Annotated in this window: 57 protein-coding genes and 2 tRNA genes (2 of these 59 running past the window's edge); 36 read left to right on the forward strand and 23 right to left on the reverse strand. The window is 69.2% G+C overall.

What is annotated here, in order from left to right; genetic code table 11:
• The 3 genes from rph to E5F05_RS18765 form a co-directional block, all read left to right on the forward strand.
• Window positions 1-648, forward strand: partial view of a ribonuclease PH gene (gene rph, locus E5F05_RS18755; RefSeq protein ID WP_129120163.1) — the 3' portion only. 66 nt of this gene lie to the left of the window's left edge; 648 of the gene's 714 nt are visible here — the last part of the coding sequence; its start codon lies beyond the left edge, outside the window; it ends in the stop codon at window positions 646-648.
• A 74-nt stretch (window positions 649-722) separates the two neighbouring features.
• Window positions 723-1,082: a DoxX family protein gene (locus tag E5F05_RS18760; protein ID WP_129120164.1), complete on the forward strand. Its 360-nt coding sequence runs from the start codon at window positions 723-725 to the stop codon at window positions 1,080-1,082.
• A gap of 126 nt (window positions 1,083-1,208) precedes the next feature.
• Window positions 1,209-1,415, forward strand: coding sequence for a hypothetical protein (locus E5F05_RS18765; protein ID WP_129120165.1), 207 nt, complete (start codon window positions 1,209-1,211; stop codon window positions 1,413-1,415).
• A gap of 47 nt (window positions 1,416-1,462) precedes the next feature.
• Here the strand turns inward: E5F05_RS18765 and E5F05_RS18770 are convergent, their stop codons facing one another.
• Window positions 1,463-2,380, reverse strand: a complete 918-nt coding sequence (locus E5F05_RS18770; protein WP_164973558.1) for a class I SAM-dependent methyltransferase — start codon at window positions 2,378-2,380, stop codon at window positions 1,463-1,465.
• 71 nt (window positions 2,381-2,451) lie between these two features.
• On the opposite strand from E5F05_RS18770, the gene E5F05_RS18775 reads away from it, so the two are divergent.
• Window positions 2,452-3,204, forward strand: coding sequence for a metallophosphoesterase family protein (locus tag E5F05_RS18775; protein ID WP_129120238.1), 753 nt, complete (start codon window positions 2,452-2,454; stop codon window positions 3,202-3,204).
• Window positions 3,205-3,305: 101 nt separating this feature from the next.
• Here the strand turns inward: E5F05_RS18775 and trmB are convergent, their stop codons facing one another.
• From trmB to E5F05_RS18795, 4 genes are read right to left on the reverse strand one after another with little or no spacing between them, the layout of a single operon-like run.
• Window positions 3,306-4,301: a tRNA (guanine(46)-N(7))-methyltransferase TrmB gene (trmB, locus tag E5F05_RS18780; protein ID WP_129120167.1), complete on the reverse strand. Its 996-nt coding sequence runs from the start codon at window positions 4,299-4,301 to the stop codon at window positions 3,306-3,308.
• A complete protein-coding gene (locus E5F05_RS18785) occupies window positions 4,298-5,041 on the reverse strand; it encodes an FAD-dependent oxidoreductase (protein WP_129120168.1) in 744 nt (247 codons plus the stop codon). Before E5F05_RS18785 ends, trmB begins: the two co-directional genes overlap by 4 nt.
• A gap of 60 nt (window positions 5,042-5,101) precedes the next feature.
• Window positions 5,102-6,097: a ComEC/Rec2 family competence protein gene (locus E5F05_RS18790; protein ID WP_164973559.1), complete on the reverse strand. Its 996-nt coding sequence runs from the start codon at window positions 6,095-6,097 to the stop codon at window positions 5,102-5,104.
• Entirely contained in the window at window positions 6,094-6,387 is a 294-nt protein-coding gene (locus tag E5F05_RS18795) for a DUF3006 domain-containing protein (RefSeq protein ID WP_241687234.1), read from the reverse strand. Before E5F05_RS18795 ends, E5F05_RS18790 begins: the two co-directional genes overlap by 4 nt.
• A gap of 68 nt (window positions 6,388-6,455) precedes the next feature.
• Between E5F05_RS18795 and E5F05_RS18800 the strand changes: the two genes are divergently transcribed.
• The 13 genes from E5F05_RS18800 (at window position 6,456) to E5F05_RS18860 (ending at window position 20,462) form a co-directional block, all read left to right on the forward strand.
• Window positions 6,456-7,022 carry a GNAT family N-acetyltransferase gene (locus E5F05_RS18800; protein WP_129120170.1) on the forward strand — a complete coding sequence of 189 codons (567 nt, stop codon included), beginning with the start codon at window positions 6,456-6,458 and terminating at the stop codon, window positions 7,020-7,022.
• 132 nt (window positions 7,023-7,154) lie between these two features.
• Entirely contained in the window at window positions 7,155-8,549 is a 1,395-nt protein-coding gene (locus E5F05_RS18805) for a TldD/PmbA family protein (RefSeq protein ID WP_129120171.1), read from the forward strand.
• A complete protein-coding gene (locus E5F05_RS18810) occupies window positions 8,546-9,898 on the forward strand; it encodes a TldD/PmbA family protein (RefSeq protein ID WP_129120172.1) in 1,353 nt (450 codons plus the stop codon). Before E5F05_RS18805 ends, E5F05_RS18810 begins: the two co-directional genes overlap by 4 nt.
• 52 nt (window positions 9,899-9,950) lie before the next feature.
• Window positions 9,951-11,114 carry a calcium/proton exchanger gene (gene cax / locus E5F05_RS18815; protein WP_129120173.1) on the forward strand — a complete coding sequence of 388 codons (1,164 nt, stop codon included), beginning with the start codon at window positions 9,951-9,953 and terminating at the stop codon, window positions 11,112-11,114.
• A gap of 128 nt (window positions 11,115-11,242) precedes the next feature.
• Window positions 11,243-12,373 (forward strand): aminofutalosine synthase MqnE, encoded by a 1,131-nt coding sequence (mqnE, locus tag E5F05_RS18820; protein ID WP_129120174.1) that lies wholly within the window; start codon window positions 11,243-11,245, stop codon window positions 12,371-12,373.
• Between the two features lies 1 nt (window position 12,374).
• Complete coding sequence (locus E5F05_RS18825) at window positions 12,375-12,713, forward strand: nuclear transport factor 2 family protein (protein ID WP_129120175.1); 339 nt, start codon at window positions 12,375-12,377, stop codon at window positions 12,711-12,713.
• Window positions 12,714-12,813: 100 nt separating this feature from the next.
• Window positions 12,814-13,698 (forward strand): menaquinone biosynthetic enzyme MqnA/MqnD family protein, encoded by an 885-nt coding sequence (locus tag E5F05_RS18830; RefSeq protein WP_129120176.1) that lies wholly within the window; start codon window positions 12,814-12,816, stop codon window positions 13,696-13,698.
• Window positions 13,695-14,180 carry a DinB family protein gene (locus E5F05_RS18835; protein ID WP_129120177.1) on the forward strand — a complete coding sequence of 162 codons (486 nt, stop codon included), beginning with the start codon at window positions 13,695-13,697 and terminating at the stop codon, window positions 14,178-14,180. The genes E5F05_RS18830 and E5F05_RS18835 overlap by 4 nt, the downstream gene beginning before the upstream one ends.
• Entirely contained in the window at window positions 14,170-14,538 is a 369-nt protein-coding gene (locus tag E5F05_RS18840) for an MGMT family protein (RefSeq protein WP_241687235.1), read from the forward strand. Before E5F05_RS18835 ends, E5F05_RS18840 begins: the two co-directional genes overlap by 11 nt.
• A gap of 73 nt (window positions 14,539-14,611) precedes the next feature.
• Entirely contained in the window at window positions 14,612-15,493 is an 882-nt protein-coding gene (locus tag E5F05_RS18845; protein WP_129120178.1) for a c-type cytochrome, read from the forward strand.
• Window positions 15,494-15,628: 135 nt separating this feature from the next.
• Window positions 15,629-17,479: an ABC transporter ATP-binding protein gene (locus tag E5F05_RS18850; RefSeq protein ID WP_241687236.1), complete on the forward strand. Its 1,851-nt coding sequence runs from the start codon at window positions 15,629-15,631 to the stop codon at window positions 17,477-17,479.
• A gap of 433 nt (window positions 17,480-17,912) precedes the next feature.
• The gene (der, locus tag E5F05_RS18855; RefSeq protein WP_129120180.1) at window positions 17,913-19,238 is read left to right on the forward strand and encodes a ribosome biogenesis GTPase Der; all 1,326 of its coding nucleotides are present in this window, start codon (window positions 17,913-17,915) and stop codon (window positions 19,236-19,238) included.
• 90 nt (window positions 19,239-19,328) lie between these two features.
• Window positions 19,329-20,462 carry a PQQ-dependent sugar dehydrogenase gene (locus E5F05_RS18860; protein ID WP_129120181.1) on the forward strand — a complete coding sequence of 378 codons (1,134 nt, stop codon included), beginning with the start codon at window positions 19,329-19,331 and terminating at the stop codon, window positions 20,460-20,462.
• Between the two features lie 81 nt (window positions 20,463-20,543).
• Here the strand turns inward: E5F05_RS18860 and E5F05_RS21785 are convergent, their stop codons facing one another.
• From E5F05_RS21785 to nth, 4 genes are all read right to left on the reverse strand, one after another.
• Window positions 20,544-26,336 carry a TSCPD domain-containing protein gene (locus tag E5F05_RS21785; RefSeq protein WP_129120182.1) on the reverse strand — a complete coding sequence of 1,931 codons (5,793 nt, stop codon included), beginning with the start codon at window positions 26,334-26,336 and terminating at the stop codon, window positions 20,544-20,546.
• A 298-nt stretch (window positions 26,337-26,634) separates the two neighbouring features.
• The gene (locus E5F05_RS18870) at window positions 26,635-27,351 is read right to left on the reverse strand and encodes a zinc ribbon domain-containing protein (RefSeq protein WP_129120183.1); all 717 of its coding nucleotides are present in this window, start codon (window positions 27,349-27,351) and stop codon (window positions 26,635-26,637) included.
• Between the two features lie 35 nt (window positions 27,352-27,386).
• Window positions 27,387-28,616, reverse strand: coding sequence for an MFS transporter (locus E5F05_RS18875; protein WP_129120184.1), 1,230 nt, complete (start codon window positions 28,614-28,616; stop codon window positions 27,387-27,389).
• A 28-nt stretch (window positions 28,617-28,644) separates the two neighbouring features.
• The gene (nth, locus tag E5F05_RS18880; protein WP_129120185.1) at window positions 28,645-29,310 is read right to left on the reverse strand and encodes an endonuclease III; all 666 of its coding nucleotides are present in this window, start codon (window positions 29,308-29,310) and stop codon (window positions 28,645-28,647) included.
• Window positions 29,311-29,409: 99 nt separating this feature from the next.
• Here nth and E5F05_RS18885 point away from each other — a divergent pair, with 99 nt between their 5' ends.
• Both E5F05_RS18885 and E5F05_RS18890 read left to right on the forward strand, forming a co-directional pair.
• Window positions 29,410-29,631, forward strand: a complete 222-nt coding sequence (locus E5F05_RS18885) for a hypothetical protein (RefSeq protein WP_129120186.1) — start codon at window positions 29,410-29,412, stop codon at window positions 29,629-29,631.
• An 86-nt stretch (window positions 29,632-29,717) separates the two neighbouring features.
• Window positions 29,718-29,793, forward strand: a tRNA-Trp gene (locus E5F05_RS18890).
• A gap of 41 nt (window positions 29,794-29,834) precedes the next feature.
• Here E5F05_RS18890 and cutA read toward each other — a convergent pair.
• Window positions 29,835-30,155, reverse strand: a complete 321-nt coding sequence (cutA, locus tag E5F05_RS18895; RefSeq protein ID WP_129120187.1) for a divalent-cation tolerance protein CutA — start codon at window positions 30,153-30,155, stop codon at window positions 29,835-29,837.
• 76 nt (window positions 30,156-30,231) lie between these two features.
• A complete protein-coding gene (locus E5F05_RS18900) occupies window positions 30,232-30,612 on the reverse strand; it encodes an FtsB/FtsL family cell division protein (RefSeq protein ID WP_129120188.1) in 381 nt (126 codons plus the stop codon).
• A gap of 66 nt (window positions 30,613-30,678) precedes the next feature.
• Here E5F05_RS18900 and E5F05_RS18905 point away from each other — a divergent pair, with 66 nt between their 5' ends.
• From E5F05_RS18905 to mgsA, 4 genes are all read left to right on the forward strand, one after another.
• Window positions 30,679-31,164, forward strand: a complete 486-nt coding sequence (locus E5F05_RS18905; protein ID WP_129120189.1) for an acyl-CoA thioesterase — start codon at window positions 30,679-30,681, stop codon at window positions 31,162-31,164.
• Window positions 31,161-31,448: a hypothetical protein gene (locus E5F05_RS18910; protein ID WP_129120190.1), complete on the forward strand. Its 288-nt coding sequence runs from the start codon at window positions 31,161-31,163 to the stop codon at window positions 31,446-31,448. The genes E5F05_RS18905 and E5F05_RS18910 overlap by 4 nt, the downstream gene beginning before the upstream one ends.
• Before the next feature lie 87 nt (window positions 31,449-31,535).
• Window positions 31,536-32,447: an ROK family protein gene (locus tag E5F05_RS18915; protein WP_129120191.1), complete on the forward strand. Its 912-nt coding sequence runs from the start codon at window positions 31,536-31,538 to the stop codon at window positions 32,445-32,447.
• The gene (mgsA, locus tag E5F05_RS18920) at window positions 32,444-32,839 is read left to right on the forward strand and encodes a methylglyoxal synthase (protein ID WP_129120192.1); all 396 of its coding nucleotides are present in this window, start codon (window positions 32,444-32,446) and stop codon (window positions 32,837-32,839) included. Before E5F05_RS18915 ends, mgsA begins: the two co-directional genes overlap by 4 nt.
• 49 nt (window positions 32,840-32,888) lie before the next feature.
• On the opposite strand, the gene E5F05_RS18925 is transcribed toward mgsA, so the two are convergent.
• On the reverse strand, window positions 32,889-34,139 hold the full coding sequence (locus E5F05_RS18925; RefSeq protein WP_129120193.1) for an aminopeptidase: 1,251 nt from the start codon (window positions 34,137-34,139) through the stop codon (window positions 32,889-32,891).
• Between the two features lie 58 nt (window positions 34,140-34,197).
• On the opposite strand from E5F05_RS18925, the gene E5F05_RS18930 reads away from it, so the two are divergent.
• Window positions 34,198-34,274, forward strand: a tRNA-Pro gene (locus E5F05_RS18930).
• Between the two features lie 109 nt (window positions 34,275-34,383).
• Here the strand turns inward: E5F05_RS18930 and E5F05_RS18935 are convergent.
• The 4 genes from E5F05_RS18935 to E5F05_RS18950 all read right to left on the reverse strand — a co-directional run bounded on the left by E5F05_RS18935 (window position 34,384) and on the right by E5F05_RS18950 (window position 38,372).
• On the reverse strand, window positions 34,384-35,859 hold the full coding sequence (locus E5F05_RS18935) for a xylulokinase (protein ID WP_241687237.1): 1,476 nt from the start codon (window positions 35,857-35,859) through the stop codon (window positions 34,384-34,386).
• 18 nt (window positions 35,860-35,877) lie between these two features.
• Window positions 35,878-36,663, reverse strand: coding sequence for a PSP1 domain-containing protein (locus E5F05_RS18940; RefSeq protein WP_129120242.1), 786 nt, complete (start codon window positions 36,661-36,663; stop codon window positions 35,878-35,880).
• Window positions 36,664-36,889: 226 nt separating this feature from the next.
• Window positions 36,890-37,267: a RidA family protein gene (locus E5F05_RS18945; RefSeq protein WP_129120194.1), complete on the reverse strand. Its 378-nt coding sequence runs from the start codon at window positions 37,265-37,267 to the stop codon at window positions 36,890-36,892.
• A 49-nt stretch (window positions 37,268-37,316) separates the two neighbouring features.
• Window positions 37,317-38,372: a PP2C family protein-serine/threonine phosphatase gene (locus E5F05_RS18950; RefSeq protein WP_129120195.1), complete on the reverse strand. Its 1,056-nt coding sequence runs from the start codon at window positions 38,370-38,372 to the stop codon at window positions 37,317-37,319.
• 235 nt (window positions 38,373-38,607) lie between these two features.
• Here E5F05_RS18950 and E5F05_RS18955 point away from each other — a divergent pair, with 235 nt between their 5' ends.
• The gene (locus E5F05_RS18955) at window positions 38,608-39,672 is read left to right on the forward strand and encodes a bifunctional nicotinamide-nucleotide adenylyltransferase/Nudix hydroxylase (RefSeq protein WP_129120196.1); all 1,065 of its coding nucleotides are present in this window, start codon (window positions 38,608-38,610) and stop codon (window positions 39,670-39,672) included.
• A gap of 271 nt (window positions 39,673-39,943) precedes the next feature.
• Here the strand turns inward: E5F05_RS18955 and E5F05_RS18960 are convergent, their stop codons facing one another.
• The gene (locus E5F05_RS18960) at window positions 39,944-40,612 is read right to left on the reverse strand and encodes a cysteine hydrolase family protein (protein ID WP_129120197.1); all 669 of its coding nucleotides are present in this window, start codon (window positions 40,610-40,612) and stop codon (window positions 39,944-39,946) included.
• A 114-nt stretch (window positions 40,613-40,726) separates the two neighbouring features.
• Between E5F05_RS18960 and E5F05_RS18965 the strand changes: the two genes are divergently transcribed.
• On the forward strand, window positions 40,727-41,368 hold the full coding sequence (locus E5F05_RS18965; protein WP_129120198.1) for a TM2 domain-containing protein: 642 nt from the start codon (window positions 40,727-40,729) through the stop codon (window positions 41,366-41,368).
• Between the two features lies 1 nt (window position 41,369).
• Here E5F05_RS18965 and E5F05_RS18970 read toward each other — a convergent pair whose 3' ends face one another.
• Complete coding sequence (locus E5F05_RS18970; protein WP_129120199.1) at window positions 41,370-42,626, reverse strand: O-acetylhomoserine aminocarboxypropyltransferase/cysteine synthase family protein; 1,257 nt, start codon at window positions 42,624-42,626, stop codon at window positions 41,370-41,372.
• A gap of 40 nt (window positions 42,627-42,666) precedes the next feature.
• On the opposite strand from E5F05_RS18970, the gene E5F05_RS18975 reads away from it, so the two are divergent.
• Window positions 42,667-43,665 carry an NUDIX domain-containing protein gene (locus E5F05_RS18975; protein ID WP_129120200.1) on the forward strand — a complete coding sequence of 333 codons (999 nt, stop codon included), beginning with the start codon at window positions 42,667-42,669 and terminating at the stop codon, window positions 43,663-43,665.
• Here the strand turns inward: E5F05_RS18975 and E5F05_RS18980 are convergent.
• Window positions 43,637-44,029 (reverse strand): hypothetical protein, encoded by a 393-nt coding sequence (locus tag E5F05_RS18980; RefSeq protein WP_129120201.1) that lies wholly within the window; start codon window positions 44,027-44,029, stop codon window positions 43,637-43,639. The genes E5F05_RS18975 and E5F05_RS18980 overlap by 29 nt on opposite strands.
• A gap of 190 nt (window positions 44,030-44,219) precedes the next feature.
• On the opposite strand from E5F05_RS18980, the gene E5F05_RS18985 reads away from it, so the two are divergent.
• A complete protein-coding gene (locus E5F05_RS18985) occupies window positions 44,220-44,741 on the forward strand; it encodes a DUF4142 domain-containing protein (RefSeq protein WP_129120202.1) in 522 nt (173 codons plus the stop codon).
• A gap of 32 nt (window positions 44,742-44,773) precedes the next feature.
• Here E5F05_RS18985 and E5F05_RS18990 read toward each other — a convergent pair whose 3' ends face one another.
• A complete protein-coding gene (locus E5F05_RS18990; RefSeq protein WP_129120203.1) occupies window positions 44,774-46,009 on the reverse strand; it encodes an MFS transporter in 1,236 nt (411 codons plus the stop codon).
• 466 nt (window positions 46,010-46,475) lie between these two features.
• Window positions 46,476-48,683, reverse strand: coding sequence for an APC family permease (locus tag E5F05_RS18995; RefSeq protein WP_129120204.1), 2,208 nt, complete (start codon window positions 48,681-48,683; stop codon window positions 46,476-46,478).
• 143 nt (window positions 48,684-48,826) lie between these two features.
• Here E5F05_RS18995 and E5F05_RS19000 point away from each other — a divergent pair, with 143 nt between their 5' ends.
• Both E5F05_RS19000 and E5F05_RS19005 read left to right on the forward strand, forming a co-directional pair.
• The gene (locus E5F05_RS19000; RefSeq protein ID WP_129120205.1) at window positions 48,827-49,738 is read left to right on the forward strand and encodes an MBL fold metallo-hydrolase; all 912 of its coding nucleotides are present in this window, start codon (window positions 48,827-48,829) and stop codon (window positions 49,736-49,738) included.
• A 110-nt stretch (window positions 49,739-49,848) separates the two neighbouring features.
• Window positions 49,849-50,082: a hypothetical protein gene (locus E5F05_RS19005; RefSeq protein WP_129120206.1), complete on the forward strand. Its 234-nt coding sequence runs from the start codon at window positions 49,849-49,851 to the stop codon at window positions 50,080-50,082.
• A gap of 48 nt (window positions 50,083-50,130) precedes the next feature.
• Here E5F05_RS19005 and E5F05_RS19010 read toward each other — a convergent pair whose 3' ends face one another.
• Complete coding sequence (locus E5F05_RS19010; protein WP_129120207.1) at window positions 50,131-50,589, reverse strand: DUF6328 family protein; 459 nt, start codon at window positions 50,587-50,589, stop codon at window positions 50,131-50,133.
• Between the two features lie 107 nt (window positions 50,590-50,696).
• Here E5F05_RS19010 and E5F05_RS19015 point away from each other — a divergent pair, with 107 nt between their 5' ends.
• Window positions 50,697-51,347: a Dps family protein gene (locus tag E5F05_RS19015; RefSeq protein WP_129120208.1), complete on the forward strand. Its 651-nt coding sequence runs from the start codon at window positions 50,697-50,699 to the stop codon at window positions 51,345-51,347.
• A 73-nt stretch (window positions 51,348-51,420) separates the two neighbouring features.
• Window positions 51,421-51,912, forward strand: a complete 492-nt coding sequence (locus E5F05_RS19020; protein WP_129120209.1) for a DUF4385 domain-containing protein — start codon at window positions 51,421-51,423, stop codon at window positions 51,910-51,912.
• A gap of 94 nt (window positions 51,913-52,006) precedes the next feature.
• Here the strand turns inward: E5F05_RS19020 and mobA are convergent, their stop codons facing one another.
• Complete coding sequence (gene mobA / locus E5F05_RS19025) at window positions 52,007-52,597, reverse strand: molybdenum cofactor guanylyltransferase (protein WP_129120210.1); 591 nt, start codon at window positions 52,595-52,597, stop codon at window positions 52,007-52,009.
• Between the two features lie 153 nt (window positions 52,598-52,750).
• Here mobA and E5F05_RS19030 point away from each other — a divergent pair, with 153 nt between their 5' ends.
• The 4 genes from E5F05_RS19030 to E5F05_RS19045 all read left to right on the forward strand — a co-directional run.
• Window positions 52,751-53,200, forward strand: a complete 450-nt coding sequence (locus tag E5F05_RS19030; RefSeq protein WP_129120211.1) for a superoxide dismutase — start codon at window positions 52,751-52,753, stop codon at window positions 53,198-53,200.
• Between the two features lie 21 nt (window positions 53,201-53,221).
• A complete protein-coding gene (locus tag E5F05_RS19035; protein WP_129120212.1) occupies window positions 53,222-53,758 on the forward strand; it encodes an RsmD family RNA methyltransferase in 537 nt (178 codons plus the stop codon).
• Window positions 53,755-54,282, forward strand: a complete 528-nt coding sequence (coaD, locus tag E5F05_RS19040; RefSeq protein ID WP_129120213.1) for a pantetheine-phosphate adenylyltransferase — start codon at window positions 53,755-53,757, stop codon at window positions 54,280-54,282. The genes E5F05_RS19035 and coaD overlap by 4 nt, the downstream gene beginning before the upstream one ends.
• A gap of 79 nt (window positions 54,283-54,361) precedes the next feature.
• Window positions 54,362-54,628 carry the beginning of a hypothetical protein gene (locus E5F05_RS19045; RefSeq protein WP_241687238.1) on the forward strand. It continues 1,014 nt past the right edge of the window, so 267 of the gene's 1,281 nt are visible here — the first part of the coding sequence; the start codon lies at window positions 54,362-54,364; its stop codon lies beyond the right edge, outside the window.

Raw genomic sequence — 54,628 nt, forward strand, 5'->3', positions numbered from 1 at the left:
GTGAACCCGCACGCGCCCGGCAGCGCCCACCTCAAGCTGGGGCGCACCGAGATTCTCGCCACCGTCAGCGTAGAGGACAAACCCGCGCCCCACATGCGCGGCAAGAAGGAAGGCTGGCTGACCGCCGAATACGCCATGCTGCCCCGCGCGACCACCGACCGCCAGGCCCGCGAACGCAACCTCCAGAACGGCCGCCGCCACGAGATTCAGCGCCTGCTGGGCCGCGCGCTCCGGGCCAGCCTCGACCTGCGCCACTTCCGCAACCAGACGCTCTATGTGGACTGCGACGTGCTGGTCGCGGACGGGGGGACGCGGGTCGCCAGTGTCCTGGCCGGATATGCCGCCCTGCACGACTTCGCGGACCGGCTGATCCACGCCGGGAAACTCAGCGAATGGCCCCTCGCGCACGCGGTCGGCGCGGCCAGCGTCGGGCTCATCGGTGACGAACTGCGCGTGGACCTCGACTACGCCGAGGACAAGGTCGCCCGCGCCGACCTGAACGTGGTCGCCACCGACGCGGGCCTGCTGATCGAGGCCCAGGGCGGCGCGGAGGAAGGCCCGATCACCCACGCCGAGTACGTCCGCCTGCTCACGGCGGGGGTGGAGGCGGTGGGCGCACTGCTCCGGGAACTGCACCGGCAATTGTAGGAATTGGAGGAAGCGGTCAGGGGTGATCTGCCTTCTGCCCTCTGTTACACTTCCCCCACCCCAAGGAGGCAGGCATGAGCGTGACGGGCTTTATTGGACGGGCACTCCTCGCGAGCATCTTCATCAAAAGCGGCATGGACCACCTTCAGAACCCCGACCCCATCGTGCGGGCGGCACGGGGGGCGGAGATTCCCGAACCGGAACTGGCGGTGAAGGTCAACAGCGCCGTGATGCTGGGCGCCGGGGCGATGCTGGCCCTGGGCGTCGCGCCGCGTCTGGCCAGTACAGCCCTCGCGGTCAGCCTGGTGCCCACGACGGCCATCGGCCACCCCTTCTGGGACAAACAGGGGCCGGAGCGGCGGCAGCAGCAGACGCAATTCATGAAGAATCTGGCGCTGTTCGGGGCGCTGCTGGCGATTGGCAGCCGGAAGTAGGGAGGAAGCCGTCAGCTCTCAGCCGTCAGCGGTCAGCAGGCCCCGGCTGGGGGCTTTTTGCTGGAGGTTAAAGGCAGGTAGGGACGCCCGGGCCGTTCGCCTCACCTGGGGCCGGGAAGATGGGGCATGGCTGACACGAAACGTGAGGATTACCTGGACGAAAGCGACCTCGACCAGAACACGGTGATCGAGGAAGGCATGCAGGGTGCCACCGGGGACATGGACGCGGACGGGCTGGAGAAGAACTTCGACCGGCAGGAGAAGCTAAGCGAACTGCGGGAGAACCTTCAGGACGTGACGGCACCGCAAGAGGACCAGCGGGGCAACGCCTGACGCGCGAGGTCCTGGCCTTCAGAACCCCGTCCCGCGCGTTCCTCCCCTCAGAGTTCCAGATCGCCCGGCGTGGGCAACTTCGCCGGAATCGCCGTCACCAGCACCTCATACTTGCCCGTCACGAACACCTTGAAGCCGTGCTTCTGGAGGCCCCGGTGGGCGGCGGTCACGTCGGCGGTGAGCAGGCTGAGGTCGGGGCGCGCGAAGTTCCGCAACCGGGCGCCGTAGCTGAGGAAGCCGTCGCGGTAGCGGGCGTTCGGAAAGCCCAGGATCAGGCCACCCGTGGGCGTGAGATGGTCGCGCCGCAGGGCGCGCAGCAGCACGTCCTGGCGGATGCTGGGGCTTTGCAGCAGACTGAGGGCCAGCACGAGGTCGAAGCGGCCCAGGTCCGGGGCCGGGAGGGTGGTCACGTCCAGCACGCGGAAGCTCGCGTGGGGATGCCGGGCGCGGGCCGCCGCCAGGGCCGTCTCGTCTAGGTCCACGCCCACCACCTCGAAGGTCCGGTTGGGAAAGGCGAGCGCCAGGGCGTCCAGCTCACGGCCCGCATTCACGCCCAGAGCCAGCACGCGCCCGCCTGCCGGGGGGTTCACGCGCCGCAGGGCCTCCACCAGCGTGAATAGGAACACCGGGTCTTCCAGCTTGTCGACCCGCACCCAGGCACCCGCCGCGCCGTAGCCGTCCGCATCAGGAGCCGGGGCGTCTTTGTACGTCCGCAACCGCACCCTGACCCGCCCCTCCCCCACCCGCTCCGGCGTGAGCAGGTGCGCGCCCAGCAGGTCCGCGAGGTCAGCCCAGGTCTGCCACGGGCGGTGAATGCCCTGCGCGGTCGTCTCGCCCGCATAGAGGCCCAGGCCCGCGTCCGGGTCGGGAACAGTGAAGTTGACCTCCCCCGCTTCAGTGAGGGCGGCGCGCACGGCGGGGAGAATCACGCTGAGGGGTTCGTGGGTGAAGTGGAGGTGGGGCACAACCTGTACAAGGTAGGGTCTATGCGACTGTCTTCGCGCGAGCTTGCCCACAGGTGCGGGTAGATTGGGCCGTGCCTTCGGACCTCAGCATTGCCATCCTCACGGACGCACACGGGAATGCGTTTGCCCTTGAAGCGGTCATACAGGACATCCGGCATCATTCGCCGGACGTCATCGTGAACCTCGGGGATCAGGTGTGGGGACAGGCGGACCCGGTTGGGGCGCTCATGCTCCAGCGGGCACTGGGCGCGGTCGAGGTTCGCGGCAACAACGACGAGCGGCTCGTCACGCCTGCCGCAGAACTCCACCCGCAACTCGCGCGCTTGCAGGCATGGCTGGCGGAACAGCTCCCACGCGCGGAACTTGAGCGGATCGCGACGTTACCGACCACAGCGAGTCTTGTGCATGGTGCGGTTCTCGCTGCCCACGGTACACCCGCGACACCCTGGGACAGTCTCTTGCTCAGTTGGGACGGCTCAGGGTATGTACGTCGCCCAGAACATGAGATCCGCGAGCGGCTCAATGTTGCGGCAGCGACGGAGGTCGTCCTCGTCGGGCACATGCACCGTGAGGACGTTCGTAGCGTTGACGGCTGCCTGCTGGTGAGCGTGGGGCCAGTGTCGTCGCAGGGAGACGGGGACCCGCGGGCACGCTGGGCACTCCTGACCCGACGTGGGGGGCGCTGGCAGATGGAGGCGCGCCGCGTTGAATACGACTGGGACGCGGCGGCTTCGTGGGAACGCGAACACGGCCCGCTTGAGGACGCGGTGAACCACGCCTGCCCACCGAACCTGGAAATGCGTGACTTCAACGGACGCGCGTGACCTTGTGGCTGACAACCTTACGCACAGCATAGCGCATCTCGTAAAAAAGGCCGAACGGGAAGGTCACGGAACCGGGGCAGCTCGTAGACGATGTTTGAAGCTCAGTACCCCCGGTGCCGCACCACCGCCCCCTGCCCTTCCAGCCAGTCCGTCACCACGCCCACCGCTGCCTTCACCCCCGGCGTGATGATGGGGCCGCCGAACCGGGCGAGGCGGACAAGGTGGCTGCCGTCTTCCCGCCCGGTGATGCCGATCAGGACTTCCTGCGTCAGTTCGCCTTCCACCACATGCGCCAGCACCACCCAGCCGTCTTGCTTGAGGCTGCGGTACAGATCGAGCAGGACGACGGTCCACCCCGCCGGGTCCTCGCGGGTCTGGCCGCCGCGTGCGGTGTGCTTCTGAAAGGCGCTGGGGTCGAAGGCCGGGGGCAGGGTCAGGATGGCGTGGGGCACGGCGGGGGAATCCTCCGAATCAGGGTAACGGGCGAGGGTGCCGTGCGGCACGTGGGGGTGCCGCGTCGGGACGAAACGGGCATGGTGGGCCCCCAGCCCCAGGTCGCGCCATTTCAGGGCGTACTTGGTTTCGAGCGCGGCGGGCGGCGGGTCGGTGAGTTCCACCCGCATCACGCCGCTTGCCTCGGCCTCCCGGCAGGCGAACTCGAAATACTCGTCGTGGTCGGTGGTGAAGAGGACGGCCCCGCCGGGTTTCAGGCGGCTGGCGGCCAGGCGGAAGAAGGGCGCGCGCAGCAGGCGGTGTTCCTCGTGTCCGGCCTTGGGCCAGGGGTCGGGAAAGTTCACCACGATGGCGTCCAGCGCGGCTGAAGGCACCACCTCGCGGATCAGGGGCGCAGCGGGCAGCTTGGTCAGCACGGCATTGGTCAGGCCCGCCGCCCGCAGTCGCCGCTCGGCCTTGAGGAGCGAGACGCCGCTGATCTCCACACCAAGGTAATTGGGCGCTTCGGGAAAAGTCGCCGCGTAGTGCGGCCAGAAGCGCCCGTCGCCAAAGCCGACCTCCAGCACCCAGGGCCGCCCCGGCGTGTCCGGGTACAGGCGCGCGGCGCTGTCGGGGAAGTGGAAGTCCGAGAGGCGGGAGATCATGCCTCTCCCCCCACCAGTTCGTCCGCCAGCCGCGCAGCATCCTCCAGCACACTCGTATAGGTGTGGTCACCCGGCGTGCAGCGGCCCAGCGCGTACACCCGCCCGAAGCGCGCGAGGCGGAAGCCCGCGAGTTCTGACGGGGCGGGCGTCAGGAAACGCACGTCGTAGGGCGGCGCCCCCTCCACCCCGGCGGCAGTCTGCTCGCCCCCGATCAGCCACACGCCCGAACGGGCCAGGTCGTCGGCCAGGAAGTCGTAGGCGACCTCGGAGAGCCGCCCGGCCTCCTCCAGCGTGTCCCCGATCAGCAGGCGGCCTTTCAGGAACGCGCCGACGGCCAGCACTGCCACACGGGCGTGCAGTTCCGGCCCCTCCCAGGTGGAGAGCGTCACCTGACCGTCCGCCTCGTCCAGCTCGGTGACGGTGCTTTGCAGCAGGTGAATGCCCGCCGCCCGCTCGACCTCTGCCTTGAGATGGCGGTGGAAGGTCCAGCCGTCGGTGGCGGGGGCCAGTTGGGCGGCGACCCGGGCGAAGAGGCTACCCACCGGAAAGGCCGCGCCGTCAACAGTGGGCTGATAAAGGTTGCCGAGGTGATCGAGCGCCTGCGACACCAGCAGCACGTCCCGCCCGGCCCGCGCAAGTCGCCAGGCCAGTTCCGTGCCCGCGAGGCCCGCGCCGACCACCGCCACATCATACAGATGCCCCGGCTGCGGCTGGCTGCGGGGCCTAAGAGGTCCGAACATCAGGGGGGAAGTTTAACGCAGCGGGCAGAACGCAGGGGGCAAAGGAAACGGCGCTCTGCCTCACCGGTCCGTCGTCACCGTGTATTTCCCGTCCCCGCTGCCCATGAACGTCACCGTGCCCTGCTGGTCGGTGCGGTAGATGCGGATACCGTTCTGCTTGTAGAGGTCCAGGGCCTTCTGGGTGGGGTGGCCGTAGTTGTTCTCCCCAACGCTGATGACGACGTTTTCGGGGCGGACGACGGCGAGCCAGGACTGGTTGTCCCCGTTGGCGGCGCCGTGGTGGATGCTCTTGTAGACCTGGAAGGGACCATGGATATCGGCGCGGTTCTCGGCCAGCCAGGCGGCCGTCTCGGGCGTCTCGCTGTCGCCGGTCATCAGGGCGTGGAAGTCCCCGAAGTCGAGGCGGATGCCCACGCTGTTGTCGTTCTGGTCACTCCCCATTCCGGCGGGCGGGGCGATCACCCGCACCTTCACGCTGCCCAGGTTGATGACCTGATTGTTGGCCTTCTGGAAGGTGGTCCCGGCCTTTTCCAGCGCGTCCGCCAGCCGTTTCCAGGTCTGCGTGGTGCCCGCTATCCCGTTGTTGATGAAGAGCGTCGGTTTGGCCTGCTCGGCGGCCGGGATCAGCCCGGTGATGTGGTCCGCGTCGGCATGGCTGGCGACCATCAGGTCCAGGTGGTCCACGCCGTAGGTTTGCAGGTAGTCCTGCATCTTGCTGGTGCTGCGGCCGCCGTCGTACAGCAGGGTCTTGCCCTCGGGGCTGCGGACCAGCACGGCGTCGCCCTGGCCGACATCCAGAAAACGGACCGTCACCTGTCCGCCGGGCTGCCCGGTCTTCTCGTCCCCACCCTTCTTGTCGCCGCCGAACGCGCAGGCCGCGAGGCTCGCCGTCAGCGCCAGCACCAGCAGGCCGAGCAGGTCCGAGGAGCTGGGGCCGCGCCGGGAGTTGGGCAGGGGCCGCCCGTCCTTCTTGCCGGATGGGGCGCGGGAGGCGGCTTTGCGGGCCGGGGCTTTCTTTTCGGGCGCCTTGCGGGCGGGGGTCTTTTTCTGGCTCACAGGTTGATCTCCTCACCGTCTTCGGCGGGCTGGTTCAGCGCGTCGAGGCGGCGCTGGGCACGCTCCCGCCGGGCGCGGGTTTCTTCGGGCAGCACCCGCACCGTCACGCCGTCGGGGCCGTCCTGCACCGCCAGCACGTCCCCTTCCCGCACGCCTTCGGGCAGGGCGTGGAGCGGCAGGTCGAAGGTGCGCCCGTCTTCCCGTTCCACCCGCGCGACCCGGCCATGCGGCCCGTCCTCGATGCCGTCCACCGTCCAGCGTTCCCGCGGTCCTTGCTCGCCGTCCTTCACGCCTCTAGCGTAGCGCGCCGCCGCGATTCTGTTGCCATGCCACACTGCTGTCATGCCACACTGCGGGGATGCACCACGACCTCACCCTGCGAGACGGCGATCTCCGGCTGCGACCCCTGACCGAAGCGGACATTCCGGCGCTGTGCGCGCTGGCGCAGGACTGCGCGGAGGAGTTGCGGCTGATGGGGTCGCCCCCCAGTTCACCCGCCTACTATCAGGCCGCGCTGGACGCCAACGACCAGATGCCCTTCGTGATTGAGGTCGGCGGCGAACTGGCCGGAAGCACCCGCTACGGCGACATCCGCGCCGCGCATAGTGGGCTGGAGATCGGGTGGACCTGGCTGCATCCGCGCTGGCACGGCTCGGGCGCGAACCGGCGGATGAAGCGGCTGCTGCTGGCCCACGCCTTTGAGGAGATGGGCATGGAGCGGGTGCAGCTCAAGACCGACCTCCTGAATACGCGCAGCCAGCGGGCCATCGAGAAACTCGGCGCGGTGCGCGAGGGCGTGCTGCGGCGGCATATCCGGCGGCCGGACGGCACCATGCGTGACACCGTGATGTACTCGGTGACGCGGGAGGACTGGCCCGGGGTGCGGGCGCGGCTGGACACGCCGCCTCTCAGCGAAATGGCCTAGCCGGGCAAGTGACGTGGCAGGCGGGGCGGGGGCAGGGCAGAATGCGGGGCGAACTGAGTTTTCCCTTCCCCCTGGCCCTCTCACACCCGGCCCGCCCGCGCTCCCATCAGGGTGCGGCCCTCAGGAGAACCGATGCTGAGTCAGACCCTGGCCGCCGAAGTCCTGTCCCTCGCCCGCAGGGGCGGGGCCGACTTCGCGGAACTGTTCGCCGAAGACACCCTGACGACCACCCTGCGGCTGCACCAGGGGGAGGTGAAGGACGCCGGGGGCGGCAACCTGTTCGGCGCGGGGCTGAGGCTGCTGTACGGCACCCGGGTGGTCTACGCCTACACCAACGACGTGACGCCGACGGGCCTGCGCGACCTGGCCGATCAGGTGGCACGCGCCCGGGGCGGGGCAGGCGAGACGACCCGTGAGGGAACAGGCGGGCTGGACTTCCGCCGGGTGGACGCCGCGCCCCTGTACGTGGCCCGCGAGCACCCCCTCCACGCGGCCAAACGCGACAAGCTCGCCCTGATGCGGCGGGCACACGGCGCGGCGGCAGGCGTCGGGGACGTCAAGACGGTGGACGTGAACTACCTCGACCGCGTGCAGCGCGTATTGATCGCCAACTCCGAGGGCGTGTGGGCCGAAGACGAGCGGGTGTGGACGCGGCTGACGGTGAGCGCCATCGCGCAGGACGGCACGCTGCGTGAGACGGGGTCTTACGGGCCGGGCGCGGGGCAGGGCCTGGAGTTCTTCGAGACGGCAACGCCCGAGCAGATCGGCGCGGAGGCGGCCCGGATCGCCAACGCGATGCTGCGCGCCGGATACGCGCCCGCCGGAAAACTCCCGGTCGTGATCGGCAACGAGTTCGGCGGGGTGATCTTCCACGAGGCCTGCGGGCACATTCTGGAGACGACCGCCGTCGAGAAGAACGCCAGCGTCTTCGCGGACAAACTGGGCGAGAAGATCGCGCACGAGTCGGTCACCGCCATCGACGACGGCACCATCCCCGGTGCCTGGGGCATGGTCACGGTGGACGACGAGGGGATGCCCGGCGAGCGCACCGTGCTGATCGAGAAGGGCGTGCTGAAGTCCTTCATGGTGGACCGGGTGGGCAGCCTCAAGACCGGCTACGCGCGCACCGGCAGCGGCAGGCGGCAGAACTATACCTTCGCGCCCGCCAGCCGGATGCGCTCGACCTTCATCGACAACGGCCAGGAGACGCCCGAGAGCCTGATCTCCGGCGTGAAGCGCGGTATCTACGCCCGCAAGATGGGCGGCGGCAGCGTGACGCCCGGTACCGGCGACTACAACTTCGCCGTGCAGGAGGCGTACATGATCCGCGACGGGCAGGTGGCCGAGCCGCTCAAGGGAGCCTCGCTGGTCGGGAACGGCGCGCAGGACCTCCGCAACATCGTGGGCGTGGCGGGCGACCTCGCGCTGGGGCAGGGCATGTGCGGCAGCGTGTCCGGCAGCCTCCCGACCGACGTGGGCCAGCCGCACATCCTGATCTCGGAAATCACCGTGGGAGGCCGCGCATGACCCAGACCGAGCAGCTCAGCATCGCGGACGCCCGCGCCTACCTGCTGGACCGCGCCCGCGAGCGCGGCGTGACGCTGGAGGTGTACGGGGAACGCGGGACCAGCACCAGCGTGGAGGCGTTCGGCGGCGAGGTCAGCGAGTTCAAGCTCGAAGCCCGGCAGGGCGTGGCGCTGCGGGTGCTGGTGAAGGGCGCCTGGGGCCACAGCTTCACCGAGAACCTCTCCCGGCCCGCGCTGGACCGTGCCCTGGACAGCGCCATCGAGAACGCCGAACTGGTCGCGCCCGAACCCGGCGCGGGCCTGGTCGCCTGGCCGGAGCCGCCTGCCCTCGACCTCTACGGCGAGGGCCTCAGCGGCGTGAGCGTCGAGCAGAAGGTGCAGGTGGCGCTCGATCTCGACCGCGCGGCGCGGGAGGCCGACCCGCGCGTGGTGAGCGTGCCCTACGGCGGCTATCAGGACAGTGACAGCCAGCGTCTCGTCGGCAACACGGCGGGCCTCAGCCGCGAGGCGCGTCAGCTCTATGCCCTGCACTACACGGCGCCGCTGGTCAGCGAGGGCGGCCAGAACAAGATGAAGCCCGACTGGCAGTTCACCCGCGAGTTCACCGAACTCGACCCCACCCGCACGGCCCTCTCGGCGGTGGAGAAGGCGCTGGCCCTGCTGGGTGCCCGGCCCGCCCCCAGCGGCACCTTCCCGGCAGTCATCAGCGGCGAGTGCCTGGCCGAACTGCTGGCGCTCTTCGCAGGCATGTTCAGCGGCAAGATGGTCGAGGAGGGCAAGAGTCCGCTGGCGGGTCGCCTGGGCGAGCCGGTGGCGAGTCCCCTGGTCACCCTGCGCGACGACCCCACGCCGGTGCGCGGCCTGAACTCCCGCGCTTTCGACGCGGAGGGCTGCCCCAGCGTGCCCCTCACGCTGATCGAGGGCGGCAGACTCAGCGCCTTCATGCACAACGCGCAGACCGCCGCCCGCGCGGGAACCGTCAGCACCGGACACGCCGCGCGCCAGGGCCTTCAGGGCACGGTGGGCGTGGCCCCCAGCAACCTGATCCTGCAAGCCGGGGACACGGACGCGGCAGCCCTCGCCTCCGGCCTCACGGGGGTGCGGCTGACCGGCGTGTCGGGCGGCCATGCGGGCGCGAATCCCATCACCGGGGACTTCTCGCTGCAAGCCGAGGGCTTCTGGTTGGAAGACGGCGTGACGGCGTATCCGCTGGAGGTCTTCACGGTCGCCGGGAACATCCTCGACCTGCTGGCGGGGATCGAGGCCGTGGGGAACGAGCTGCACGACACCCCCGACGCGGTCAGCGCCCCGGACGTGCGGGTGGGGGCCCTCGCCATCGGCGGGGCGTGAGGGGGCGACAGGTCCGGGCAGCCTGGCCCGGGCTGGCCTATAGACTCACGGCATGATCATGAACCTGCTGCTGGTCTTCCTCCCGATCAGCCTGCTGCTGGAGTATGTGTTTCACGCGCCGCCGCTGTGGGTCTTTGTCACGGCGACGGTCGCGATCATTCCGCTGGCCGACTGGCTCCGCAAGGCCACCGAGCAGGTCGCCGCGCGGGCGGGGCCGACCATCGGCGGCCTGCTGAACGTGACCTTCGGCAATCTGGCGGAGCTGATCATCGCCATCTTCGTGCTGCTGAGCGGCAACGTCACGGTCGTCAAGGCGCAGATCACCGGCAGCATCCTCGGCAACGCGCTGCTGGGGCTGGGCCTCGCCATATTGATCGGCAGTTTTGGCCGCACGCGGCAACAGTTCAGTTGGCGGAACGCCGGGCAGCTCAACTCGATGCTGTTTCTGGTGGTGATCGCGCTGCTGATCCCCGCGCTGTTCGACTACACCGAGCGGCTGCCCGCGTTCCTGGCCGGGAACGAGGGGATCAGAACCAACCTCGACGAGTACCTCAGCCTGGGCGTGGCGCTGGTGCTGATCGTCGTGTACCTCCTGAACCTGGTGTACACGCTGTTCACGCACAAGGACGTGTTCGCGCTGGAGGACGAACCCCACCAGGGGCCGCTGTGGCCGGTCTGGCAGGCCGCCGCCGTGCTGGTGGGCGGCACGGCCCTGATCGCGCTGGAGTCCGAGCTGCTGTCCGGCGCCCTGGAGGCCACCAGCAGCACGCTGGGCCTCAGCCCGTTCTTCCTGGGGATCGTCGTGCTGGCGGTGGTGGGCAACTTCGCGGAGTACATCGCGGGCAGCTACTTCGCGCGGCAGGGCAAGATCGGCCTGGCGATCAACATCGCCGTGGGCGCGACCATTCAGGTGGCCCTCTTCACCGCGCCGCTGCTGGTGCTGATCTCCTTCCTGATCGGCCAGCCGATGAATCTGGTGTTCGCCAGCCCGCTCGAAATGGTCGCCATCGTGGCGGTCGCCCTGACCGTCACCACCGTCACCAAGGACGGCGAGGCCACCTGGTTCGAGGGCGTGCTGCTGCTGGCCGTGTACCTGCTGCTGGCTCTGGCCTTCTACTTCGTGACCCCCAGGCTGGAGGGGGAGCCGACGGCGCTGCGGGGCGGGGTGACCGCCGTGCAGAGCGTTCAGCCGCCCACAGCCGCAACCTCTGGCTGAACCACAACCTCTGGCCGAACGTCCGCAGCCGGGTGGCGCGTTCCTGAAGTGGGACGCGCCGCTCTCTTTTGAGAGCCGGAGGGTTCCCGGGACACTCTCCTGTACCGCGCGGGCGTATCCTGCTCCCCATGAAGTGGCTGCGCGACCCCCTGCTCGCCCCCATCGTCGAGAAGGTGGAGGCAGGCGAGCGCCTCTCGTTTGACGAGGGCATGCGGCTGTACTACACCCGCGACCTGAACGCGCTGATGCGCCTGGCGAACCGGACCAAGGAGCGGCTGCACGGGGACAAGGTGTTTTTCGTCCACTCGATGCGGCTGGAATTCACCAACATCTGCTACGTGGGCTGCACCTTCTGCGCCTTCGCCGCGCGCAAGGGCGAGGAACGCGCCTGGGACTACTCACCGGAGGAAGTGGTCGAGCAGGTGCGGCGGCGCTATCTCCCCGGCATCACCGAGCTGCACATGAGCAGCGGGCACCACCCCAACCACAAGTGGGCCTATTATCCCGAGATGGTGCGGCGGCTGCGCGAGACGTTCCCCGACCTTCAGGTCAAAGCCTTCACGGCGGCGGAAATCGAACACCTCGCCAAGATCAGCAAGATGCCCACGCTGGAGGTGCTGCGCGAACTCCAGGCGGCGGGACTGGCCGCGATGCCGGGCGGCGGGGCGGAAATCTTCGCGGACCGGGTGCGGCGACAGGTGGCGAAGAACAAGGTGAAGGCCGAGAAGTGGCTCCAGATTCACCGCGAGGCGCACTCGCTGGGGATGCGGACGAACGCCACGATGCTCTACGGACATATCGAGACGCTGGAAGAACGGCTCGACCACATGCACCGCCTGCGCGACCTTCAGGACGAGACGGGCGGCTTCCACGCCTTCATCCCGCTCGCCTTCCAGCCGCTCGGCAACACCCTGGCGCAGAACCTCGGCAAGACGGAGTTCACGACCGGCCTGGATGACCTGCGGAACCTGGCGGTGGCGCGCGTGTACCTCGACAACTTCCCGCACATCAAGGGCTACTGGGTGATGATCGGCTCCGAACTCACGCAGGTGAGCCTCGACTGGGGCGTTTCGGACATTGACGGCACCATTCAGGAGGAACACATCGCGCACGCGGCGGGGGCGACCTCCCCGATGGCGCTGTCGCAGGCGGGCATGGTAAAGATGATCCAGCAGGCCGGGCGCCTGCCGGTGCTGCGCGACGCCTACTACAACGAACTGGAGGTTTTCCCCCGCCCGAACGCGGAGGCGGCGGACTAGTGTGCAGGCGGACCTGGACGCTGTCTTGGCGCTGGACGACGCCTGGAACGCTGCCTACCACCACCGGGACCCGGAGTTGATGGCGGGGCTGCTCGCGGAGGACTGGATGGGTTTCTTTCCAGACGGCCAAGTGGCCTTCAAGGCCGACCTGCTGGAAGGCATGCGCCACAACCCCCCGCTGGCCCTGATGTTCGAGCGCCACGCCGCCCACGTCTACGGCAAGACGGCGGTGACGCGCGGCACGCTGTACGGGAACGGCGTGCGGGTACAGAGCTTCCTGCGGGTGTATGCCAAGCGGGGGGGCAAGTGGCGGGCGGTATGCGTGCAGGTGGTGCCGTGAGGGGGCGTGTAGCGCGTGGCTTGTGGCGTATGGACGAGCTTCTGCTCGCGCTTCAGCTTTCGGCTTCTACAAGCCACATGCCACAAGCTAGGAGTGCTCCATGACTTACCAAGCAGGCTGGATTCATTACACCAACGTCGCCCCCATCCTCGACTCGCTAACCCTCCCTGCGGGCGTGACGGCCATCACCGGCGTACCCACCCAGATGAACGCGGCGCTGCTCTCGGGCGAGGTGGATATCGCCAACATCAGCGCGGTGGAGTTCATCCGGCACGCGGACGTGCTGGAGGCGCTGCCGGATTTCAGCGTGGCGGTGCTGGGGCCGGTGTACTCGGTGAACCTCTTTCATACCGTCCCGCTCGAACGCCTGCGGCGGGTGGCCCTGACCCGCCAGAGCGCGATGAGCGTCGCTTTGCTGGAGGTGCTGCTGGCGGCGCGCGGCCTCTCCCCCGCCCTCGAACGCGCGGAAGGCGAGGCCGAGGACCTGCTCGCCTCCGGGTATGACGGCGTGCTGCGGATCGGGGACAGTGCCCTGCGCGAGTGGTACCGGGTGGCTGGACCGCTGACGCCCGAGACGACCATGACGATGCTGCCGCACGAGGGCCGGGGTATCACCGTCACCGATCTGGCCGAGGAGTGGTTCCGGTTGACTGGGCATCCCTTCGTCTTCGCGGTGTGGGCCTACCGCCGTGACAATCCGCCGCCGCCCGCGCTGGTGCAGGCGATGCGGGAGGCGCGGCGGCACGGGATCGGGCATCTGGCGGACGTGGCGGCGCGGCACGCGCGCAAGCTGGGGTTGCCAGAACGGGTGGTGCAGCATTACCTCTGGAACTTCCGCTATCACCTCGAAGCCCCGGATCGCCTGGGGCTGCACGAGTTCGCGGCCCAGGCGGTCCCGGGACACGCGCCGCTGCGCTTCGGGCCGCAGCCGGAGGGCGAAAGGCGACACGTTCTGTCGGCTTCTGCGGGTACGCTGAAACCATGAACCCCGAAACGAGAGCGGTGCTGGAGACGGCGGTGGAGGCGAACAGCCGCGTGAACGACGTCCTGTGCGCCCACCTGACCCCGGAGATGATGCGGGCGCAGATGCCCGGCGGCGGGATGACGGTGGCGCAACATCTGGCCCACATGGCGGGCGTGACGCAGGAGTGGCTCTCCCAACTGGACGAGGAGGCCGCCTCTCCCCTGCCCGTCCTGTACAGCGGCACGCTGTGGGGGAACTTCACCGCGCAGGAAGACCCGGCGCGGGCCGCCGAGGTGCTGCGCGAGGTCTGGACGACCGCCCTGGACACGGCCACGCACGCGGACGGCACCGGCAATCTCTCTCACCCCAGCGCCGCCCAGTTCCTGCTGCACATGCTCACGCACGACGCGCACCACCGGGGCCAGATGCTGCTCGCGCTCAAGGGGAGCAGCTTTCCCCTCCCCGACGAGGACGCGCTGTGGGGGCCGCTGCGTGGCGAGTGAGGCGGGGGCGGGGGAGGCGCAGGGGACCTTCCGCGAGCGCGTGCTGGCGCTGGTCGCCCGCATCCCGCCGGGCCGGGTGATGACCTACGGGCAACTGGCGCTGCTGGCGGGGCAGCCGGGTGCGGCGCGGCAGGCGGGGTATGTGCTGAACACGCTGGCGGGTGGAGGAGAATTGCCCTGGCAACGGGTGATCAACGCGCAGGGCCGCGTCAGCACCCACAAGCTGGGCTTTGGCGACATGCAGGAACGGCTGCTGGAGGCCGAGGGCGTCACCTTCGACGCCTCGGGCCGCTGCGACCTCGCCCGGCTGCAATGGTGGCCCGCAGAAGAGGACGCCCCGCCCGAGCGGCTGCTGTGACGCGGCCTCCGCACAAGCCCACCTAAAGGAACCCGGGGACGGGAAACCCCGCGCGGGGGCGTATGCTGGCGGTATGTCGGTGAAGCGAACAAGACAAAACCGGTGGGTGGCGGGCGACGTGATGTCGTGGGTACTGGGCGTGACGCTCGGTCTGGTTCTGGGCGTGGCGTTCCTGATCGTCATCCCGCGCGTGATGAGCGCGCAGAAACAGGCGAACGCCTCGGCAGCGGGCGCCAGCACGGCAGGTTCCAGCACCGCGAGTACGGGCACCGCGACGACAGGTCCGGCGGCGGGCACCGCCACCCCCTCGGCAGGCACGAACACGACCAGCGGCGGTGGCGGCACGGCGCAGAACACCCAGGTGCCCGCCCCGGTCCAGGGCACGGCCGAAACCATGACCGGCAACGGCACGACCGGCACCGAGAACACGGTCCAGCAGCCGGGAACGCCACCCGCTGGCGCGGCCGCAGGCAACGGGACGACGGGCACGGGGACCACGGCCACCGGAACGGGCAACGCGGCTGAAAACACGGCGGCGGGCACGACCGGCACCGCAGCCCCCGCGACCGCCGGGGCAGGCCAGAGCGGCAGCGCCACGGCGACCCCCGGCACGGCCTCCGAACCGGCCGCCACCGCTGGCAGCGCGACGGGCGCGGCAGCGGGTGCAGGCGCGGCGGCAGGCACCACTCAGGCAGGCAATGCCCAGGGCGGGCAGACCGTCTTCGCCAGCAACTGCGCGGGCTGCCACGGCGCGAACGCCCAGGGCGGCATCGGCCCCAGCCTGGTCGCCGCGAACGGCCCCACGAGCTGGACGCTGGCCCAGTTCTCCGCCGCAGTGCACGAGGGGCACGCGCCCGACCACGAACTCTCGACCGTCATGCCGCGCTTCTCGCAGGCGCAGATCAACGACGCGCAGCTCGCGGATATTCAGGCGTACCTCAAGACCCTACACTGACGGTTCAAGGAAGCACGCCGCCCGGTCTGACCTGGGCGGCGTGCTTCCTTAATGCATTTATTGTGGCACAGGTTACGCCCGCAGACGAGGCCCCCGCGCACGGTTGACGCCCGCAGCCGTACCTACACTCGGGGGGTGCGGAAACCCCCCAACACCGACCCCATCCCCACGCATGAATTGCTCGCAATCCTGGCCCGCGCCCTGCCCGCCCTCGTTCGCAGCGCCCCCGGCATCGTCTCCCTGATGGGGCTGATGGTGGTGGTGCAGGGCCTGACGCCCGCCGCGACCATCTTCCTGAGCAAGTGGACGGTGGACGGCATCACCCACGTGGTCGGGGGAGGTGAGGCGAATCTGACGCTGCTGGCGCTGGCCTGGGCGGGCACGGCGCTGGTGGCGCAGCTCACCGGGGTGGCGAGTACCGTGCTGCAAGGCTACGCCGCCGACCACTTCACGGTACAGACGGTCACGAGCCTGATGCGAAAGATGCAGGCCCTCCCCGGCCTGGACGTGGTGGAAGACCCCCGTTTTCACGACGACGTGGAGACGCTGCAAATGGGCGCGCGTTTCCGGCCCCTGAACCTCACGGCGACGCTGCTGGGCCTGCTGCGTTCGCTGGTGGGGGTGCTGGGTGTCGCGGGGGCGCTGCTGACGGTGGGCTGGTGGGTGCCGCTGGTGGTGGTGGTCGGCATGGTTCCGCTGGCCCGCACGCAGATCCGGCTGCGCGAGATGGGCTGGAGCCTGACCATCCAGCGGACCCAGGAGTCCCGCGAACTGGCCTACGACCAGCGCGTTTCCATGCGCCACGAGTACGCCAAGGAGGTCCGCCTCTACGACCTGATGCCCTACCTCACGGAGCGGTACGTCAGCAAGGCCCTCGACTACCAACGGGTGATGCGCGGCATGCGGAACAAGCAGGTGCTGGGCGTGCTGCCCGCCCAGGCACTCGCGCTGGCGGTGACGGCGGGCCTCTTTGCCTACGCGGTCGCCCAGGCCGGGGCGGGACGGCTGACGGCGGGCGCGGTCGTGCTGGTGATCGGGGCGCTGGCGCAGGTGCGGGAGGGCCTGGGCAGCGTCACCGAATACCTCGGCATGGGCACCGAGCACCTCCGGTGGTTCCAGAAGTACTACGCCTTTCTGGACGCCCGCCCAGGGGTCGCCCCGCCCGAGACGCCCCGGCCCCTCCCCGCGCGGCTCGACCTGACGCTGGAGAACGTGGGCTTCGCCTACCGGGACGGCCCGCCGGTGCTGGAGGGCGTGACCCTGCATGTCCCCGAGGGTCAGGTCGTCGCCATCGTGGGTGAGAACGGCGCGGGCAAGACCACGCTGATCAAGCTGCTGCTGCGCTTCTACGACCCCACGACCGGGCGCATCCTGGTCGGTGGGCCGGGCGAGGCGACCGACCTGCGGGGCCTCGACCCCGCCGAGTGGCGTTCCCAGATCGCCGCCGTCTTTCAGGACTTCGCCCGCTTCGAGTGGACGCTACGCGAGAACGTGCTGCTGGGCCGCCCCGAGGACGAGGCCAAACTCGCGGAAACCGTCTGTGCCAGCGGTCTGGAGAGCGTCCTCCCCCGTCTGCCGGACGGCCTGAACACCCGCATCGGCCAGGCCTTCGGCGGGGTGGACCTCTCGGGCGGCCAGTGGCAGAAGCTCGCCACCGCCCGGGCGCTGTACCGTGACGCAAGGGTGCTGATCCTTGACGAACCCACCGCCGCCCTCGACCCCCGCAGCGAAACCGAGGTCTTCGCCGCCTTCGCCGCGCTCTCGCGTGGGCGCACCACCCTGCTGATCACCCACCGCCTCGGCAGCGTCCTGATGGCTGACCGCATCCTGGTGATGAAGGCCGGGCGTCTGATCGAGGACGGCACCCACGCTGGCCTGCTCGCCCGGAACGGCGAGTACGCCGAACTGTGGCGCCTCCAGGCCGGACAGTACATGGAGGGCGAAGTCGAACCCGCCCTGCGGGAACCCATCGAGGTCGAGCAATAAAAAAGCCGCCTCTCGGGCGGTGATAAAAAAAGGATAGCGTGGGATGCAGGGGAAGTCAACTTATGCAGGCGAATTCCCGGTCAAGACGGAAGAACACGCTCAGCCGTTCAAACCTGCTGACGCCATAGCCCCTTCGGCTTTTGAAACGCTGGCGCGGGCGGCCGACTTCCCCTCTCAGGCAGGCAGGGCAGAGGCGCTTTCGGGCCGCAGCCGCCCAGAGCTTCCGCAAGGTGCGGCGGAACGGGACACCCTTTTCCCACCGCAGCGCCGCTCACCCCGGCCCTCTGGTGAGGGGATGGACCTTACCTTCCTCCTCCACCCCCCACGCTATACTTTTTCACCTATGGCCCGTCCAGCCTCAGTGAAGGCGGCGGGCAGCGGCGAAGCTCCCCCTGACGCCGGGGCAGCTTCGACACCGAAAGGAGCGTCCAAAATGCAAAAAGTGGCGATTGTGGGAAGGCCCAACGTCGGCAAGTCCAGCCTGTTCAACCGCCTGGTGGGGCGGCGCGAGGCCGTGGTGGCCGATTTTCCCGGCGTGACGCGGGATGCCAAGGAAGGGCTGATGCTCTACCACAACCACCGGATCGTGCTGGTGGATACCGGCGGCCTGTGGAGCGGCGACGAGTGGGAGCAGGCCATCCGGGAAAAGGCCGAGTGGGCGATGGAAGGCGCGCAGGCCGTGATCTTCGTGGTGGACCCGCGCGAGGGCCTGACCGCCGCCGATTACGAGGTCGCGGACTGGCTCCGCAAGCTGGGCAAACCGGTGATCGTGGCCGCCAACAAGATCGACAGCCCCAAGCATGACGTGTACCTGGCCGAGCTGTGGGGCCTGGGCTTCGGTGATCCGGTGGCGATCAGCGCCGAGCATGCGCGCGGCCTGGACGACCTGATGGAGCGCGTGATGCAGTACCTCCCCCCCGACGAGGAGGACGTGCCGGAAATCGCGCCCATCCGCATCAGCCTGATCGGCCGCCCGAACGTGGGCAAGTCCAGCCTGCTGAACGCGATCACCCAGAGCGAGCGGGCCATTGTGGCCGACCAGCCCGGCACCACCCGCGACAGCCTGGACGTGGAATGGAACTACGGCGGGCAGCGGTTCGTGCTGGTGGACACGGCGGGCATCCGCAAGAAGCCCGACACGGCCATCGAGGACTACGCCATCCAGCGCAGCGAGGCCGCCATCGAACGCAGCGACATCATCTGGCTGGTGGTGAACGCCACCGACATCGGCGACCACGAGCTGAAGCTCGCCAACCTGGCCTACGACAGCGGCAAGCCCGTGATCGTGGTGGTGAACAAGTGGGACCTGGTGCCCGACGAGGACCTCAAGCGGACGGAAAAGGACCTGAACCAGAAGCTCCACCACATCTCCTACGCGCCGCGCGTGTACACCAGCGCCATCAATGACTACGGCATTCACGACATGCTCGCGGAAGCGATGAAGCTCTACGAGAAGTGGCAGAGCCGCATTCCGACCGCCGAACTCAACCGCTGGCTGGAAATCTGGCAGATGCGCCAGGCCGTGCCCAACTTCCACGGCAAGAAGCTGAAGATGTACTTCATGACCCAGGTGGAAACGGCGCCGCCCACCTTCGCCATCTTCTGCAACCGCGCCGACTTCGTGACCCGCGCCTACGAGGGTTTCCTCCAGAACCGCATCCGCGAGGACCTGGGGCTGGCCGGAATTCCGGTGCGCCTGAAGTGGAAGGAAAAAGGACCGTACAAGAAGGGCAAGAAGGGCGAGGAGGCGGAAGCGTAAGGGGGGCTGGACCGGGGGAAACCTCCGGTTTGTGCTTTCTCCTGCCCGGCGAATGACAGTCCCGGCGGGGCGGGGCGCGCACAATGACCCATGACCCTCCCGCGCCTGCCCGCCGCGCTGGTCCTCGCTGCCGCCCTGCTGACCGCCCCCGCCTGGGCGCAGAACACCGCCGTGCCCGGCGTCCGCTTCACGCCCTTCGTGGCGGGTCTGCCGCAGGTCACCACCCTCACGCACGCGGGGGACGGCTCGGGCCGCCTGTATGCCGCGCAGCAGGAGGGGCAGGTGCGGGTGATCGAGGGGGGACGGGTCCGCGCCCAGCCCTTCCTCGACGTGAGCGCCCTCACCCGCGCGGGCGGGGAGCGGGGACTGCTGGGCCTCGCCTTCGATCCCGGTTACCGGCAGAACCGCCGCCTGTACGTCCATTACACCGACCGCAACGGGGATACCGTGCTGGCCCGCTATACCGCCACCCCGGACTTCTCCCGAGCCGACCCGCAGAGCGCCCGCATCCTCTTTACCACCCCGCAGCCCTACGCGAACCACAACGGTGGGCAGCTCGCCTTCGGCCCCGACGGCTTCCTGTACCTGGGTCTGGGCGACGGCGGCAGCGGCGGTGATCCCCAGAACAACGCGCAGAACCTGGCCTCGCCGCTGGGCAAGCTGCTGCGGTTCGACGTGCGCGGTGACGGGGTGAAACCCGCCCCCGGCAACCCCTTCCTGGGAAAGGCGGGGGCCAACCCGTACATCTGGGCTTACGGCCTGCGCAATCCCTGGCGCTTCTCCTTCGACCGCGTCACGGGTGACCTGATCATCGCGGACGTGGGCCAGGACACCTGGGAGGAAGTGGACCGCCAGCCCCGCGCCAGTCAGGGCGGCGAGAACTACGGCTGGCGCCTCCGCGAGGGCCGCCGTTGCTTCAATCCGCCCAGCGGTTGCCGGACGCAGGGCCTCACCGAACCCGTCCTGGTGTACAACCACGACGAGGGCCAGAGCATCACGGGCGGGTACGTGTACCGGGGCGGCGCCATTCCCGCCCTGAAAGGCCGCTACGTCTTCGCCGACTTCGGGAGCGGCACCGTCTGGGCGGCCCCCACCACCGGCCAGAATTGGAACAAGGTCCGTATCGGCAGCGTCGAAAACCCCTCGACCTTCGGGGAGGACGAGGGGGGCGAACTGTACGTGGCGGAGTACGGGAGCGGAAGGATTTTGAAGGTGGGGCGGTAGGGCTTACTTCTTATTGCCTTTCTTGCTCAATTGGGAAAGAGTGCTGCCTGCCGCCGTCTGTTGTCCTGTCGGGCCAGTCGCTCACCCGCACTTGCTGTACCCACACGCCTGGCACTTCAGGCACCCCTCTTCCCGGATCACGGCCTTCTCCTCGCACACGGGGCAGCGTTCGCGGCTCATGCCGTCCATGCTCTCGATGCTGACGCCGTTCTGAGCCGCAGGGGCGAGGGCGGGCACGTCCACGCTGGCCCCGGCGAGGGGCGGGAGCGCGGCAGCCTCCATGTCCTTCTGGAAGGTGTCGAGGGCGACGGCGATCAGGTCGGCCTTGCTGCCCACCAGGCGGCCGTTGTAGCTGCCGTACAGGCCGCCGTTGATGCCGCGCAGGGTCTTGATGAGGGCCTGGGCGGGAACGCCGTGCTGGAGGGCGATGGACACGACGCGCCCCAGCGCCTCGGAGTCGGCGTTGGCCTCGTCGCCCGCGCGCCCGCTGATGACCATAACCTCGACCGGCTTGCCGTTCAGGTGGTTGACGGTGACCAGGAAGGAGCGGCGGTGCCCGCTGGTCGGGTCGGTCAGCTTGACCATGTCGGTGATGCCACTCAGGCGGGCGGGGCGCTCGTAGACGGGCGGCTGGGCCACCACGGCGGGCCGGGCGACGGCAGCGGGAGCCGCAGCAGGCGCGGCAGGTTCCTCTCTGCTCTCCGTCCCTTCCCCCATCACCTCGGCGGCGGCCTGGGCCGCTGGCTCTTCCACCTTCTTTTCCTTCTTCTTGCTGGTGCTCAGGACCTGGAACTGCCTGCTGCCGTCGCGGTAGACGGTGATGCCCTTGCAGCCGGTCTTGTACGCCTCGCTGTAGGCCTGCTGCACGTCCTGCACAGTGGCGCTGTTGGGCAGGTTGATGGTCTTCGAGAGGCTGTTGGCCGCGTGCTGCCCGCCGTCGTCGAAGGCCTTCTGCACGGTGCCCTGCATCCGCACGTGGTCCACCGGCTTGATGTCGTGGGCGCAGACGAAGACCTGCTGGAGGGCTTCGGGGATAAAGGCCAGGCCGACCACGCTGCCGTGATTCTCGCTGACGGCCTCGGTGACCCGGTCCCAGTTCCAGCCGCCCTGCTCGCCCTCCATGTTCGAGGCGGGCGGGTACTGGTTCAGCAGTTCCATGAAGAGCGGATGCAGCAGGGCCCGGTACTCGCTGCCGATCTTGCGCCAGATAAAGGGGCTGAAGACGGGTTCGATGCCGCTGGAGACGCCCATCAGCATGCTGGTGGTGCCTGTCGGCGCAACGGTCAGCACCGCGACATTCCGCCGGGGCTGATGGGGAATCTTCTTGGCGTTGCGCTCATAGACGGGGTACACGCCGCGTTCCTGGCCCAGACGTTCGCTCTCGGCCACCGCCTCTTCCCGCAGCGCACTCATGATCTCGGAGATGACCTGGCGCCCGGCCTCCGAGTCGTAGCGCAGGCCCAGCTTGATCAGGGCGTCGGCCAGGCCCATCACGCCCAGGCCCAGGCGGCGCAGGTCCTGGGAGGCGACGCGGTTGTCCTCCAGCGCAAAGACGTTCACGTCCAGCACGTCGTCGAGGAAGCGCACGCAGGTCCGCACATCGGCGCGGAAGGTGGCGTAGTCGAAGGTGCTGTTCTGGACGTAGGCGGCAAGATTGATGGCCCCGAGATCGCAGGGCTCGCCGATGGTGAGGGGGATCTCGCCACATTGTCTGGTATTTACATAACTGAAGCGCATCTTTTCGCCCGCAGACTGTACAGCATGATGCCCGATGTAGTAGTTGTGGAACTCGTCCACCGTCCCGTTGTACACGTCCTCAACGCCGACATACTCCACGGAGACGACCCGGTGATTCGCCACGCTGGCCCGTTCAGCCAGAGCAGCGTAGGTCGGCAGGCCGCCGGGGTGCAGGCGCACAGGTACGCCCGTTTCACGGCAGTGGGCTTCCCACTCCTGTTTGAGCGGGCGGCGCCCCAGGCGGAACTTCAGGTCGTTGAAGGCCCGCACCTGCCGCTCGCCGGTGTTCGCACTGACCTGCCCCAGGGCGGCTCGTGCCCCCTCACGTCCGGCAGCAGAGGCCCGCTTCAGGCCGCAGGGACGGCAGTAGCTCACCTCGCGGCGGTTCCAGGGCTGTTCGTAGTGCGTCCCGCAGTCCTCACAGGCGCGGGTGACGATGGGGTAGAAGTTCCCTTCGTGGCGCACAGCCACATACCCGGAGCGGAGAGCGGACTGGAGCAGGTCGAAATTGTGGACGGCCTGGCGGGACTGGCCCACACCGCGTGGCAGCACCAGGAGACTCAGCTCGGCCGCCACCCGTTCGGAGAGGGCATTCACGCTCCCCAGTTCCGCCTCCCGGTGTTCGGAGAAACTCTGGGGCAGCCCGCGCTCTCCGGCATAAGCCTGCCACTCGCGGTTCGTGAAACCCCGGCCCAGGCTTCGGGCCAGTTCACGCGCCGCCTCTTCCAGTTCCCTGTGGGACAGGCCGGAATGACGCCCGTTGTTCTCACCCGACGTGGCGGCGCTCATCCGGTGACGGTAGACATGCTTCTCGGCGTCTGTGAGCTGGCCCCACCAACGTTCGCGCATGGGGTTGCTGTCGCCCAGCATGTTCGCACGGTGCAGGTCATCGTGCGCCTCGACACTCATGACCTCCAGGTTGTCAGGGCAGTTGTTTTGCGCGTCATAGTCCCGGTGATGTACGACTTCGCCCGTCTTCAAGGCGCGGCCGAGAGAGAAGGCTGCAATCAGACGATGCTCGCCTTTTGGCTTACCTTTGCCACCCGTGAGCCATACATAGTCCTGACCCTTCGTCTTGGTCATATGTGGGAACACTTCATCGAACTTCGCATGGAACCGCGTCAGCGACGCCACCGATTCCCCCGGCTGCAACTGCAACGCCTCGCGGAACGTCCCGTCCGTCAGGTTGAACTTGTGGTTGCCCGTCACGCGGGTCTTCAGGCCGTCGTCGAACGTAACTTCATAGATGGCCTGCGCGTAGCCGCTGACGCGGGGGTTCCGCATCCAGCGCACCACGACGTTCCCCTGGTCATCCTTCGCATACACGGGAACGTCTCGACCCATCTCCGCCAGTTCCCGGAAGCTGACCGCACCACGTCCATCCGCGACCGCGACCAGCGTATCCCCCGTCACGCACGGATTCGTGCTCCGGATCTCATACCGCTTCCCCAGGTTCTTCAGCGCGCTGAATTCGTTCACGCGGTCCACGAAGATCAGTCCCGGTTCACCCGTCGCCCAGGCGTGCTGAGCGATCTGGTCCCACAGCCACTTGGCAGGCACACCGGGGCGCTTGTCGGCCGGGTTGTAGCGGCCCTGCGGCGCGGTCTGGTAGAGGGGCACGCCGCGCGCGCCGTCCTCGGCCCGTTCGGGCAGGGCGGGGAGGCGGCCATCGTACATCCCGGTCTGCGGGGCCAGGTAATACTTGCCGGGCACGTCCTGCACGTCCACATGCCACAGGGCGTCGCGTTCCAGCGCCTGCCAGAACTTCTCGGTCACCAGGATCGAGATGTTGAAGGTGGAGATGTCGCCCTCGGCGGCCTCGCGGTCGAGGTCCTTGGCGGTCAGGAAGTCCAGCACGTCGGGATGCTCAATGGAGATGGTGGCCATCCCGGCGCCACGCCGGGTGTTGTGGGTTACGACGCCGCCCGCCAGGTACGTGTTGTTGTCGTCCACGCAGATATCCAGCGTCAGGATGCGGCCGCCGGGCGTAATTTCGCGCACCGGGACGTAGTATTCGCTGAACTGGAAGTCGGGGATCAGGTCAGTGACCTGGGCGTTTTCTTTGAGAGCGGCATAAGCCGTGGCCGTGAGGTTCCGCTCCCCCCGCACGTACCGGCTGAGGGTCTTGCGCGTTTCGGTGTGCGGGCTGGGTTGTCCCTTGCGCCCGGCGGGGAGTGCCTCCAGCGCGCCCCCGAGCAGCGCAGCGGCGTGTGGCAGCGGCCAGGAGGACTCGCGCCGGGTGTCGGGCGTGAACCGGCTCAGCACGCTCAGACGTGAACCTTCCAGCGTGCCGACACGTTCCAGGTAGCGTTCCAGTCCGAGGGCAGTCATCACGCGGACGCGGTACTGCTCGTGTTTGGAGTAGCGCCCCGGCAGGGGGTTGTAACGCATCAGCTTGGCCGGAATACCCAGGCCGCCGAGCATCACCAGCACGTCCTGCGCGAAGCGTTCACTGGCGGTACTCAGCAGGGGGTAACCTGCCGTGACCGTGCCGTCCGCCTCGAACAGACCACGCAGGAACGCCCCCACCACGTTGCGTGGTGCCTGCCGAATGGGGCGCGGCAACTCCAGTTCGCGGGCCTTGCCCTTGTGCAGCTCGTTCTGGTTCAGCCACGCGACCAGGGCGCTGCTCTTGGTGACGTAGATCAGGCTGGCGTCATTCTCTTTCTGCTCCACGCTGACTTCCAGGCCGAACAGGTCGCGGAAGAGGCGCGGCGCGACCTCCACCATCGGGGAGCCGTGCGCGACCGCGAAGCCCACACGCCCGTCACTGACGAAACCGTCGCCCCACAGGTATCCCAGCCAGAAGGCGAGGTCTTCCGTCAGGGTTTCCGGCGTCCGGATGGTCTTGGCGTTGAAGTGCGTGCCGCCTGCGCCGAGGGGAGCGAGGGTCACGGGGCTGCCGGTGTGTTCGTCCAGCACCTGAATGGCCCAGTCGCCCGGCTGGAGTTCGTCGAAGCGGACCCACTCGCGGGCGCCGTTCTCGCGCAGCACCTTCAGTTTGTGGTTGGGCGTGCCTTGCAGCGTCAGGCCGCTGTCGAGCGTGACCTTGAGGGTGTCAGCAATCCCGTTGTTGAAGGTCTGGGGGCTGCGCTTCCAGCCCTCGTCGGTGGCGACTTCCAGCGTGTGATCCTGCCAGCCGAAGGTGAAGGGGTCGGCCAGTTCGCGCAGACGCAACGTGCCCCGGCTGGTGTTCACGAGGGTGTCCGGGTGCAGGCAGCCCCCCTGACGGACCACCCGCAGCACCGGCGCATACACGAAACGCAGCGTGTTGATCGGTCCGCTCGTCTCGCCGCCCCGGTTGGCCCACTCCAGGAAGTTGTCGAAAATCTCCATCAGGAACGACACCGGGCCGCTGGAGGTGCCGCCCGACCCCTTGATCGGCGCACCCTCGGGCCGCATCTCGCTGAGGTCGATGCGGGGCTCGACGCCGACCTTGGCGCTCTCGGCCACCGCGCGGGCCGCGTCGACGATGCCGCCCATGTCGTCCGCGACGGGCTGCACGCCTTCCGGCAGGGCGCGCACAATCTGCACCCCGTTCTGCCGGGCGCGCGCCACCAGTTCGGCGGGAATCGCCTGCCCGTACACCACGCGGGTCCAGTTGCGGACCGCGACGGGCTGCTTGTCGCCGTCGGGCTGGGTGGGGGGGCGCATCAGCCCCTCGATGAAGTCGTCCACGTCGGGGTGGGCCGCGCTCATGTAGGCCCAGCCGCGCACGCCCGCATCGGGGCGGCTGCTCTGGGCCCGGGGCGTGTACACGTCGAGGTTCACGCCATTGCCGCCGCCCACCTTGGTGACCAGGGCCAGCTTCTTGGCGACCTCCATGACGCCGTCGAAGCTCTCCGGGGCGTGTTCGGTCGCGCCCTGCACGAAGCAGTTCAAGACGTTCCCGTGCTGCGTCCCCGCGCCCGCCAGCACGCGCCCGCCGGGGCAGAACTTCTTCTCGGCCATCAGGTCGTAGTACTTCTGCGCCCAGTGTTCGCGCGCCTCCGGGGCCTCCGCGCCCGCCACCCAGTCCGCGATCCGGCGGAACATCCCGCCCAGGTCGCCGTCCCCCGCCTGCAAATACTGCCGCCTGGCGATGTGGTGGGCGTTCTCGTCGAAGTTGCTGAGGGTGGGGCTGGGCGTGGTGGTCATGGAGGCTCCTTGGGAGAGAAACGGCAACAAAAACCCGGCTGCCTCGCTGAAGGCAGGAAGGCATGGACAGGGTGGCCCGGCAACAGAGGGCCGCTCTCAGGTGCCTGACTGTAACACTTTGCACCCTGGAGCTACAATGACTTGTACGACCTTCTGTTTTGGTGTACAAGATGTGACCCCTGGCGCAATCCCCCAGGGGTCAGATGAAATTCCCGTCAGGAACGGAAGTCTGGGCACGGCTGCGGGGCAGGAGGCGGGTCCGGCCCGCCCGACTTCCCCCAAAGGGGGTGGCCTGCCCTCAGCCCAGCTTGATCAGGAAGCGCCCGCAGGAAGGGCACTTCACGGGGGGGAGCTTGCCCTGGGCGGCTTTCTGCTGCACGTTGACCGGCAGCATCACGTTGCAGCCGGTGCAGCGGCCTCCCCGGATCTCGACCAGGCCCAGGCCCTTTTTGGCCTTGCGGATCAGGTCGTATTCCTTGACGGTGCGGGGATCGATCCCGGCGACCAGCCGGGCGCGTTCCTGCCGCGCGCCCTCGCCCTGGTCGCGCAGGCCCTGGATGCGGGCCTCGTCCTGGGCTTCCAGTTCTTCGAGCTGGGGGCGCAGGGCGCGGTGCTCGCCGCGCAGGCCGCCCGCCTTGCCGGTCAGGTCGCGCTGCCGCTCGCGCAGGGGCGCGAGGTCCTCTTCCATCTCCTCGGCGCGTTCCTGAAGCATCTGGATGCGGCTGCCGTACTGGCTCTGGGCGCGGGCGTCGAAGGCGTTCTTCTCCTGCTCCTCCCGGGCGCGGGTGATCTGCTCGCGGGTGCCCAGGAGGTCCTGTTCCAGCCCCCGGATCTGCTTCTCGGTGCCTTCCAGGGTGATCTCGGTGTCCTCCAGGTCGTTGTTCAGGCGTTCCTGCTGGGCGCGGGCAGCACGCAGGGCGTCCGGGACGCTGGCCTCCTCGTCCCGCAGCCGGTCGAGTTCCAGGTCAAGCTCCTGCACGCGGTACAGGCTCTGAAGGGGTCCGGTGTCGCTCATCGCGGTCAGTCTACCCCCGTCCAGCGGCGGGGGCCTCACCGCCGCAGCGGCGCAGCGGCAGAAGCGGCCGCCCGCCGCGACCGGCGGTACAGGCCCAGGTAGATCGCCAGCACGCTGCCCGCGTACATCAGGATCGTCCAGGCGAACAGCACGCGGAAGGCCAAGCCAAAGGGCAGCACGCCGCGCACCACGCCGCTGAGCAGGCTGCTGACCGCCCACCCCAGGTCCCAGGTGATCACGTTCACGGCGGAGTACATCGGGCGGTCCTCGTCCGGCAGGGCGCTCATGGCGTAGGCGCTGTAGACCGGACCGGCCGCGTTCATCAGCGCGCCGCGCGTGAAGAGGGCCGCGCTGACCATCCACAGCTCCGGCGCGAAGCCCAGCACCGCCAGAAAGGGCAGGCTGGCGGCCTGCACCGTGAGCACGGCGGGAAGCTGGCCCAGGCGGCGCACCAGCAGCGGCTGCACCAGCACGGTTGCGGCGGTGGCGAGGCTGGTCCAGGCGAACAGCGTGCCCAGGCTGGCGTAGTCCACATGGAACTTGCCCTCGATGAACACGTTCAGGAAGGGGATGGTCGCGCCCGCCCCCAGGCCGACCAGCAGGTTCGGGGCGACCAGCCGCGTCATCGTCCGCTTGTCCCGCACGGCAAAGGAGCGGCCCTGGGGGCGGGGCTTGCCGCTGGGGCGCAGGAACAGCACCGGCAGCAGGCCCACCAGTTGAAAGGCCGCCGACACCAGCAGCGCGGCCCGCAGCGCGCTCAACCCGTCGGGGGCCGTCCCGGTGGCCGCCGCGTACACCTCCGGCACGCGCCCGCCCAGCAGGTTGCCCAGGAACCCCGCCCCGGTCATCAACGCGCTCTGCACACTGAAAAGGGTGACGCGGCTGCGCTCGTCGCTGTTGTTCGCCATGAAGGGCGACCCAGCGACGGACAGCAGCGCCGCCCCCGCTCCCTGTACCAGCGCTCCCGCGAGGGCCGCCAGCGGTCCCCCGGCCAGCGCCAGGATCACCGCGCCGATCAGACTCAGGACGCTGCCGAGCTGAATCGTCCGCGCGTTGCTGATCCGCCGGGCCAGCGCCACCGCCGGAAGGCTGAGGCAGGCCAGCGTCAGCGCGGGCAGCGCATTCACCAGCCCCTGCCACTCCGCCCCCAGCCCCAGCGCCCGCAGGTAGAAGTTCAGGAACAGCGCCGCGAACGCCTGCGCCAGCCCGAAGGTGAACGCCGAGGCGAGGTAGAGCCAGAGCTGGCGAGAAAATTTCCAGGTCATCCGCGCCTCCGCTCCCGGCCTGTGGCCTTCACGGTTCCACCCCCACGCGCGGGCAGAACGTCTGCATCAGACACGCGGCGCACTGCGGCCTGCGGGCCATGCAGATGCGGCGGCCGTGCAGGATCAGCGCGTGGTGCAGAAAGACCCAGCGTTCCCGGGGAAAGAGGCGCTGGAGGTCCACTTCCACCTTGTCGGGGTTGGTCTGCACGCTCAGGCCCAGGCGGCGGGCCAGGCGGCCCACGTGAGTATCCACGGCGATGGCGGGGTAACCGTAGGCGTTGCTCAGGACCACGTTCGCGGTCTTGCGGCCCGCGCCGGGCAGGGCCACGACCGCGTCAAAATCGTTGGGGACCTCCCCGCCGTGCCGCTCGACCAGCAGGCGGGCGAGCGCGGCCAGGTTGCGCGCCTTGCCCCGGTACAGGCCGATGGTGCGGATCAGCGGCTCAATGTCCTCGGGGCTGGCCTGGCTCATCGCAAAGGCGTCGGGATAGCGGGCGAAGAGGGCGGGCGTGGCGGCGTTCACGCTCACATCGGTGGCCTGGGCGCTCAGCACGGTGGCGACCAGCAGTTCGAAGGGACTCCCGAAGGCCAGTTCGGTGCGGGCGTCGGGGTAGAGCGTTTCCAGCGCCGACAGCACCAGCGGCGCGCGGGCCTTGGCACCGTGGGGCAGGCGGGAGGAGGAGGAGCGGGTCACGCGGGGCAGCCTACACTCCACCGGGTGAGAGGCGCCCGCGCTGAGCCATTTGTTCTAGAGGCCCGGCAACTTTCCCGCTCTGTCCCGCGTATTCGTGGCATGCGCTTCCTTTCCCTGATCCTCGGCATTCTCGCGGCGCTGGGCCTGCTGCTGGGCTTCCTGCCCCTCTTCGGCTGGCTGAACTGGCTGGTCGTGCTGCCGCCCGCCGTGCTGGGCCTGATCTTCGGCGTGCTGGCCCGCGACCGGAGTGCGATCACGCTCAACGTCGTGGTGGCCGCGCTGGGGGCGCTGCGGCTGATGCTGGGGGGCGGCTTCCTGTAAAGGCGGGCCTTACCCTTGCGTGCTTGCTGGCCCCTTTGCTATGCTGCGCGGGCTTGCGGGCCAGGGTTCTCCCGCGCCGCAGCCGAGGGTCCTTAGCTCAGTTGGTAGAGCGGCGGTCTCCAAAACCGTAGGTCGTGGGTTCAAGTCCTACAGGGCCCGCCAGAATTGCTCCCCCAGCGGGAGCTTTTTTTATGCCAGCGGGCCTACTCGCCGCGCAGGGTGGTGGCACTGAGCAGCCAGCTCTGGAACTCGGGCAGGGCGCGGTCAAAGGGCAGCGCGATGATCTCGGGCACCTGATAGGGGTGCATGGCCCGGATGCGCGCTTCGAGGTCGGGGTAGCGTTCCCCGGTGGTCTTGATCAGCAGCAGCGACTCGGGGTCCTCAGCGATGTCGCCTTCCCAGCGGTAGATGCTGTGGATGCCGCCGATCACATTCACGCAGCCCGCCAGACGCTCCGCGACGAGGGTCCGGGCAAGTTCCTGTGCTCGTTCGGGGGGCACCGTGACCAGAACGACGAGTGACATGGTCCCCGCAGCATACGCCGGGCGCGGGGGGCAGGGCGGCAATCCCCACCAAAACCTCAGGGCTTCTCATCTTCGCTCAGGGGAGGCGCAGCACCGCGCAGTTCTCGCCGGGCGTCTCGGGGGCACCCTTGGCCACCACCACCGTCTCGTTCGCGCCCACGAAGCCCTGGCAGCGGGCCTGCACTTCCAGGTAGGCGGGATCGCTGGCGGCCTGTTCGGCCTCGCGCAGCACGCGCAGGTCGTGCTCCAGGCTCTGAATCCGGGCCTGGGTGGCGCGGGTTTCGCGGTTCCAGGTCAGGGTGCGGTAGGTCATGTTCCCGAGCTGAAACGTCAATTGCACGATGCCCAGGCCAGCGAGCAGACTGGCCAGCATCAGCGTGACCGGAAGCCGCTGCACCTGTCGCCAGGACGCCCGCAGGTCCCGGCGCGGAGGCGGAGGCGGGTCAGGCGGAGTCATATGGGTCAGAGCATAGCGTCACCCGGCATGAGGCGCAGCAGGCGAAAGGGAGGCGGGGCCCGCATAATGGACGCCATGAGCGAACCCGACCCGCGCGCTGCCGCCGACGCCCTGGCGGCCCTGGACTGGACGCGCGCCCACCGCACCGAGATCCAGATGCGCTACGGCGACATCGACGGCATGGGCCACCTGAACAACGCCGTCTACGTGCAGTACCTGGAAACGTCCCGCGTCCTCCTGATGCGTGACCTGGGGGTCCGCGACGAGGATGACCGCTCGGTGCTCGCCCGGCTGGAACTCGACTACCGCCAGGAGGTGCGCTGGGGCCAGCGCGTGGCCGTCGAGACGCTGGTGGAGGGGGTGGGCCGCAGCAGTTGGACGGTCGTGTCACGCCTCACGGCGGACGGCCAGCCCTGTGCCTTTGCCCGGACCGTGCAGGTGCGGGTGAACGCCGCGCACCGCCCCGAGCCGCTGCCGGAAGCCTGGCGCCGCGCCTTCCTCCCCCTGTCCGCGCGTCCGGCGACCGGCACGGAAGAGAGCCTGCCCGGGTGAGCCACGCGCACTACGAGGACCGGGTGCTGTATCAGGGCGACGTATGGGTGCGGCTGGACACGCTGCCGCGCCTGCTGGCGGAAGGCTGGCGGCGCACGCTCTGGGCGGGAGGGGTGGTCAGCGTGGTCCGCACGCCCTTCCAGTGGGCGATGGGCAGCCCCGTGATCGAGATCGAAACCGGCGGCTACATGGGCGACGTGGGCCTCTACGTGCCGGAAGTGCAACTGCCCGAGGCGCTCGCGCTGCTGCAAGGAGACGGAGCGGGCGAGACATTCCCGGGCTGAGCCCGCCAGCCCGCAGGCTAAAGTGCCGGTGATGAACGCGCGGAGAACTGGAAGCGCTCCCGCGAAGCTGGAGAGGGAGGCAGAAGAGTGACGGAAGCAGCAGCGCAGCAGGTCAGTATCGGCGTGGACGTGGGCGGCACCAAGATCGCCACCGGGATTCTGCGCGGCGGAGAGTTACAGGACCGGCAGGTCCAGCCCACCCCCGAGACGGGCTGGGAGGCGGTGCTGGACGCCATCGCCGCGCGGGTCCGGGAGTTGCAGGCCCGGCACCCGGAGGTCCGGCGGGTCGGCGTGGGCGTGCCGGGGCCACTCGACCTGGCGCGCACCCGTGTCAAGTTCGCGCCGAACATCTACGGCTTTACCGACGTGCCGCTGGTGGACGGCCTGCAAGTCCGGCTGGGCCAGCGGGTGGTGCTGGAAAACGACGCCAAGGCCGCCGCCCTGGCCGAAGCGCACCTGGGCGCGGCGCGCGGCACGGGGAGCAGTGTGTACGTGACCGTCAGCACCGGCATCGGCGCGGGCATCGTCCTGAACGGGCGGATCTGGCGCGGACGGCACGGCATCGCGGGGGAACTGGGGCACGTGACCGTGATGCCCGGCGGCCCGGTGAGCGGGGCAGGCCTCGACGGGGCGCTGGAAGCCGTCGCCAGCGGCACCGCCATCGCCCGCGACGCCAGCTACGCCCTGAACCGCGACGTGAGCACGGCGGAAGCCTTCGCGCTCGCCGCGCAGGGGCAGCCCGCCGCCCGCCGGATCGTGCAGCAGGCCCTCAAGCACATCGGCGTCGCGCTGGCCGACCTCCAGAAGCTGCTCGACCCGGAGGTGATCGTGATCGGGGGCGGCGTCGCCAGCGTCGGAGAGATGTTCTTCCAGGGGGTCCGGGCCGCCGCCGAGGAGTACGCCGGTCCCTTCGCCCCGGTCACCATCCGCCCCGCGCAACTCGGCACGAATGCCGGAGTGATCGGGGCGGCGCTCGCCGCGCAGCAGGCGGAAGCGTGAGCGGCCCGGCGGCCGACCGGCGTCAGGTGGCCCTGATCGCGCACGACCGGAAGAAGCTGGAACTGGCCCTCTTCGCCCTCAGTCACCGCGATGTGCTGGCCCAGTTTCACCTGATCGCCACCGGCACGACGGGCGGCATCCTGGAGCAGAAGACCGGCCTCACCGTCGAGCGGATGCTGTCGGGGCCACTGGGCGGGGACCAGCAGATCGGTGCCCGCATCGCCGAGGAGCGCGTCCTGGCCGTCTTCTTCTTCCGTGACCCCCTGACCGCCCAGCCGCACGAACCGGACGTGTCCGCCCTGCTGCGCCTGTGTGACGTGCACGACATCCCCCTCGCCACCAACCCGGCCAGTGCGGAGGCGCTGGTGCTGTGGCTGGCGCAGCGGGAGTAGGCAGCCGTGAGCAGAAGCAATCTTGCTGACCGCTGAAAGCTGACGGCTCCTAGATCACGAACTCGCCCCCCCGCATCACCGCCTCCCTCTGCCCGTCCTTCGTGATTCCGTCCACGTCCATCTCACCGCTGCCGATCATCCAGTCCACGTGGGTGAGGCTGTCGTTGCCCCCCTTCGCCTGGAATTCCTCCAGCGTCATGTCCACCCCGCCCTTCACATTGAAGCGGTAGGCGCTGCCGATGGCGATATGGGAGGCGGCGTTCTCGTCATACAGCGTGTTGAAGAAGAACAGGCCCGAGCGGCTGATCGGGCTGGAGTCGGGCACCAGCGCGACCTCTCCCAGACGGTGGCTGCCCTCGTCGGTGTCGATGAGTTGGCGCAGGGTTTCCTGGCCCTGCCGCGCGGTCGCCTCCACCACCCGCCCCCCCTCGAAACGGATGCGGATGCCCTCGATCAGCACGCCGTTGTAGGACAGCGGCTTGGTGCTGACCACCACGCCGTCCACCCGTTCGCGGTGCGGGGCAGTCCAGACTTCCTCGGTGGGGATGTTGGCGGTGAAGGTGATGCCGGAGGGGGTGTCTGCCGCGCCGCCGCCCCAGATGTGATCGTCGGCCAGGCCCACGGTCAGGTCGGTTTCGCCGCCCCTGAAGTGCAGCGCCGCGTACTGCTTGGCGGTGAGGAGGTCGCGGCGGCGCTTGAGGTCTGCGAGGTGCTGCTGCCAGGCGGCCACCGGGTCGGGCTGGTCGGCGCGGGTGGCGGCGAAGATGGCGTCCCACTGCTTCTGGACGGCTTCCTCGCGGGAGACGCCCGGGAACATCAGCTCGGCCCACTCGGGCACCGGCGCGGAGATCAGGTTCCAGTTCAGGCGGTTGGTCATCACCTGGAGGGAATAGGGCTTGCGGTAGGCGGCCAGCGCCCGCTGGTGGGCCGTTACGCGGGCCGGGTCCACGTTCGCGTAGAGGTTGGGGTTGGTCGCGCGAATGGCGATCACCGCGCCGCCCGCGTCCGCCGTTTCGGTTTCGGCGTCCACGCGCCACTGGCTGATCTGCTCGAACGACCCTTCCGGGGCCAGCGTGAAGCGGGCAAGTTGCACGTCGTCGTCGTCCCAGCGCACGTCGACGAAGCTGGCGCCCGCCTCGTAAGCCTCACGCACGATCAGGCGGGCGAGCGGCGCCGTCTCCACCGGGGCTTCGACCAGCACGCGCTGGCCTTCCCGCACGCCCAGGCCAATCCGCACCGCCAGCCGCGCGTAGTTCCGCAGCTTTTCCTCGAAACTCAAGTTGGTCACGGGGCCAAGCATAGCGCCCCGCGCCCTTGACGGCTGGCCGAACGGCATCTATAGTTCTGTGGCTGGCCGTCGAGGCGTAGCGCAGCCTGGTAGCGCACTACCTTGGGGTGGTAGGGGTCGTGAGTTCAAATCTCGCCGCCTCGACCAGCACAGAACTCCCTCCCAGAGAGGGGGTTTTTTGTTTGGCCTGCTCGGTGCTTCGGTCCTGATTGGCAGTGAACATGCTTCCGCGTCCTCACCGCCAAGCGCCCTGGAGCTAGACGGCCGGAGGTGTGCTGCGGCGCTGGGCAAACCAGGGGCGCAACGCCTGATAGGCCGCGCTGAACCTGTCCCGCGTGCCTGCGGGGACACCCTCCCCGGCGGGCTCGACCACTTCCGTGCTGCGCCAGTCCGGCAGGTCAGGCGGTCGTCCGGTCGCGGCGGCCCCGGCCAGGAGCGCGGCGCCGAAGGCGGACGCCGAGGGCACGTCCAGAAGTTCCAGGGGCCGCGCCAGAACGTCCGCGAGCAGTTGCCGCCACCATGGCTGCACCGAGCCGCCCCCCGCCAGACGCCAGGCGGGCTGGACGGCGCTGGGCAGGAGCGCCGCCGCCTCGGCGATGGAGAGGGCCACCCCCTCGAACGCGGCGCGGGCCAGGTGGGGCGCGTCATGCTCCAGGCCCGCGCCGATCCAGCCGCCCCGCGCGTTCGGATCGAGGTGCGGGGTGCGGTCCCCGGTCAGGTAAGGCAGGAACAGCAGGCCGCCTGCCCCCGGCGGGGCCTGCCGGGCGAGGGCGTAGAACTCCTCCCAGCCGCAGCGCAGCACCCGTCTGGCCCATTCGAGCGCCACCCCGGCGTTCTGCACCGCCGCGAGGGTATACCAGCCCCGGTCGCGGGTATCGCGCAACACGTGCAGCCCGGGTTGCGCCTCCGGCAATGTGTCCTGGCGCAGGACGAGCTGCGCGCCGGTGCCCACGGTCAACTGCCCCTGTCCGGTCGGGAGGCCGGTGCCGAGGAGCGCCGCAGCCGTGTCCGCTCCGCCCGCCGCGACCGGCAGGCCCGGGGACAGGCCGAGCTGCTGCGCTGGCTCCCGCTTCAGGGTGCCTGCCACCGCCCGGGAAGGGAGGAGAGGCGCCAGCAGCCCGGGGCGCAGACCGAGCCGGTCGAGCAGGGCCCGGTTCCAGTCCTCGCCCTCCAGGTCGTACAGCAGGGTGCCCGAGGCGTCGGACGGTTCGGCCCGGGCTTCTCCGGTCAGGTGCAGCCGCAGCCAGTCCTTGGGCTGCAAGGCCCAGCGGGCAGCGCGGTAGGTGTCCCCTTCCTGCTCCCGCAGCCACAGGAGCGTCGGTCCGGCCATGCCGGTCGTGAGGGGGTTGCGCAGGGCCGTGCGGATGGGGGCGGGCAGCGCCCGGTACACCGCCAGTTGCGGCGTCGTGCGGGCGTCGGCCCAGAGGATGGCGGGACGCAGCGGGTGGCCGCGCCCATCACTCAGCACCACGCCGTGCATCTGCCCGGACAGGCCGACGGCGCGCACCTCCGGGCCGTGGTCGCCCAGCACCTCACGGGTCGCCTGCACGGTGGCGGCCCACCAGGCCCCCGGAGCACTTTCCGCCCAGCCGGGATGCGGAGCGGTGACGGCGTAAGGCGCGGAGGCCACGCGCACCAGCCGACTCCCCTCGAACAGCGCGGCTTTCACGCTGCCCGTCCCCAGGTCGAGGCCGAGGTCCAGCCCGTCAGCCTGGCCGCGTGTGGCCCGCACCCGGGGCACCTGCGGGGCTCAGGCCTCGGCCTCCGCGCGCCTGCCCTTGCCGGGGGCGGCCTCGGGCGCGCGGGTCAGCTCTGCCGCAGGGACGCCCCCCAGCATTCCCTGCTCGGTCTGGACGTCCACGGTTCCGGCCAGCGGGTGCAGCTTCACGACCTTGCCGCAGGCCCCGCTCCCCTCGTGGCAGACGCGGGCGTTCTTGCGCGGCAGGTCCCTCAGCAGATCGAGGTACTGGCCGTGCTCGTATTGCAGACAGCACAGCAGCCGCCCGCAGGGGCCGGAGAGCTTTTCGGGGTTCAGGGGAAGCTGCTGGTCGCGGGCCATCCGGATGCTGACCGGCGCGAACTCCTGAAGGTGGTTGCTGGAGCAGTTCTCGCGGCCGCAGGCGCCCAGTGCGCCGATCATCTGCGCCTGCTCGCGCGGGCCGACCGCCGCGAAGTTCACGCGGGCGCGGGTGTGGGCGCGCAGTTCGCCGATCAGGCTGTTCAGTTCGATGCGTTCGTCGGCGCTGTAGCTGACCGTCACCAGGCTCTCGTCGAGCGTGAACTCGACCGCCACGATCTTGACCGGCAGGCCGCGCTCGCGGGCACGGGCGCGCAGCAGCCACTTGAGGTCCTCGCCCTGGCGGTACAGCTCCTCCCAGCGGGTCAGGTCCTCGGGGGTCGCGGCACGCAGCACGGCCCCGTAGCGGGCCTGCTCGTCGGGCGGCCCGGCCTCGCCGCGCACGGTGGCGACTTCCGGGCCACGTTTGCCCTGCACGACGACGCGGCTGCCCACCGCATGCGGCTCGGCGCTGAGCATCGCGTGCAGGCGGGGGCTGCGTTCAAACCGGACAGGGAGGACGACCACGGGACGCAGGATGGCATGCCCCGCGGGGCAGCGTCGAGAGCAGGATCACGAAGATGGGTCTAACCGTCTGACGGTCGAACGGTCTAACTGCCGGAGAAGTCAGATCAAGACAAGCTCCTGAGCGGTCAGACGGTCAGATTTTTTGACCGTTCGACCTCCCGCGCGCCCTTCGCGCGCGTCAGTGCCGCTCGGCGATCACCTCGATCTCCACCCGCACGTCGCGCGGCAGGCGGGCCACCTGCACGGTGCTGCGGGCGGGATAGGGCGGCTGGAAGTACTCGGCGTACACGGCGTTCATCGCGGCGAACTCGTTCATGTCCGCCAGGAACACGGTGGTCTTGACGACCCGCTCCAGGTCCGTCCCGGCAGCCCCCAGCACCGCGACGAGGTTGTCGAGCACCTGTCGCGTCTGCGCCTCGATGCCGCCTTCCACCAGCGTGCCGTCGGGCCGCAGCGGAATCTGGCCGCTGGTGACCACCAGATTGCCGAAGGTGGTGGCCTGGCTGTAGGGGCCGATGGCGGCGGGGGCGTCCGGGGTGGTCACGCTGTCTTTCATGGCTCCACTGTACCCGGCCAGACTGTCCCCCCGGCCGGGACGTGCGGCCTCAGCCGGAAGAGTTGCGGGCCTCCTGCGGCTCGCCCTCGGGGTAGGCGGCGCGGATGGGGGCGGGGCGGGGCGGGGGACGGCCCAGCCGGGCGCGCGTGACGCGCTGCGCGACCACCACCCCCACCAGCAGGGCCGCGCCGAGCAACGCGATCACGCCCCGCTGCTCGGGAATCAGCATCACGCCCAGCAGCGTGAAGTACGCGAGGATCAGCAGCACGTAGGTGAGCGGGCTGCTGCCGCGCTGGGCACTGAGCAGCACGTCCACGTACAGGGGACCGTCTCCCTGGCGGACCGGCAGGGTGTAGTGGGGCAGCCGCTGGTCCCGCAGCACGTCCACGACCACCGCCGTGATGTTGTCGGGGCCGCCCGCGTCGTTGGCGGCATTTACCAGGGCGCGCGCTGCCTGCTCGGGGGCCTGGGGCCGCAGCAGCAGGTCCAGCAGCGTGCGGTCGGCCACCACGCTGCTCAGGCCGTCGCTGCACAGCAGCAGGCGGTCCCCGGCCCGCAGCGGCAGGCCGAACAGTTCGAGCCGCACCCGCTCCTCGCCGCCCAGCCCGTTGCTCACCACGCTGCGCCACTGGTGGTGCCGGGCCTCCTCCTCCGTGAGGTTGCCCAGCCGGACCTGTTCGGCCACCCAGGAATGATCGTCGGTGAGGCGGTGCAACTCGCCTTCCCGCAGCAGGTAGGCCCGCGAGTCGCCCACGTGCGCGATGATGCCCGCCCCCCGGTCCACCAGCAGCGCCATCAGGGTGGTGCCCATGCCCACGTACTCCCCGACCGCGTGCCGCAGCACCGCCAGGTTGGCCGCCTGGACCGCCTCCGCCAGCCGCTCGGCGGGCGGCCCACGCCCGTCGAGATAGTGCTGGCTGAGGGTATCGAGCGCCAGGTTGGCCGCCAGTTCCCCCGCCGCGTGCCCACCCATGCCGTCCGCGACGGCATAGAGGCCCCCGTGCGGCAGGTCGAGCGCCAGCGCGGCGTCCTGATTCACACGGCGCTGACGCCCCACATCCGTCAGGATGCCGGAGGCCAGGGGGGGCGTCGCGGCGGCGCGCATGTGAACAATATAAGGGTAAGGTCATTTTCCAACCTGCATCACCTGACCGTTGGGCCACCCTCCCCAGTTCCGCCTAGGTCAGGCAGGGCGATAGGCGGCCTTCCCGAGGGGCAAACCGCACAGAATCGCCAGAGCTGAGGAGCGCGCGGCTTCCCCACCCCCTCCCTTCGGAGGCCCAGCTGCTCCCCCGCTGCTTTCTCATCCTTCACATCTCCTGCGGCACGCACGGTGGGGCATGACGGCACCGCACGACCCAGCCCTGGCCTCTCCCCCACCCCGGAACCGCAAACGCACCTTCGGCGTGTACATCGGGCGCTTCGAGCCGCCGCACCAGGCGCACCTGCTGGTGATGCTCGAAGCACTGGAGCAGGTCCAGAAGCTGATCGTGGTGATCGGCAGCGCGCGGGCCGCCCGCAACACCAAGAATCCCTTCACGGCCGAGGAACGGCAGGAGGTGATCACGGCGATGCTGCTGGAGGCGGGCGCGGCGCGCAGCCGCTTCTGCTTCGTGCAGGTGCGCGACTCCTTCTACAACGAGGGGCTGTGGCTCTCGGAGGTCCAGCGGGGCGTGGCCGAGCACACGCGCGGCAGCACGGACATCGCGCTGATCGGGCACCTCAAGGACGAGAGCAGCTATTACCTGCGTTCCTTTCCCGCCTGGGAATTTATCCCCACCCACGTGATCAGTCCCCTGAGCGCCACCGACGTGCGGAAAGCCTATTTCGAGGACCGCCTGGAGGACGTGCAGGGCATGGTGCCGCCCGCCGTCCACGCCTTCCTGACCGCCTTCCGGCAGATGCCCGAGTACGCCGAACTCCGTACCGAATACGACTACCTGCGCGAGTACCGCGCCGCGTGGCGGGACGCGCCCTTTCCCCCGGTGTTCGTGACGGCGGACGCGGTGGTAACGCGCAGCGGGCACGTCCTGGTCGTGCGGCTGGCCGGGCTGCCGGGACGCGGCAGACTCGCCATGCCGGGCGGCTTCCTGCAACCGGACGAGACGCTGCTGGCCTGCGCTGCACGCCGCACCTCCAGCGAAACCGGGCTGGGCGAGGCGGTGGACCTCGCGGCGAAGGTGCGTTCGCAGGCGGTCTTCGACCATCCGGGCCGCAGCCAGCGGGGAAGGACAGTCACGCACGCCTTCCACTTCGACCTGGGGATCGGCCAACTGCCGGTCCTGAAGGCGGCCGAGGGCGCCGCCGAGGCGTTCTGGATGCCGTTCTCGCAGGCCCTCGCGCAGCCGGAACTGTTCTTCGAGGACCACCACGCGATCATCGAGCATTTCCTGCTGCGGGGGTAGGAGGAAGGGCGGCCAGCACAACATCAGGGAAGCCAGACGCTTTTTTGACAGATCAGAGCAAGTCGGTATTACACGAAACTCTGGTTTGGAATATTGGGGAGTTGAGAGAAAGTGGCACTGGGACGCTCAGCCCGTTCACCCCCTCTGCTTCGCAGCTTTGCAAGTCCCAGCCTCTCGCGGTGCGAGCTGTACCAGTCCCCCCTCAAGGGGGAGGAGAAAAAACAGCGTCCTACGCGCTTTCTTCTTCCCAATCGCGTCAGTTCTAGGAGTCCTAGAACGCCAGATTCCGCACCACCTGTACCCCGTTGCGCTCAAGCTGGTGCAGGAAAAGGGCGTGGTACAGGTCCCCGGGATGGCCGGGCGCATCCCAGGTCTGCACGCACCCCTCGGGCACGATGACGGTCCAGTCCTTGTGATTCGCCATGCCGAAGGTGACGAGGTGCAGCGCCAGCGTGTAGAGGCAGAGGTCAGTGACATCGCCCAGCGCGATCACCATGTCGAAGTCGGCCTGCGCGAGCCACGCCTGGAATTCCGGGCTGGTGTGGCTGGCGATGCTGTTCTTCTGGAAGTGCCGGAAACGGGGAAACTCGGGCAGCGCGCGCAGTTCGGCCACTGCCTCCGCCTCGGGCGTTCCCGCGACGCAGTGGGGAGGGTAGGCGGCGAACTCCCGGGCATCCTGGGGATGGCTGTCCTGCACCAGGACGACATTCTCGGCGGGAACCCCGGCACCCAGCAGGCGGCGGATCAGGTCCACGACCCCGGGAATGATCTCCGCGACGCGGGGACTGGCGAGCGGTCCCTCCCGCGTGAAGCCCTCGATCAGGTCCACGCAGACGACCGCGATCCGGTCAGGCCGGGCGGGCAGCGGCAGGTCGGGCAGCTCGCTCATCCACTGCTGCAACAGGTCCGCCTGCTGCCGGGCTTGCTCACGAAGGGTCATGGGAGAGGTCTAGCACAGCCGGGGGCCGGGCGTGGCCAACGGCGGCGGGTGCAACTTTCAGGCGACGCAACGGAACGGCCCAGGCCCTCGTAATGGAGGCCGAGGAGGCCAGACATGACGAACCCCGACGACAAGCCCCCCGGAACTCCGCCCGCGCCCCAGCGGGAGGTGCCCTCCTGGGTGGACGAGGTGCTGCGGGCCGAACCTGCCCCCGCGCCCCCACCCACCCGCGAGCCGGTGAACGACCTCCGGATTCCGGAACCGCCGCGCGCCCGGCCCGAGCCTCGCCCCACAGAGGAGGAAGACTGGGTCGCCCGCGCCACCGGCAATACGGCCAGAACGCCGCAGATGCCTGCGGGGCCGCAGGTCATGCCCCCGCCGCCCGGCCCCCTGTCCGCCTGGCCGGAAGACCGGCGCGGCCAGGCCTCTGCTGGCATGCCCGCCGACATCTCACAGAAGAAGCTGATCGCCGGGCTGCTGGGGATCGTGCTCGGCAGCCTGGGCGTCCACAAGTTCTACCTGGGCATCAACACGCCGGGGGTGATCATGCTGGCGACCAGTATCGGTGTGTGGGTGCTGGCGCTCCTGCTGGGCCTGCTGACGCTGGGCTTCGGGCTGATCATCACGCTGCCGCTGGCGGCCCTGATCGGCGGTGCGGTGGGACTGCTGGGGCTGATCGAGGGCATCCTCTACCTCACCAAATCCGACGAGGCCTTCTACCGAGAGTACGTGATCGGCAAGAAGCCCTGGCTGTGAGTTACAGCGCCTGCGCCAGATCGGCCTGCAAGTCCTCCAGGCTCTCCAGGCCCACGCTCATGCGGATGGTCTGGGGAGTGACACCCGCCGCGCGGCGGGCCGCTTCGGGCAGGCGCCCGTGCGTGGTGGTCCAGGGGTGGACGACCAGCGTGCGGGTGTCACCCAGGTTGGGGGCGATGCGGATGACTTGCAGGCGGGACAGGAAGGCCGCGGGGTCGGGCACCTCGAAGGTGAGGACCGCGCCGAAGCCGCCGTGCAGGTACTTCTGCGCGAGGGCGTACCAGGGGCTGCTGGGAAGGCCGGGGTAGGAGACGCGTCCGACCTGCGGCTGGGCCTCCAGCCATTCCGCGAGGGCCAGGGCCGTTTCACTCTCGCGGGCGAGGCGCAGCGCGAGGGTTTCCAGGCCCTGCGCGAGCAGGAAGGCGTTCTGCGGGCCGAGGGTCATGCCCATCTGGTGTGCTCCTAGCCAGCGTTGCCGCCACGCGAGGGCTGCTGCGCCGCGCTGGGAAAGGACGCTGTTCTCGCCGCCGTCCGTGTAGATCGGGTTGCGGGTGAGGTCGTGGCGGGTGCCGACGGTGACGCTGCCGCCCATCACGCTGCCGTGCCCGCCCGCCCATTTGGTCAGCGAGTGGGCCACGATGTCCGCCCCGAAGTCCAGCGGACGGCACAGGTAGCCCACGCCGCCCCAGGTGTTGTCGATGCCCAGCAAGGCACCGTGCGCGTGTGCGACCTCGGCCAGCGCCGACAGGTCCGGCAGGTCCCCGGCGGGGTTGCCGATGGTTTCCGCCCAGACCAGACGGGTGTTCGGCTGCATAACGGACTCGATGGCGTCCGGCGTGTTGTCGGTCAGGGTGGCAGAGATGCCCATCAGCGGCAGGATGTTGTTCAGCAGGCCCGCGCTGCCGCCGAACAGGCTGGCGGTGGAGGCCACGTGGTCCCCCGCCCGGCACACGCTGAGGATCGCGGTGAGGGTCGCCGCCTGGCCGCTGGACAGCGCCACGGTGGCCGCGCCCCCCTCCAGCGCGGTGAGACGTTCTTCCAGCGCGCGAACGGTCGGGTTTTGCAACCGGGCGTAGCTGAGGCCCTGGTTGCGCGCGAACTCGTCCTGCGCCTCCTCCAGCGTAGTGAACTGGAAGGCGGCGGCCTGGTGGATCGGGACACCGACGGTCTGGCCCAGGCCGCGCGGAATGCCGGTCTGCACGGCGGTCGTCTCGAAACTCCATTCGGTGTCGGTCAGATCGGGGTGGATGTCCGTCATGCACTCACGCTACGCGCTCAGAGCCGCTAGGGTGCAGGGCATGTCCTATCTTTCCGAACTGCGCGCGGTATGGGGAAGCGGCGTCCTCGTCTCGGTCGGCGTGAGCGTCCTCATTCAGGACGAACAGGGCCGGGTGCTGCTCCAGAAACGCGGGGACGATGGGCTGTGGGGCATCCCGGGCGGAGGGCTGGAACCGGGAGAGACTTTTCTGGAGGCCGCGCACCGTGAGCTGCTGGAGGAAACGGGCCTGACCTGCCCGGACCTCGCCCCGCTGCCCCTGGAGGAAGGGCTGGTGAGCGGCCCGCAGTTCTACCACCGTTACCCCAACGGGCACGAGATTTATCTGGTTGGGATACGGACGCGCGGCACGCTGCCCGCTGCGGCCCTGGAGGGTGCCCAGCCGGACGACAGCGGCGAGACGCTGGCCCTGGCGTGGTTCGCGCTGGACGACCTGCCGCCCCTGAGCAGCAACATCAACCGGGCGAGCATGACTGTCCTGCGTGCCCGCGCGGGCCTGCCGCCCCTCCCCCTGCTCCCCTTTCCGGACGCGCCGCCCATCGGGGAGCATCTGATGGAGCTGAGAAGACGGGTTGGCCCACGTCCCCTCTTCGCCCCCGGCGCAAATGTGTTGGTGACGGACGATATGGGCCGTCTCCTGCTGCTGCGCCACGGCGGCACAGGCCGCTGGACCCCGCCCGGCGGCAGTCTGGAACCCGGCGAGAGCTTCGAGCAGTGCGCTGCCCGGGAACTGTTCGAGGAAACGGGCCTGAAGGCCCCACACCTCGAACCGCTGCGGCTGTACGCGGGGCCCGAGTACCGTTTCACCTACCCGCACGGGGACGTGATCGACAACGTCTCGGTGCTGTACCGGGCGCATGGGGTCACAGGTGAATTGACGCTGCCAACCGATGAGATCCACGGCGCGGCGTGGTTCGGCCCTCAGGAACTCCCCGCCGAGGACGACCTGAGCGGTCCCCTCATCCGGGCGATGGTCCAGTTGTGGTCAACGCTCACAGCCGCCGCGCCCGCCTCCCCGTGACCCACCCGAGCAGCAGGCCCAGCACGGCAGGCAGCGTGAACAGCAGCAGAAAGCCCGCCAGGTTGCTGTCTCCTATCATGTTCCCGAGGGGGCGGCCCAGCGCGGTGTACAGCGGGCTGCCCAGCCAGGCGAGCGCCGTCCAGAACCAGTTGTCCAGGCCGCGCGTGGACGCCGCCTGTTCCAGCCAGCGCACGCCCAGCAGCCCCAGCGTTTGCAAGATCAGCGCGGGCAGCAGGATGAGAACCGCCCGCCACCCTTTCTCCGCCCGCCCCGCCAGAAAGCCCAGCAGCAGCGGCCCCAGCACCGGCACCCAACCCACCAGCAGCGCGACGAGCAGCAGCATGAAGGCGTTGACCCAGACCATGAGGTGAGTGTAGCGGGTGGGGCCAGCCCTCACAGGCCCGCTTTTTCAGCCCAACGCTAAGGCTCCATTGACCCGACCTTGAAGCGGGTGCCATGCGCGGCTCGCGCCCGCCCACCAGACTGACCGGTGAGACGTGGATGGGTGGGCCGCGCTGAAGGCAGCCGGGCCGTGACGTTCTCGGGAGGTTCCCATGAAAAGACCGCTCCTTCTCCTGCCCCTGGCGCTGGCGGCCTGTGCGCCGATGATGATGGCGCCGAATGCCAGCACGGCGGACGGCCTCTTCCTGCAAGCGGCCACCGGCAGCAACCTGTTCGAAATCCAGGCCGCGCAGGTGGCGCTGAGCAAGACGGGATCGGACCCGGTCCGGGCCTTTGCCCAGCACATGGTCAACGACCACACGACCGCCCAGAATCAGGTCGCGGCCCTCGCCACCCGCAAGGGCGTGCCCCTGCCCAAGATGCTGCCGCCGGAATTGCAGCTCAAGCTCAATGCCCTCAGCGGCCTGAGCGGCGCGGCCTTCGACACGGCCTACGCCCGCGAGATGGTCCTCAGCCACCAGCTCACGGTCAGCCTCCTGCAAAACGAGCAGGCCGCCGGGAAGGACGCCGACGTGGTGGCGCTGGCGAACCAGCAGCTCCCCATCATCACGCAGCATCTCACCGAGGCCCAGGCTCTGCCGGGTGCGGCCACTCCGGCCTCCAGTACACCCTGAGTGAAGCCCGAACGCGGCCCCACGCTTGCCCTTCATCGAAGCGTGGGGCCGCGTTCTTTCAGGCCCTCCGCCTCCTCGCGGGTGGGGACTTCCTTCAGCGCCCAGCGCAGGCCCAGCGCGGTGAACAGGCCGACCAGCATCAGCGAGAGCCAGGGGAGCAGCGGCGCACCCATCCGCGCGCCCGCGTCGATCAGCACCCCGCCGACCACGTTCCCGACCGCCCCGCCCAGCCCCAGGCTGATCGCGCTGAAGCCGAAGTAACTGCCGGTCAGCCCGGCCGGGGCCAGCCGCGCCGTCAGCGTCTGCTGCGTGGGGTACACCAGCATGGTGCCCAGGCTGTAGAGGGCGACGCAGGCCAGCAGTTGCCCGAAGGTCACCGCGAAGCCCATCAGTCCCAGGCTGAGGCCCACGGTCAGCACCGCCGCGACCAGCGCTGCGCGCGTCCGCACCCGCTGCTCCACGAACCGCAGCAGCGGGTATTGCAGCACCACCGCCAGCCCCGCCGAGAGGCCATACAGCGGCCCGGTCGCCCCCGGCCCCGCCAGGCTCACCGCCTTGAGGGTGACCGCCACGTTGAGCTGCGTACTCAGCAGGAAGTACCCCACCAGTACCAGCGTGAAGCGGCGAAAGCGGCGGTCCAGGGCGGCGGTCTTCAGGCCCGCGAGGCCGCTGCCCGCCACCTGCTCCGGGCGCATATGCGGCAACGTCAGGGCCAGCAGCGCGCACGCCAGCAGGTACACGCTGCCTGCCGCCAGCGCCGCCGTGCGAAAGCCCAGGCCGATCAGCGCGGCCCCGATCAGCGGCCCGGTCACCATGCCCAGGTTGCCGGAGATGCTGGTCAGGCTGAACATCCGCGCGCGGTGGTCGGGCCGGGTCACCGCCGTGATCGCCGCGTTCTTGGGTGCGTCGAAGAGGCCGCCGCCGATCCCCGCCAGCACCGACGCCGCCAGCAGTACGGGCAGCGTGTCCGCGAAGCCCATCCAGCAAAAGCCCAGCGTGCGGATCAGGCACCCGGCCAGGATTAGCGGTTTCGGCCCGATCCGGTCGGCCCAGGCCCCGCCAAACACCGTCAGGCCCTGCTGCACCAGTTGCCGCACGCCCAGCACCAGCCCCACGCTGCCCGCCGCCCACCCCAGCCCATCCACGAAATGCACCGTCACCAGCGGAATCACCGCGAAAAACCCGCCCCACATCAGAAAGTTCGCCGCGATCAGGCCAAGCTGGGCTGACGAGAGGCGGAAAGCGGCAGAGGCGGCGGGAACGGTCACGGGGGAGAGGCTACACCCGGGGAAGGCGCGGATGCCCTTATACTCGGCGTGTCCAGCCGGGCGCGCCGTATGACAAGTCGGGTAGGCCAGAGGTCACTGCTCCACAAAGGAGCAACCCCCACGTGTCGGAAGCACGCGGGGGTCACCGAAAGGTTGGTGATGCTCTTGGTCCACAAGAAGCGTACCAAAAACCGCAAGGCGAGACAAGCAAAGTTCCGGCGCTCGGTGAAACTCCTAGCGGCCTGGACGGGGTTTGTAACCGCCCTCGTGGCGCTGGTCACCGCTCTTGCAGAGCTGATCCACACGTTGGGAAAGCTCCTGCCCTGACGTAAGCCTCTGGGCGCCTGCCCAGCGCGTCACCGTGCCCGTCTGGACGCCCCCGCCTTCCCGGTGGGGGTTTTCTCTTGGGAGCCAAAAACAGCCTGGGACGGCTCCCTCACGTCCCAGGTCAGAAAGAACTTCCCCCTCACCCCCCCACATGCACCACCGGGCGGCGGGCCTGCTCGGGCTCGGCCAGGCGCAGCACCTCGTGCGTGAGGGGCGGGATGTCACCCTCCCCGGCCAGCAGGAAGCGCAGGGCGTTGGCGGCGGGGCCTTTCTCGCTCCACTCGAAATACACGTGGGGGGGCCTGCCGGTCCGGTCGCGGATATGCAGCAGCACGGCGGCGATGGTGTTGGGGACGCTGTTGCCCCGCGCGCGCAGAATGGCGTAACGCCCCACCTGCACGCCCGTCACGTTCACGGTGTCGCTGAAGTTGCTGGGGTCGGTCACGGCCACCTCCAGAAACAGGGCCGGTTCGCCCTTGGGCAGATGGGTGTCCATCCGAACCTCCAGGTCCTTGAGCCGGTACTCGCGGGTATTTCCGGCGTTCAGGCGGTTGGCGATAAAGCGCAGGGGCAGACCGTGCCCCGCTGTCTCCCGCAGCAGGCGGGTCGCTTCCGGGTCGAAGGTCACCTGCTGGACGCGCAGCTCGGTCGAGCGGCTGACGCGCGAGGCCAGGCTGACCGCCAGGATCGCCGCAATGAAGATCAGGGCGATGTAGAGGCCCTGGGGCTGCCCCAGCATCGTGACGCTGATGGCATAGACAAAGACTGCGCTGACCACGCCAAAAAAGAGGGCCGTGCCCGGGTGCTTCCGTCGCAGTTCGGTCAGGAACACGGCCACCGCCGCCGAGGTCATCATCGCCAGTACGCCGGTCGCGTAGGCCCCGCCCTGGGCGTCCACGTTGGCCTTGAAGAGCAGCGTGACCAGGAAACAGATGCCTATGAACAGCACCACCAGGGGCCGGGTGGCGCGGGTCCATTCCGGCGCCATGCCGTAGCGGGGCAGGAAGCGCGGCACGATGTTCAGCAGTCCGGTCATGGCGGAGGCCCCCGCGAACCACAGGATCAGGATGGTGCTGATGTCGTAGAGGGTACCGAAGCCTTCTCCCATCAGCCGGTGCGCGAGGTAGGCCAGCGCGCGCCCGTTCGCTTCGCCCGCCGGTTTGTTCACCGTCACCAGGGCTGAGCCGGGCGCGGTGGGGGTGACCGTCACGGTCAGCGGCACCGGGCCGCCCACCGTCTGGGCCTGGACAGTGATGGTCCGCGGCCCTGCCGCCGGGCCGCTGGCGGGCAGGTGCAGGGCGTAGACCTGGCGGGGGTGGGCGAGGTCGTCCAGCGGCACGTTCACCACCGCGCGTCCCGCCGCGAGGTCGCCAGCGTTGACGTTGTGCATGTAGGTGAAGGCGGGCCAGAAGGCCGCGGCGGGCGTCAGCGTGGTACTGACCAACGACGAGGTGAGCAGCAACGTGCTCATGATCAGGGCGGCCGTGGTCAGCAGTTTGCGGGCATTCTGAATGCGGCCCAGGGGGCGCTCGGGCGTGTCGTCGGGATTCCCGCGAATCAGCGGCATCACCAGCACGCCGGTTTCAAAGCCACTCATGCCCAGCGCCAGCCGGGGAAACACCAGCAGCGCCGCGCCGATCAGCGCCAGCGGCGAGAAGTAGGCGTGCCGCAACCCCGCCCACCAGTTCCCCACCAGGCCGGGATGGGTCAGCACTTCCACCAGCCCGCGCCCGATCAGCACCACGTTCAGGCCCAGATACAGCGCCACCAGCGCCACCGCGATCCCGATGGCCTCCTTGAAGCCCTTGAGGAACACCGCGCCCAGCAGCGCGAGCAGCCCCAGCGTGATGATGACCTGCTTCCCGGCCAGCCCGCCCTTGAGGAGGGGATTCTCGACCAGGTGCGCCGCCGCATCCGCTGCCGACAGCGTGATCGTGACCACAAACCCGGTTGCGACAAAGCCCAGCAGCGCCAGCACCAGCAGCTTGCTGGGCCAGTAGTTCAGCAGGCGCTCGAACATGCTCACTGAACCGTCGCCGTGCGGGCTCTCGTAGGCGACCAGGCGGTACATCGGCAGGGCACCGAAGAGCATCACCACCACCAGCACCAGCGTCGCGATGGGCGACAGCGCCCCCGCCGCCAGGAAGGCGATGCCCGGCGCGTACCCCAGGCTGGAGAAGTAGTCCACGCCTGTCAGGCACATCACCTGCCACCAGGGATGCTTTTGCTCCTGCGCTGCCTGCTCTCTTTTGTAAAAACCCTCGCGGTCCTGTTCGGGAGGTTCCGTCTCCAGAAACCAGCGGCTGAAGGCACTGCGGGGCCGCACGGAGCGCACGGAGGAGGACATGCGCGAAGAGTACTCCTCCCGTCTCCGGCCCGGAATGGGTCACCGGCTGGATGAAGGTATATTCAGCCCGTCCAGTCGGGCAGGCTAGAAGCCGCCCCACCAAGACATACCGCAAAGCCGCCGCGCCCCTTACCCTGTCTCTCATGGCTCCTGAACTCGTGACCCTCGCGCCGGGTGTCCATTTCCTGCCTGCCGCCGTGAACAGCGTGGTGGTGGAAGATGGCCGGGGCGGGGCGCTGCTGGTCGATACCGGACTGGACGACGCTCAGGCGCGCAAGCTGCTGCGGGCGCTGGAGGCGGCGAAGCTGACACCCACGGCCATCCTGAACACCCACAGCCACGCGGACCATCACGGCGGGAACGCTTTTCTCCTGAAACGCTTTCCGGAACTGGACGTGTTTGCGCCGCCGCTGGAAGCCGCGATCATCAACCACCCGGTCCTCGAACCGCTGTCGCTGTTCGGGGCGCGGCCTCCCCGCGACCTCCAGACCAAGTTCCTGCTCGCGCCGCCGAGCCCCGCGCGGCCCCTGCCGGGAGCGGGCCGGGCACAGCTCGGCGGCGTGGAGGTGGAGCTGCTGGACGTTTCCGGCCACGCGGCCCAGATGTACGCCGTCCGGATGGGAGACGTGCTGTACGCCGCCGATACCCTCTTCGGCCCGGACGCCCTGGCCAAACACCCGCTGACCTTCTGCGCCGATTCCCGGCAACAGAAGGAAGCCGCCGCGCTTCTAGGGACGCTGGAGGGCGTGCGCGTGGTGCTGCCTGGCCACGGCGACCCGGCAGAAGACCTCGCCGCGCTGGTCGAGGCCAACCTCGCCGCCTATGACCGCACGACCCGGGCGGTGCTGGAAGCGGTGCGGGCAGGCCCGGCCAGCGTGGACGAGCTGCTCGCCCGCGTATGCGGCTTGCTGGGCGTGCAGATGACGAACGCCGGGGCGGTGGTGCTGAACCGCGCGGTGGTGAGTGCCCACCTGACCGAACTGCTGGAGGCGGGCACGGTGAGGCTGGCGGTGGAGGACAACCGCCTGATCTTCGGCGCGGGTTCGGACGGCTGACGCTCTCCGCCCCGGGCGCCTGCCCTCTCCTCTGGCAAGGCTTCTTCATCCAGCCTGATCCCGTCCGGTCCCGGCCCTCCCTAAGCTGAGGTGTTCAGAAAGGAGCCACCATGACGGGCAGACAGGAAGATCAGGATCAGCGGACGACCGAGCGCACGGAGGACAGCGCCACCGAGCCCACCACGACCGGCGTGGCAACGGGCATCATGGGAAAGACGCCGAGCAGCAGCGGGGGCAAGACGGGCGGCAACCTGGGCGGAATGAGTGACGGCATCATCGGCAACTCGGAGGGGAGCACGACCGGGGAAACCTGGGAGGACACGCAGCAGCGGAGCGAAACCTGACCGGGCCGTGTCTCACCTCCCCGAAGCGGTCCTCAGGCTTCATACCTCTCAGGACCTGCGCCCCCCGTAGGTACGGCGTTCGTGCCAGAGGGGCATCGCCCACCACACCCCCAGCAGCAGCAGGGCCATCACGCCGGGAACGATCCAGGTGAACATCCCGGGCATGACCTGCGCCGCCACCAGCCGGGTCGCCAGCACCAGGGTCAGGGACATGAAGACCGCCCCCGCCCACACCAGGCGGGTGGTTGTCTCCTTGAACTGCTGTGGGTGCCGCATCGGGCGGCGCAGGTAGTGGTGCAGGGCCGGGGCGCTGAGCAGCACCAGGCCGCTCAGCGAGCAGAGGAAGGTCGCGGCGTACACCCAGCGTTCGGAAGGTTCCAGTTCCCCAAAGGTCCGGTTAAAAGGCAGGATGATCAGGAAGCTCGTGAGGACCTGCGCGCCCTGGAGCAGAATACGCAGCTCATCCAGCAGGTCGGACAGTTTATCCGTCTCCGGCGTCTCGGGCATGTGAGGCCCAGCATACCCACCCCGGGCACCCGGCGCTGCCCACGCTCCGGCCAACCGTGAAGAAACGCGGTATAGGTGCGTCCCGGGGCGCGGCGTAGCGTAGGCGCATGACGAAAAAGAGCAAGGCGGCCTCCAAGACGAGTGGAACGGGCAAGGCGGCGGTGGCCGATCAGGCCCCGCAGGACCAGGCGGCCCAGGAGGCGGCTCCGGGCGTGCCCGCCCAGGGCGAGGCCAAGGCGGACGCCGCGCACCTCGACACGGTCAACAACGAGTTGGTGGATCACGGCTACCTGACCGAGGAGGAGTTCGGCACCGTCAGCGAGACGCTGCAACGCAACCTCGCCACCACCATCAGCCTGTACCTGAAGTTCAAGAAGTACCACTGGGATATCCGGGGCCGCTTCTTCCGCGACCTGCACCTGGCCTACGACGAGTTCATCGCGGAAATCTTCCCCAGCATTGACGAGCAGGCCGAGCGGCTGGTGGCCCTGGGCGGCAGCCCCATCGCCGCGCCCGCCGATATCGAACGCTTCAGCGTGGTGCAGGTGCCCACCGAGACGGTGCGTGACGCCCGGACCCAGGTGGCCGATCTGGTGGCCGACCTCACCCGCGTGGGCAAGGGCTACCGCGACGACTCGCAGACCGTCGACGAGGCCAACGACCCCGCCACCGCCGACATGTACAACGGCTACGCCCAGACCATCGACAAGATTCGCTGGATGCTGAACGCGATGATGGACGACGACCGGATGAACTGACGCCGGGGAGGTCAGGGGCAGAGGGTCGCCAAGCCCTCTGCTCTTTGCTCTTGCTCTCTGCCAGAGACGCCCCATGCCCAAATTCGACTATTCCCTCGACTACGCCCGGCTCGACCTGCGCGCCCACCCCGAACTGTACCGGGTGGGCGTGGGCGAGCAGGGCGTGCTGCTGGTGCAACCGTACAAGGGCGAGTTGCTGCCGCACTGGCGTTTTGCCACCCCCGAGGCGGCGCGGCAGAGCAGCGAGGCCATCTACGCGATGTTCCTGGCCTACCTGCGGGCCGGGGACTTCGTGGGGGCGGATATGGCCCGCAAGTTCCTCCAGATGGGCTTTACCCGCGCCCGACGTTATGCCGACCACCGGGGCGGCCGGAAATACGCCGGGCCAGTTCCCGAGGACAAGAAAGGCCAGAGCGGCGCGCATGGCCGCCCCGAACTGCCCCGCACCCCCGAGGACCCCGTCAAGGCCGAGGCCGCCCGCCTCTTCAAGGCGAAGTGGGACGAGGCGGAGGCCAACGAGGAGTACGCGCGCTTGAAGAAAGAACACAAGGCGCGGTACAGGTAGCAGGCCGCCCGCCGGATATGGGGCTGCAAGATTTGACTTCGCCTGCATACCACGCTAGAGTTGTTGACATCACCGCCTGGCAAGGCGGCTTTTTTTATTGCTCTTCTTTCCCGAGGGCCGCGAGGTCGGCGGGGGTGTTCACGTTCCGCAGGGCGTCCGGGCTGACGGCCTCAAGGACGTGGGGCGGGACAGTCACAGTGGATTCAGGGCGGGCGGCAGCGCGCAGGCGGCGCTCCCCCGCGTCCAGCAGGGCCGTGACATGCGGCAGCAGGTCGGTGTGGTACAGCGCGGCGAGGGGCTGGGGGCGACCCTCTGCGTCCAGGGCGAGCACAGCCAGGGCATCCGGCGTGCGCGCCCGTGCCAGCGTTTCCCAGTACTGGGGGGTCAGGCGCGGCATGTCCACCCCGGCAAAGGCCAGCCAGCCGGGTCCGACCTCCGCCTGTGCCGCTTGCAGGGCGGCTTCCAGCGCGGCAAGTGGTCCCTCACTGGGGCGGGTGTCGGGCACGCCCTGCCAGCCGGGCAGCGCGTACCTTCCGGGCGGCGCGATCAGGAGGCGCAGGGGGCAGCCCGTCAGGCTCGCGGCGACGTGTTCCAGCAGGGTCTGCCCCTCCAGCCGCGCCGCCGCCTTGTCGCTCCCGAAGCGCCGGGACTGGCCGCCCGCCGTGATGGCCGCAGTGAAGGGCATGCTTGAGTGTTCCATACATCCGGCAAGGCCAGCGTGGGCGATTGTGCGGCCTTCACGATTCATCCAGATTGCACGGTATCCGACACTGTGCCGCCTATGGCTGTGTACACACTGCCATTGCTCACATTTCAGCTCGACCTGGGGAGGTTCACCATGAAGAGGTTCCTCGCGCTTGCCCTGCCCCTCGCCCTCGCTTCCTGCACCATGATGTTGCCCGGCAGCCCGTACACCCTGGGCAAGCAGCCCGCCGCCGGGGACCTGAACCCCAGCGGGACGGTCACGGGCAGAGTTTCCGGCGACACGGTGATGACCCAGGCGCAGGTCATGGGGCTGAAGCCCAACCAGTACTACGTGGCGCACTACCACAACCAGGGGACCGCCAGCGCCGACCCGTGCAGCAGCGGCGGCCCGGCGATCATGAGCAGCAAGATCGTCGGCATGACCGACGCTGGCGGGAGGCTGACGCTGATGGGCAGCGCCCCACGCGCCGACGTGATGAACGCCACCTACTTCAACATCCACACGGCCAGCGATGCCCAGGGCACGCCCGCCGATCCGGGGGTCGCCTGCACTGCCGTGAAGATGGGGATGATGGGGATGTAGTTCCTGCGTTACCCTGCCCCCGTGAGCGTCCGAATCCTGGGCGGCAGCGCGAAGGGCCGCGCCCTGAAAGTGCCCGGCAGTGCCCGGCCCAGCGGTGCCCGTATCCGCAAGAGCCTCTTTGACCTGCTGGCGTCCCGCGCGCCTTCCGGGACCTTCCTCGACCTGCACGGCGGCAGCGGCGCGGTGGGCCTGGAGGCCGCCAGCCGGGGCTACGAGGTGACCCTGGTGGAAAAGGACGCGGGGGCCGCCCGCACGCTGGAGGAGAACAGCCGCGCGCTGGGCCTGCCCGTCCGCCTCCTGCGCGGCGACGCCCTGAGCCTGCTGCCGCGCCTGGGCGAGTTCGACGTGGTGTTCAGCGACCCGCCCTACGTGCAGGACATCCCGCGCCTGGCTGGCCGACTCCTGGCCTCCAGCGTGGTCGTGCCCGGCGGCCTGCTGGTCTGCCAGCATCCCGACCGCCTCCACCTGCCCGACGTGCCCGGCTATGAGCGCGAGGAACGGGTCTACGGCAGCAACACCCTCACCCTCTATGTCCGGGATAACATCGGACCCGCATGAACGCCGTCTTTCCCGGCTCCTTCGATCCCGTCACCAGCGGTCATATGGACGTGCTGACGCGCGCCTCGCGCATCTTCGACCACGTCACCGTGACTGTGATGCACAACGCCCGCAAGCAGGGCCACCACCTCTTCAGCCTGGAGGAGCGGCTGGAGATCCTGCGGGAGGCGACCGGGCACCTGCCCAGCGTCAGCGTGGACAGCTTCAGCGGCCTGCTGGTGGACTACATGCGCCAGCAGCAAAAGGGCATTATCATCCGTGGCCTGCGCGCCGTCTCCGACTACGAATACGAACTCCAGATCGCGCACCTCAACCGCCAGATCGGGGAGGTCGAGACGGTGTTCATCATGGCCGCGACCCGCTGGAGCTTTGTCAGCAGCACGATGGTCAAGGAAATCGCCAGCTACGGCGGCAACATCAGCGAGATGGTGCCCCGGGCGAGCGCGGCGGCGCTGCGGCGCAAGTTCGCGGAACAGTACGCGGAAAGAGAGGTAGGCTTGAAAAGCCCCTCGGGGGAGGGCTGAAAGCCGAAGGTCAGGGCAACTCCCCCCCCCTCACTCTTTGGGGGGATGACTGCCTGGCCCCCTGCCCCTAAGGTCAGGTATGCGACTTCTGGCTCTGGCGGGCTTGATCCTGCTCGGCGCGGCGCAGGCAGCGGGTTTTCCCTGGGAGCGGGGCTTTCTGGATGTGGGTTCCAGCGTCCGCGAGCCTCTGGTGTTCACCTGGGACCAGCCTGAACTGTCGCCACCTTCGGGCGGATGGGAGCGGCAGCCGCTGCAAGTCCCCCTCGGCGTGGTGTGGTCGGCGCGGCCCGTCTCTGGCCCTCAGGCCACCCTGACACCCGGCCTGCCCGTGCGGTTCGGGCGTGAA

The sequence above is a fragment of the Deinococcus metallilatus genome, from assembly GCF_004758605.1.
In the GTDB taxonomy this organism is placed as follows: Bacteria; Deinococcota; Deinococci; order Deinococcales; family Deinococcaceae; genus Deinococcus; species Deinococcus metallilatus.

Excerpts from the sequence above, each read along its gene's own strand:
- E5F05_RS19010 (WP_129120207.1), bottom strand. The coding sequence starts at position 50,589 with ATGCCCGAGACGCCGGAGACGGATAAACTGTCCGACCTGCTGGATGAG.
- cutA (WP_129120187.1), bottom strand. The coding sequence starts at position 30,155 with ATGTCACTCGTCGTTCTGGTCACGGTGCCCCCCGAACGAGCACAGGAA.
- E5F05_RS18760 (WP_129120164.1), top strand. The coding sequence starts at position 723 with ATGAGCGTGACGGGCTTTATTGGACGGGCACTCCTCGCGAGCATCTTC.
- mobA (WP_129120210.1), bottom strand. The coding sequence starts at position 52,597 with ATGCCCTTCACTGCGGCCATCACGGCGGGCGGCCAGTCCCGGCGCTTC.
- E5F05_RS18925 (WP_129120193.1), bottom strand. The coding sequence starts at position 34,139 with ATGCTTGGCCCCGTGACCAACTTGAGTTTCGAGGAAAAGCTGCGGAAC.
- E5F05_RS18955 (WP_129120196.1), top strand. The coding sequence starts at position 38,608 with ATGACGGCACCGCACGACCCAGCCCTGGCCTCTCCCCCACCCCGGAAC.
- cax (WP_129120173.1), top strand. The coding sequence starts at position 9,951 with ATGATCATGAACCTGCTGCTGGTCTTCCTCCCGATCAGCCTGCTGCTG.
- E5F05_RS18980 (WP_129120201.1), bottom strand. The coding sequence starts at position 44,029 with ATGGTCTGGGTCAACGCCTTCATGCTGCTGCTCGTCGCGCTGCTGGTG.
- E5F05_RS18940 (WP_129120242.1), bottom strand. The coding sequence starts at position 36,663 with ATGCTCAGCGCCGAGCCGCATGCGGTGGGCAGCCGCGTCGTCGTGCAG.
- E5F05_RS18905 (WP_129120189.1), top strand. The coding sequence starts at position 30,679 with ATGGACGCCATGAGCGAACCCGACCCGCGCGCTGCCGCCGACGCCCTG.
- E5F05_RS18800 (WP_129120170.1), top strand. The coding sequence starts at position 6,456 with ATGCACCACGACCTCACCCTGCGAGACGGCGATCTCCGGCTGCGACCC.
- E5F05_RS18860 (WP_129120181.1), top strand. The coding sequence starts at position 19,329 with ATGACCCTCCCGCGCCTGCCCGCCGCGCTGGTCCTCGCTGCCGCCCTG.
- E5F05_RS19015 (WP_129120208.1), top strand. The coding sequence starts at position 50,697 with ATGACGAAAAAGAGCAAGGCGGCCTCCAAGACGAGTGGAACGGGCAAG.
- E5F05_RS18985 (WP_129120202.1), top strand. The coding sequence starts at position 44,220 with ATGAAAAGACCGCTCCTTCTCCTGCCCCTGGCGCTGGCGGCCTGTGCG.
- E5F05_RS18805 (WP_129120171.1), top strand. The coding sequence starts at position 7,155 with ATGCTGAGTCAGACCCTGGCCGCCGAAGTCCTGTCCCTCGCCCGCAGG.
- E5F05_RS18995 (WP_129120204.1), bottom strand. The coding sequence starts at position 48,683 with ATGTCCTCCTCCGTGCGCTCCGTGCGGCCCCGCAGTGCCTTCAGCCGC.
- E5F05_RS18965 (WP_129120198.1), top strand. The coding sequence starts at position 40,727 with ATGACGAACCCCGACGACAAGCCCCCCGGAACTCCGCCCGCGCCCCAG.
- E5F05_RS18830 (WP_129120176.1), top strand. The coding sequence starts at position 12,814 with ATGACTTACCAAGCAGGCTGGATTCATTACACCAACGTCGCCCCCATC.
- E5F05_RS18765 (WP_129120165.1), top strand. The coding sequence starts at position 1,209 with ATGGCTGACACGAAACGTGAGGATTACCTGGACGAAAGCGACCTCGAC.
- trmB (WP_129120167.1), bottom strand. The coding sequence starts at position 4,301 with ATGATCTCCCGCCTCTCGGACTTCCACTTCCCCGACAGCGCCGCGCGC.
- E5F05_RS18835 (WP_129120177.1), top strand. The coding sequence starts at position 13,695 with ATGAACCCCGAAACGAGAGCGGTGCTGGAGACGGCGGTGGAGGCGAAC.
- E5F05_RS19000 (WP_129120205.1), top strand. The coding sequence starts at position 48,827 with ATGGCTCCTGAACTCGTGACCCTCGCGCCGGGTGTCCATTTCCTGCCT.
- E5F05_RS18875 (WP_129120184.1), bottom strand. The coding sequence starts at position 28,616 with ATGACCTGGAAATTTTCTCGCCAGCTCTGGCTCTACCTCGCCTCGGCG.
- E5F05_RS18785 (WP_129120168.1), bottom strand. The coding sequence starts at position 5,041 with ATGTTCGGACCTCTTAGGCCCCGCAGCCAGCCGCAGCCGGGGCATCTG.
- coaD (WP_129120213.1), top strand. The coding sequence starts at position 53,755 with ATGAACGCCGTCTTTCCCGGCTCCTTCGATCCCGTCACCAGCGGTCAT.
- E5F05_RS18870 (WP_129120183.1), bottom strand. The coding sequence starts at position 27,351 with ATGAGCGACACCGGACCCCTTCAGAGCCTGTACCGCGTGCAGGAGCTT.
- E5F05_RS18970 (WP_129120199.1), bottom strand. The coding sequence starts at position 42,626 with ATGACGGACATCCACCCCGATCTGACCGACACCGAATGGAGTTTCGAG.
- E5F05_RS18885 (WP_129120186.1), top strand. The coding sequence starts at position 29,410 with ATGCGCTTCCTTTCCCTGATCCTCGGCATTCTCGCGGCGCTGGGCCTG.
- E5F05_RS18975 (WP_129120200.1), top strand. The coding sequence starts at position 42,667 with ATGTCCTATCTTTCCGAACTGCGCGCGGTATGGGGAAGCGGCGTCCTC.
- E5F05_RS18900 (WP_129120188.1), bottom strand. The coding sequence starts at position 30,612 with ATGACTCCGCCTGACCCGCCTCCGCCTCCGCGCCGGGACCTGCGGGCG.
- E5F05_RS19005 (WP_129120206.1), top strand. The coding sequence starts at position 49,849 with ATGACGGGCAGACAGGAAGATCAGGATCAGCGGACGACCGAGCGCACG.
- E5F05_RS19030 (WP_129120211.1), top strand. The coding sequence starts at position 52,751 with ATGAAGAGGTTCCTCGCGCTTGCCCTGCCCCTCGCCCTCGCTTCCTGC.
- E5F05_RS18950 (WP_129120195.1), bottom strand. The coding sequence starts at position 38,372 with ATGCGCGCCGCCGCGACGCCCCCCCTGGCCTCCGGCATCCTGACGGAT.
- E5F05_RS19020 (WP_129120209.1), top strand. The coding sequence starts at position 51,421 with ATGCCCAAATTCGACTATTCCCTCGACTACGCCCGGCTCGACCTGCGC.
- E5F05_RS18945 (WP_129120194.1), bottom strand. The coding sequence starts at position 37,267 with ATGAAAGACAGCGTGACCACCCCGGACGCCCCCGCCGCCATCGGCCCC.
- E5F05_RS18810 (WP_129120172.1), top strand. The coding sequence starts at position 8,546 with ATGACCCAGACCGAGCAGCTCAGCATCGCGGACGCCCGCGCCTACCTG.
- der (WP_129120180.1), top strand. The coding sequence starts at position 17,913 with ATGCAAAAAGTGGCGATTGTGGGAAGGCCCAACGTCGGCAAGTCCAGC.
- E5F05_RS18960 (WP_129120197.1), bottom strand. The coding sequence starts at position 40,612 with ATGACCCTTCGTGAGCAAGCCCGGCAGCAGGCGGACCTGTTGCAGCAG.
- E5F05_RS21785 (WP_129120182.1), bottom strand. The coding sequence starts at position 26,336 with ATGACCACCACGCCCAGCCCCACCCTCAGCAACTTCGACGAGAACGCC.
- mqnE (WP_129120174.1), top strand. The coding sequence starts at position 11,243 with ATGAAGTGGCTGCGCGACCCCCTGCTCGCCCCCATCGTCGAGAAGGTG.
- E5F05_RS18845 (WP_129120178.1), top strand. The coding sequence starts at position 14,612 with ATGTCGGTGAAGCGAACAAGACAAAACCGGTGGGTGGCGGGCGACGTG.